Genomic DNA, 57,671 nt, shown 5'->3' on the forward strand with positions numbered 1-57,671 from the left:
ATAAGCCCCAAAACACCGAGTATCACAATAATAATTGATATAACCGTAGATAAAACCGGCCTGTTAATAAAGTTTTTTATCATTTTAGAATTTCGGTTTTATAGATTGTACAAGGCTATCCATATTCACTGGCTTTGGTTTTACAGGAGTTCCTGATTTTAAACCTCCGATTCCAGCAGCAATGATTTTATCACCTTTTTTTACTCCTTTATTTATAAGCGCCATATTGTCGATTCTGTCGATAATATCTACAACTACATTTTTAGCAGTATCTTTTTCTACTTTATAAACATAAACAACACCTTGCTGCTCGTAAGTTGCACTTTCCGGAACAACCAAAACATTATCAAAGTGTTTAGGAAATCTGATGCTTCCGCTGTTTCCGTTACTTAAAAGTTTCTGGGGATTTGAAAATGAAGCTCTAAACTGAATAGTTCCAGTTGTAGGATCTATTGAGCCTGTAATAGCTTCAATTCTACCTTTTTCAGGATAAATGCTTCCGTTTGCCAGTTGCAATTCGACCATCGGGAGGTTTTTTATTTTTTCCGGAACAGATGCTCCGACAGATTTTTCCAGGAAATCAAAATATTCTTTTTCATTCATAGAAAAATAAGCGAAAATCTCGGACGTATCTGAAATTGTAGTCAAAGGAATCTGATCAGACGGGCCCACCAAGCTTCCGACTTTTAACGGCAACTTTCCGATAACTCCTGAAATTGGCGCACGAATGACCGAATAATCAATATTTGCTGCAACACCTTGATAATCTGCTGAAGCCTGTTGCTTTCCGGCAATGGCTTGCTGCAGCTGCGCCTGAGCTCTTGAAAGATTTGCCTGAGCGGTCTGAAGCTGTATATTGCTGATAATATTTTTTTCAACCAAAGGTTTTAGCTTATTTACTTCAACCTGAGCGGCATTTACGCCAGCCTGCGCAGCTACAATATTCGATTGAGCAGCTCCTATTCCGGCTTTTGCAGCGGTGGCACTTTCGTTCAAAATATTGGTTTCCAGACGGAACAAAGGCTGCCCTTTGGTCACATATTGTCCTTCATCTACCAAAACCTGAGTAATGTATCCCTGAATTTTAGCCCGAACATCATTATTTACTCTACCTTCAATACTTGCAGGAAAAATATCGTATCCTACTATATTCTTATTTTCTACCGAAACTACAGGATAAGATTTTGGTCCGTCCTGCTTCGGAGCTTCTTTTTTGCAGGCAGATAAAGATAATGCTGCCACAGAAAATAATAAAAGCTTGTTTGTCATTTTATAGTTTATTAAGAGATTCTTGAATATTTGAAATACTTTTGTTTAAAAGAGATTTATAGACTTCCATTTTTTGATCGTATTCTTTGTCATTTACTTTGCGGAAATTTTCAAGATCGTCTATAAGTTTTAATTCGTCTTTCATTTTCTGAACTATTTTTTCAAATCTGATTTTTTTGTAATCGTCGTTGGCGAAAAAATAACGTTTTCTTTCGTCCATTTTATTTACATCAACAATCAGCTGTGAATTTAGCAATAGAGAAATGCTGGTGGAAACTGAGCTTTTACTTGCAGAAAATACTTCTACAAACTCGTCAAAAGGAATTCCCACCTTTTCAAAATCGAAAATAAGGTAGGAATATATCTTAGAAGCTAATGGAGGCAGATTCAATATTGTGCTGTAAAACTTCACTGCATCCTGAAAAATCTTCTCATCAATTCCTATACTTTTATTCATATATAAAAATTTTAACAAAAGTAGAAATTAGTTCGGAACCAAACGAACAAACTTGATAGAGTTTATAAATACATAGCTTTATAAAGAATCAATCAAAAGCCATTTAACTTTTAGATGTTTTTTAAATCAATAGCTTTTCGAAGGCTTTTCTCATTCCGCCGGCTAAAAAAACTTCTCCGCAATAAGAATAGCCTGCTTTTTCAAGAATTTTGAGCATTGCAATGTTATCATAATTGGTATCTACTTTTACACTTTGTACATAGTTTTCTTTAGTAAACTGCTCAATATGATCAAAAAGCTTTCTCACCAATCCTTGTCCCGCAAAATCCTCATGTACGGCAACTCTGTGTACAACCACAAATTCTCCGTTGCTCAGCCATTCACCTTCAATTGTACTGTAAGCGGGTTCATCATTGAAGATTAACGCAACATAAACTGCTATCTTATCATTTATCGTAAGCACATAACCAAAGTCTTTTTCAATATCACTTTCTATTGTCTGAAGATTGGGATATCCGTTCTGCCATTGGCTACTTCCGTCTTTTCGTCTTCTTTCAATTGCCTGCTGTATAATTTCCCAAATACTATTTTTATCCTCAGCTTGCGCTTTTCTGAATTCAATTTGTTTTTCCTGAGCCATAAACTTTTCAAAGATTAAAATTAAAAATATATAATTAGATTTTCGAAAAAATAATTCATTATCATTAAAAAAACCGAAAATTAATACAATTAATTTTCGGTTCCGAAGTAGTAAAATTTAAAATTATGAAATTGATTTTATTGATTTTGATTCTGTTGAAGATAAGCATCAATTATCTCAAATGCTTTCTTCTCATCTGCTAAATCAACCATTACTTTCAGCGTTGTCGCCGTAGGCGTTGTTGTGAAAGTAAGATAATTGTTTTCGACATCATTTGCAATCTGCGCCTCTTCTAATTTAGACTTTATCAACTGAATTTCTGAAGGATTGTCACTTTCAAAAACTGATACTCGCGTGTTTCTTTCCATATATTATCCGTTTGAGTATCTAAATATAGGATGAATTTTACAAAAATCCAAATTTTAAAGTTTTAAATTTTATTAATATTATTCTCAATTTTATCTAAAGCAATCTGAATTTCCTCTTTAGTTACGTTCAAATGCGGTCTGAAACGCAACGAGCAATCGCCACAAGCCAGAATAATTAAACTGTCATTATAAAGAATTTCTCTTAAATGATTTCTTTGCTCATGTGTCGGCAAATCTATGGCGCACATTAAGCCTTTTCCTCTTGCATTTGAAATTTTGTCGGGATATTTCACGGTAAGATCCAGTAATTTTTCCAATAAAAATTCTCCGACAACTTTAGCATTTTCAACTAAATTTTCTTTTTCAATAACTTCCATCACCAATTGGAAACGAAGCATATCAATAAAGTTTCCTCCAAAAGTGGAATTAATTCTTGAACTTTCTCTGAATACATTATTAGGAACTTCATCAAATTTTTCTCTGTTTGCTATAACTCCGCAAACCTGGGTCTTTTTACCAAAAGAAATAATGTCCGGAACAATGTTCAAATGCTGAAATGCCCACATTTTTCCGGTAATTCCTATTCCGGTCTGCACTTCATCGAAAATCAACAAAACTTCATTTTCATCACAAAGTTTTCTAAGATCTTCAAAAAATTCGTCTCTGAAATGATTGTCACCGCCTTCTGCCTGAATCGGCTCAATAATGATACAGGCTACTTTATTAGGGTTTGATAAAATGGCTTCTTCTATATTTAAAAGCGCCAGTTTTTCATTATTAATGGTTTCTTCTAAATTTTCTTCGGTAATTGGGAAGTGCAATTTAGGATTTAAAATTCTAGGCCATTCAAACATCGGAAAATATTGATATTTTCTTGGGTCTGCGGTATTCGTTAAGCTCAGTGTATAACCGCTTCTTCCATGAAATGCCTGTCTGAAATGTATGCAGATTCCGGCTTCAACGTCGATATCTTTTTCAAAATTCTTTTTAGTTTTCCAGTCGAAGCAAGCTTTCATAGCATTTTCTACACCTAAAGCTCCGCCTTCGATAAAAAAAGCATATTGAAGCTCTTCGGGCATTGCAACTCTTTCAAAAGTTTGCAAAAATTCGGCATATTCTTTAGAATAAACATCTGCCAAAGTTGGTTTGTTAATGGCCATTTTCCCCAGCCATGCAGATTTTTCCACCAAATAAGGATGATTGTAACCGATAGATGCCGAAGCAAACATTGAAAACATGTCAAGATAATTTTTACCGGTGACCTGATCATGTATCCACGATCCGAAAGAGTTTTCGATATCCATTACAAAATCAAAACCGTCTGCCAAAACATGTTTGCCGACTATTTCTTTTACTTTATTAGTTTTTGTTTCTAGTGTTTGTTCCATATTCTTGTGATCCAGATTAAAAGTATTTAAAGATTAAAAAAATGATAAATGATTATAATTTCTTAATCCTTAAATAACTAAATGTTTATATTAAGCTCTTTATAAATCAAATTTAATTCCTTGTGCTAAAGGTAATTCTGCAGTATAATTAATGGTATTGGTTTGTCTTCTCATGTAGTATTTCCAAACATCTGAACCGGATTCTCTGCCGCCGCCGGTTTCTTTTTCTCCACCGAATGCGCCTCCGATTTCGGCACCGGAAGTTCCGATGTTGACGTTTGCAATTCCACAATCTGATCCTAAATGAGAAAGGAAAAGCTCAGCTTCTCTCAAATTCTGCGTCATAATCGCAGAAGACAAACCTTGAGGCACATCATTTTGTATGGCAATCGCCTCTTCTAAAGTTTTGTATTTAATTAAATATAAAATCGGCGCAAAAGTTTCATGCTGTACAATTTCGAAAGAATTTTCTACTTCAGCGATGCATGGTTTTACATAACATCCGGATTCGTATTCTTTTCCTTTTAAAACGCCGCCTTCCACAACAAAATTTCCGCCTTCTTTTTTACATTTTTCAATTGATTTTTCATACTGATTTACAGCATCAACGTCGATAAGCGGTCCGACATGATTATTTTCATCCAACGGGTTTCCGATTTTTAGTTGTCCGTAAGCCTTTACCAATCGATTTTTCACTTCATCATAAACATCTTCATGAATAATCAGCCTTCTTGTAGAAGTACATCTTTGCCCGGCAGTTCCTACCGCACCAAAAACAGCACCGATGATCGACATATCGATATCTGCATCTTTGGAAATAATAATCGCGTTGTTTCCACCTAATTCTAAAATAGATTTTCCGAATCTTTCAGCGACTTTAGAAGAAACCATTCTTCCGACTCTTGTAGATCCTGTAAAAGAAATCATTGCAACACGTTTGTCTTCCACCAATTTTTGCCCGATCTCATGATCTGCGACCAAAACACTGGAAATGCCTTCCGGAAGATTATTTTCTTTAATAACTTCCATCATAATATTCTGACATGCGATGGCGCAAAAAGGCGTTTTTTCTGAAGGTTTCCAAATGGTAACATTACCGCAGATCCATGCAAGAGCCGTATTCCAGGCCCAAACAGCAACCGGGAAATTGAAAGCGGTAATCACGCCAACGATGCCAAGCGGATGATATTGCTCGTACATTCTGTGTCCCGGTCTTTCGGAATGCATTGTATAGCCGTGAAGTTGTCTCGAAAGACCAACTGCAAAATCGCAGATGTCGATCATTTCCTGAACTTCACCCAAGCCTTCCTGCAAAGATTTTCCCATTTCGTAGGAAACCAATTTTCCTAAGTCATCTTTATATTCTCTTAATTTCTGCCCAAGCTGCCTTACGATTTCACCTCTTTTTGGCGCCGGAATCATTCTGAATTCCTGAAATGCTTTTTGTGCAGAATCAATTACTTTATCATAATCGTTTTCGGATGAAGTTTTCACTTTGGCGATCAATCTTCCGTCCGACGGAGAATAACTTTCAATGGTTTTCCCTGATGCGAAAAACTTTCCGCCTGTAGAAGTTCCTTTATTTTCAGCTTTGATCCCAAGATTTTTTAATGATTTTTCAATTCCGAAATCTTTGACTTTTTTAGACATAAATGTTTACTTTTCGTTTTGCCTAAGATAAAAAGAATTATCAGAATGGTCAAATTTTAATCATTTAACATTATTTTTATTTGGAATGATTATAAACATCTTTATCTTTGCATTATAATTCTATGCTTTCAGAAATGGAAAATTCTCAGGAAAATAATTCAAAGTTTAAAAAATGGTTTAAGCGTGTCGGCTGGGCCGGATTTGCCTTTTTTACTATAAAAGGTTTGGTTTGGCTGGTTATATTTTATTTCGGTGCAGACACGCTTCAAAGTTGTATTAAATAAAAAAAAGCAAAGAAGTTTCTCTACTTTTTTGTTAATTATTATAAACTGTTATTCTTTTTTCTTTCTTCCTGCTTCTATTAAGCTTTGATGAAGCAAGTATTCAATCTGTCCGTTTACACTTCTGAATTCATCATTTGCCCATTTTTCGAGAAGCTTATAAGTTGACTCTTCAATCCTTATGACGAAAGATTTTTTACTTTTATTTTCGGGAGGTTTTGGAGTTTTTTCAGATTTCATTTTCTTTTGTTTTCTAATACTTTTTTTAACATAAAGAGTGCAAAGGCTTCTACAAGCTTTATGTTTTTTAAGTTCGCAAAGACGTTTCACTCAGCAAATAAAACTTTCTTTGTCATTCTGAATGAAGAATAGCGGAATGAAGAATCTATTTTAATCACATATCTTGAGATTCTTTCTTCGTCAGAATGGCATACTGATTTCATTTTAATTATACAAAGTTCCTGCATTTAGAATTGGTTGCGCTGCTTTTTCACCGCAAAGAACAACCATTAAATTGCTTACCATTGCCGCTTTTCTTTCATCATCCAATTCTACAATATTTTCTTCTGAAAGCTTTTTTAATGCCAAATCTACCATTCCGACTGCGCCTTCCACGATTTTGGTTCTTGCTGCAACGATTGCTGTAGCCTGTTGTCTTTGAAGCATTGCACCCGCAATTTCCGAAGCATAAGCTAAATGTGAAATTCTTGCTTCCTGAATGATGATTCCCGCTTTTGAAAGTCGATCCGTCAATTCCTCTTCCAAAATAGAGTTGATCTTTTCACCGCCTTCTCTTAAAGTAATCGGGGCATGATCGTCTTCAAGATTATCATAAGGAAAACTCATCGCCAAATGACGAACCGCCGCTTCACTCTGCATTTTCACGAAATCTGAATATCTTTCAACATCAAAAGCCGCTTTGTAGGTATCGCCAACTTTCCAGACCATAACAACAGCAATTTCGATCGGATTCCCCATTTTATCGTTTACTTTCAGAGTTTGTCCTTGAAGGTTTTCTGAACGTAACGACATTTTCTGCGAGGAATACAATGGATTGATAAAAAATAATCCGTTGTCTTTTACAGTTCCTACATATTTTCCAAAGAAATTCAAAACTCTTGAATGATTGGGCTGGATAATCATTAAACCTTTAATAAAAAAGAAAAACAAAATAAAAGCAACTACCGATAAAACGATGTTGGTGACGTTTTCCGCATCAATTCCTGTAATAAATAAATAGGCTGACGCAATAAACAAAATTAAACAGATAACTAAAGCTAAATAGCCAGACATTGGTTTTAAAACTTTTTCCATGATTATAAATTTTTAAAGTGATATTAATTTGATATCATAAAGATATAAATTAGTTTTTAATTATGAATTATAAGTTTTGAATTTTTTAGAGTAATATTTAAAACACTTCGACTTCGCTCAGTGTGACAACGCTAATTAATTGCTAGTTTCAGCGCAGTAGAAGATTTTTACACTACAGAGTTAATTATTTTAATTGGTATTTAAGAACAAAAAATCCTGAAAGATAACTTTTCAGGATTTTAATAATAATTAATTGATAACTTATTTTTTCTTAAGTGCAGTAAATTTAAAATATGATGCTAAAGATAATACCAACATCGTAGATAAGCCGATATATACCCAATCCGGGATCGGAACCGGATCTCCAGCCGCATACGAATGCAAACCGCTCAGATAATAATTAACTCCGAAATACGTCATTACCATCGAACAAAATGCAAACATTGTTGCCACATGGAATGCCCATCTACTTCTCAATCCCGGAACCAATCTCATATGCAAAACAAACGCATACACCATAATTGAAATAAAAGCCCAAGTTTCTTTCGGGTCCCAACTCCAGTATCTTCCCCAGGATTCATTGGCCCAGATTCCTCCTAAAAAGTTTCCAACCGTTAAGGTAAATAATCCAATTGTAAGTGACATTTCAGAAACGATTGCTAATTCTTTTAATGTAGTATCATTATGAAATTTAAATAGTTTTTTATCAGAAATAATATAAAAGACCAGTGATATTACGGCAATAACCATCGATAGGGCGAAGAAGCCATAACTTGACACAATGATCGCAACGTGTACAATCAACCAATACGATTTCAAAACAGGAACCAGTGGAGTAATCTGCGGATCAAGAGCTGAACCTCCATGTGCAAAGCCCATCATGATAACCGCAACCATAAATCCGGCAGCAGGAATCAATGCGTTTGAGTTTCGGTACAATATTAATCCAGCCGTTATTCCAATCCAGGAAATGAAAATAATCGCTTCATAACCGTTACTCCAAGGTGCATGTCCGGAAATATACCATCTTGCGACCAATCCCAGGAAATGGCAAATATATCCAATCGCTCCGATTGCAATGATTATTTTAATTGTTTTCCTTAAAATTTTGTTGTTTTTAAATAAATCAACAAAACCTAGAATTAATAATAAACCTCCAATTAAGGTGTAAAATATTAAAAGCTTGAAATTAAGATTCACTTTATTCATGAATACTTCAAGATCAACTTTAGATTTTGACGGCACTACATTTTTGCCCCATTTTTGCTGATATTCTGAAAGCTTGGCCAATTCAGCATCTGCTTTGCTCCAGTCACCGGTTTTTTGCGCCTGAAGAGCTTCTGCAAAATAAGGTCCCATTACTTTTTGAGATTCCATATCCGGCTCCATTTTTTGGTCAAGCCACGAATGCCAAGTATGATTCGGATCGTTTTTTACAGGAACAATTCTCATGAACTGTCCGCTGAAAAATTCATTAAAAATCTGTACTCTTTCGTTTACTTTAATAACTTGTTTGTCATATTCAGACTGCTCTGCCGGTTTTTTACGGAAAGCAGTATTGTAATCTTCATCCAAAATATACGTCAGGTTTCCATTAGCATCTGCCGGAAAAAGATTCATTAAAGAAGTATATCCGTCTTCGTCGGCTTTTGTTTTTTCTAAAAGGTCTTTTCCTCCTTTCGCATCGATTTTAATCAGAGGAACCATTGTCCAGCTCGGCGTGTCTGTATTTATCGATAAAAACCATTGATTAGCGGTAAGCGACTTTCCGTCTGTTCCTCTGAAAGCATCTTTTTTATAAAGCTTTCTTAAAACATCTAAAGCCTGGGTATTGATAGGAACAATTCTACCTTCAAAATTCTGTACCAAAAGATATCCGAATTTATCTGCATGCTCTGCGCTGATTTTATTTCTTGCAATGATTTCGTCAGGAGAAATCATTTTCATTTTCGTTAAAGGTGCTGCCATTGAATTCTGCTGAGCTTGTGGCTGAGCCTGAATAGCCTGCGAATCTTGTGCGTGATTGTGACCGTCACCTTCCACATGAATGTGTTCTCTGCTTCCGTCTGTCGTCCCGTGAGTTTCAATTTTCTGGGCATTAAGTCCGAAACTTAAAAATAAAAGTAAAACAGCCGCTGCTCTTTTTTTGTTGACGTCTTTCAGCATTTTATTTAATTTCCAGAAATGAGTTCCTTTCCAGAAGAAAATGACAAACATTCCTAAAAATAAAAATCCGTAACCGATGTAAGATATTAAAGTTCCCCAGAAATCATGGTTTACCGATAAAACGGTTCCCATTCTGTCCGGCAAAAAGCTTGCCTGGAAAAAACGATATCCTTTATAATTAAGAACATTATTCATATAAATTTTATAAGGAATCTGTTTACCTTCATCAATGATTTTCACATGACTTTCGTAAGCGCTCGGAGAAGAACTTCCCGGATATGTTTCCATCACAAAATCATCTAATTTTAAAGCAAACGGAGTGTTGTAAATTTTTGGTCCAAAACCAACCATAATATTCAGTCCGTCCATGGTTACCTGTTTGTAGGCGTTTGGATTTCCTCTTTCTACGGATAAGTCTACAATCTGTTTTGTTTTCGGGCCTTCAATTTCAACGGTCATCACATCGGGAACGTTTTGGTCTTTCTTTTTGTCACCTTCAAAAGCCATTAATTTGCCTTTTTTAAGACCTTCAGGAACAACCAATTTTAATTCATTGATTGTATAAAGACTTCTTAAAACCAAAGGCTGAAATTCATTTTTTACCGTATTTCCTGTAGCCTGTGTTGCCATCGTCATATAATTGGCGTCGACTGGAGTTTTAATTAAAATCTGTCCGTTTTCTTTTTTAAATTCAATTGCACCATCGATTGATCTGTTGAAAGTTACCAAAGTTCCGTTGATCGATTTTGTTTCACCGGGTTTTATGAAAATATTTTGTCTTCCCGTTTCTGCTGTAGAAACCAAATGAAGATATTCTGCACCATTCGGATCAGCAATTAAACTGTCTTTTTTTCTCTGAACATAATCCAAAGTCTTCACTTTTACCTGCTTTCCGTGAAAATCGTAAGTTGCATTGAAGTTTTTATGCAAAGGCGACATTAAATAAGGAACATCCTGATAATTCAAAACATCACCTTTATCTTCTATCTGAATTTTAAAAAAATGCTTATCGGTAACGATTTCATTGGAAGTTTCACCTTCTCTGATCACCATTTGTCCTTCAAAGCTTACGTATCTCGTAATCGCACCACCAATAAATATCAAAATAAACGAAAGGTGAAAAACCAAAACCGGCCATTTGTCGCGTCTCCAAAGACGATAACGCCCAATGTTTCCGATAAAATTTAAAATAAGCAAAAACATGATTAGCTCAAACCATTTTGCTTCATAAATTAGTGCTTTCGCTGTGGGCGTTCCATAGTCGTTTTCTAAGAACGTTGCATAAGCCATTGAAACCGCGAACGCCAACAATAGAACAGCCATTGTCCTGGTTGAAATAAGAATATCCTGGATCTTCTTCATGATTTTTTTTACTTGACATGCAAAAATAAGGATGATTAAATGAAAGGCAGACAAAAAAAGCTGTTTTTTGTCATTAGAAGCGTGCTAAACCGTTATTTTGAATCATTCTTAATAGTTGTGAAATTTTTATGAAAAATCAAAAATAAAGTTGCTTACAACAACAGAATAAGACTTCGTTTTCATGAAAAAAAAGAATAACACTATTAAAAAAACACTAAATTTGCCGAGATTGACATTATGGAAAAGAAAGCACAAAAACCACAGACAGACGCGCCTGACAAAGGCAAAATATTATCAAAACCCCGCATTTTTTTCGGGCTTACCTTTATTGTTTTTTCCGGAATTCTTACATTCTCCTTCATTTCTTATTTGATGAATTGGAAAGCAGATCAAAGTCAGGCCGGAACCATGCTCGATAAAACGATAAAATCTTCCAATATTTTTGGAAAGCTTGGCGACTGGCTGGGCAATATTTTTATTTTTGAAAGTATTGGTGTTGCTTCATTTATTGTTGCCTTTCTTTTTGTCGTATTCGGAACGATGATTTTAAAGAAAAAAATCTTCAAACCGTGGATGACTTTCGGGCATTCTTTGTTTTTTATCTGTTGGCTTCCAATTTTTTTCGGTGCTATTACAAAAGGACAGGGAAATGCCGGAGTTTTAAGCGGAGTTTACGGTTACCAAATTATGGATTCGCTAAATGCAATCATCGGAAGTGTCGGCCTTTGGCTGGTTTTGGTGGTAAGTATTGCTTTATACTTCATTCTTGAATTTAACATGAGACCTAGCTCAATTAAAGCTAAGCTTGATGAAATTAATGAAAATACAATAGGAAGAGTAAAATCGATGATGCCAAATTCAAGTGAAAATTTTGAAGCTGATGAAGAGCTCGAAAGCGAAATCAAGGAACCATCTTTAAATGTAAAAGTAACGGATCTTTCGGAAAACGGAAAAGATGAGCCTCTGAAAACTTCCGCTGATGTGGAAAAAATCGTCACACCAAATCAGACTTCTTTTGAAGAGGAGAAAAAAGACTTTTCACAATCTTTAAACTTAAATCTTACAACAAAACCCAATATTCCGGCAACAAAACCTGAAGACGCTTTTGATCTGAAACCTTCAACTTCTCCGACGGACGGAATTAAATTTAATGTAGAAGTTGCGCCGGCTGTTGAGATTTTAGACGATTCTGAAAAACAATCCAACGATTTGATTGAAAAACACGGCTTGTACGATCATAAGCTTGATTTGGCGAAATTTCAGATGCCGACTTTAGATTTATTGAGAGATTACGGAAATGAAGAAATTCATATTAATAAGGAAGAATTAGAAGAAAATAAAAACAAAATTGTTGGTCTTTTAAAGAATTTCAATGTTGGAATTGCTGAAATAAAAGCGACCATCGGACCAACCGTAACTTTATACGAAATCGTACCTGAAGCGGGAATCAGAGTTTCTGCGATCAAAAAATTGCAGGATGATATTGCTTTGAACCTTTCAGCTTTAGGAATCAGGATTATTGCGCCAATGCCCGGAAAAGGAACGATCGGAATTGAAGTTCCAAGAAAAAACCCAACAATGGTTTCTATGCGTTCGGTGATTGCTTCACAAAAATTTCAGACCACAGACATGGATCTTCCGGTTGTATTTGGGAAGACGATTTCTAATGAAGTTTTCATGGCAGATTTATCAAAAATGCCTCACTTATTGATGGCGGGAGCAACAGGACAAGGTAAATCTGTCGGAATTAATGCAATTCTTACTTCCCTGCTTTACAAAAAACATCCGAGCGAACTGAAATTTGTAATGGTTGATCCTAAAAAAGTGGAACTTTCATTATATTCAAAAATCGAAAGACATTATTTGGCAAAACTTCCGGATTCGGAAGATGCAATCATTACGGATACGAATAAAGTAATCAATACGCTGAATTCTCTTTGTGTGGAGATGGATCAAAGATACGATCTGCTTAAAAATGCATTTTGTAAAAACTTAAAGGAATACAACAAAAAATTTAGCGAAAGAAAATTAAATCCTGAAAACGGACACCGTTATTTACCATATATTGTTCTGGTTGTAGACGAATTTGCAGATTTAATCATGACTGCCGGAAAAGAAGTTGAGCTTCCGATCGCAAGATTGGCGCAGCTGGCAAGAGCGGTGGGAATTCACCTGATTGTAGCTACACAAAGACCTTCCGTGAACGTAATTACTGGGATGATTAAAGCAAATTTCCCTGCAAGAGCGGCATTCAGAGTTATTTCGAGTGTCGATTCCAGAACGATTCTGGATTCTCCGGGCGCGGATCAGCTGATTGGAAAAGGTGATATGCTTTATTTTAACGGAAATGAAATTTTGAGGCTTCAATGCGCATTTGTTGATACTCCGGAAGTTGAAAGATTAGCTGAATTCATTGGCGAACAAAAAGGTTATGCTTCGGCATTTATGCTTCCTGAATATGTTTCTGAAGAAACGACAAGTACCGTCGGAGCTTTTGACCCGAACGAAAAAGATGCTTTGTTTGAAGATGCTGCGAGAATTATTGTTTCGACTCAACAAGGTTCGACTTCGATGCTTCAAAGACAATTGAAATTAGGTTACAACAGAGCCGGAAGAATTATGGATCAGCTTGAAGCAAGCGGCATTGTTGGAGGCTTCAACGGAGCCAAAGCAAGAGAAGTTTTAATAAGTGACCTTCATTCTTTGGAACAGTTTTTAGATGATCTGCGAAGTTAAAATAAATCTAAAAGTTAAATAATAAAAAATACAGTAATGAAAAATTTTAAAACAAAAACCTTAAAATTGTGCTTCATATTATCAATATTTGCTTTATCTTCTTGTGCATTGAGATCAATTCCAAGCGATTATGCAGATGTGAAAATTGATAAGGTAGATCTTAATACTTTAGGGAATGGTAAAATACTAATCTACAACGGTGCAAATTTTTTGCATTCAATGGACAATACCGCAAGGTTAAATATTTGGATTGATAATAAACCCGTTGGTCAGATCAGAACGAAAGAATATATGATTATTGATCTTAATAAAGGTAATTACGAATTTACAGCGCTTCATTTGGATATGGTAAATATGAGGAGCAAACACAAAGTTCAGATTGATGACAACACAACAGTTATAAGGATTGAGCCTACTATTACCTCAAACAAGCTGACAATAACTAATTCTTTACCTCAAAATTTTGATAAGTTTGTATACCGATTAGAGAGGAAATAAAATAATTTTCATATCCTTGGAACAGTTTTTGGAAGATCTGCGAAGTTAAAAGACAAATAAGTATTAAATTTTAACTTTTAGCATTACAGAATGTCTAAAGAATAGTAAAATTAGAAACAACAACATGAAAAAAATAATTTCAAAAGTAATATTAGCAGGTTTCGTTGTAGGAAGCATTGGTTGGGCACAAGCTCAGAAAATTGATGCTAAAGCCAAGAAAATATTGGATGATGTTACAGCCAATTATAAGTCTAAAAAGAATACGTATTTTAAATTTGCTTTCGGAAGTGGCGTCAACGGAACTGTCACCAAAACAGAGCCGGGGATTTATTATGCTGCCGGAGATAAATACAAATTGAAAATCATGGAAACCGAGCAGGTTTTTGATGGCAACAAAATCTACAATATCAATACTGAAGATATGGAAGTAACGGTTGCAAAGCCTAATGAAAGCAGCACAATGTTCTCTCCTATCAATTATCTTACTTCATACAGAAACGATTATAATGTAGCTTATGCAGGTAAAAAAACTGTTGACGGAAGAAGTGCAGATTTTATAAAATTAACTCCTGTAAAATCAAACGGATTGAAATACATTTACATCTTTGTAGATTCAGCAAAAAAGCAAATGCTGAAGCTTGAACAACATGGAAACAACAAAGATATTGCAGTGATTGATATTAAAGAATACAAAGAAAATCAGCAGCTGGACCCGAAAATGTTTGTTTTTGATAAAAATAAATTCAAAAATTATCTGGTAACAGAATTATAATACTAAATAAATCTTAAAATTTAAAAGTCACAAAGGAAACTTTGTGGCTTTTTGATTAATTTTGGCGAATGTTTAAAATATTAGACCGATATATTATTAAAACCTTTTTTGGGCCGTTCTTTTTTATATTCAGTGTATTGTTTTTCATTTTTATTGTAAACATTATCTGGATTCAGCTGGGCCAGTTTATGGGAAAAGGTTTGAGCTATCTGCAAATCATGAAACTCCTTTTTTATCTTGGAGTAAGTGTTGTAAGTATGGTTTTACCGCTAACGATACTTTTGGCGAGTATCATGTCTTTCGGTGAATTTGGTGAGCGATACGAGCTTGCCGCCATGAAAGCTGCCGGAATTTCGCTAACAAGAGTAATGATGCCGCTTTTGGGAGTGGTCACTTTGTTGGCAATCCTACTCTATTTCTTTTCAAACAATATTATTCCCGATTTTCAGAAAAAGGCAAAAAATATGCTTTTCAATATTGCCCAGACAAAACCTGCCTTGAATTTTACGCCGGGCCAGTTTATTGATCAGATTCCGGGTTATATGGTGAAGTTTGATAAAATTCAGGGTGAAGAAGGAAGAGATTTGGAAGGAATTTTCATTCACAAAAAGGCAAGCACCTTTGAAAATCAACAATCGATTGTTGCCGAAAAAGGGAAATTTGTAACTCCGGCCAATAAAAATTATCTGCAATTGGTTTTATATAACGGATATGTTTTTGAAGATACCTACGCCGGAAAACCTGAAAATGTAAGGCAAAAACAGCCCGATCAGGCAATAAAATTTGACACATTGGTTTCTCATTTCGACATCAGTGAAATCATCAACAGAGCTATTGAGCAGGAAAGAATCACCGACGATTACCGCTTTCAAACCTTTACCGAGCTGTATACGACGATTGATAAAACAAAGAAAGAAAATGACAGAATGGCGGATAGAATAAGTAATGAAGTTATTTCACAAACCAATCCGGTCATCAGTTATATGGATAAAAACAAAGCTAAAGCTCCCGTTAAATCTCAATACAAGCTTGATACTTTGAAATCTGATAAAAAGCTTGAAATTATTTACAACGCTCACGAAAGATTAAATAACCTTAAAAGCACACTCGATAGCAAAAATAATGAGCTTAATCCCAGCATAAAATATTTCAGTAAAGTAGTTATTTATCAGCAGAGAATCATATCCTATTCATTTACCTGCATCATTTTCTTTATGATTGGTGCGAGCTTAGGTTCAATCATCAGAAAAGGAGGAATGGGAGTTCCGGTGATTGTCGCCATCGTTATTTTTATTATTTTTTATGTAATTAATGTAGGATTTGAGAACGTTGCCTGGTCCGGAAAGATGAGTCCATATTTGGCTGCTTGGCTTCCAAATATTATTTTGTTTCCTTTTGGAGTTTTAATGACTTATAAAGCGCTGACAGATTCGCAACTATTTGATTCGGAAAAATATAAAGCACTTTTGAAGCCAATTACGAGAAGATTTAGCAAAAGTAAAGAGCATAAAAGATATCAATAATTTAAAGTCCGGTTTTTTCCGGACTTTTTTGTGATGTTCAAAGAATTAATTACAGCACATTTTTTGTTTTAAACCGTAATTAATAATTTAATATGAAAAATATACTTTTGATCTCGGGGCTTTTTCTTGTTTTTTCGTGTAAAAATGAAAATGATAAGAAGATTAGTGCAAATACAGCTGTATCGGACAGCTTGAGTTCTGAAGTGAAAGACACTTTATTGGCGGATAAAGATTTAACTTCAGTTAAAACAATTAAAGAAGAATATGATCGTCTGAATGCAAAATTAAAATCAAAACAGCTGGATTCTGTTGGCTTCAATTATGATTGCAACAGCGAAAGATCAGGAAATGTGGTTTTTTATTCCGAAAAAGGAGAATTGAAAATCGTCAAACATTCTTATGCTGAATACAGTCACTTTTCTTCAACGGAAAATTATTTTATCAAAAACGGCTCGCCTTTTTTTATTTTTAAAGATGAAGTCTCCTGGAATTTTGATGGCGGATCTCCAGAAAAGCCCGAAACAAAAGACGATATCAAAGAAAAACGTTTTTACATTGTCAATGATAAAGCAATAAAATGTCTTGAAAAAGAATACACTTTAAAATCAAATTCCGCAAATAATCCTAAGTCTGAAAATGTTCAAAATAGAGAAAGTAAAAACTGCTCGGTTGAAGAATTACAGAAAACTTTTAAGCTGCTTTTAAAAAATAAAGACAAAAGAAACACCATTAAATGTCTGTAAACAAAAAGTTGGCTCTGAAAAATTCAAAGCCAACTTTATTATAATTGTAAAACTGAAAATTAAACTTTCATAATTTCAGCTTCTTTTGTTTTAAGATGCTCGTCGCAAACTTTTACATATTTATCCGTAAGTTCCTGAATATCTGCTTCTACCGCTTTTATGGCATCTTCCGAAACACCTTCAAGCCTTTTCAGTTCTTTCAATCCGTCTTGTCTGGCGTTTCTTACAACGATTTTGGTTTGTTCGGTTTCAGATTTTGCCTGTTTTGCAAGATCTCTTCTTCTTTCTTCGGTTAAAGGCGGAACATTCAGAATGATATTTTCCCCGTTATTAGAAGGTGCAAAGCCCAAATTGGAATTGATAATAGCTTTTTCTATCGCGCCAATTGCAGTTCTGTCCCACGGCTGGATAGAGATGGTCATCGCATCCAAAACAGAAACATTGGCAACCTGATTGATCGGTGTCGTTGCTCCGTAATACTCTACCATTACGTCCTGAACCATTGTCGTAGACGCACGCCCCGCTCGGATTTTTTGAAATGCATGTTCCAAATGTTTGATGGCGGCCTGCATGTCTTGTTGTACAGATTCTACGATAAGATCTAATTCTTCCATTATGTATTTAAAATTTGAAAGGTTACACATTTTTATTATAAATGATGAATAATAATAGTAATAAACAATTTAGAAAGCGTTTATTTTTATCAAAAATTAAGCCCTAAAAATCTAAAATTAGCTATTTAAACTACAAATCCACTAAAGTACCAACATTTTCCCCTTCTACAATTTTCAACAAATTACCGTCTTTATTCATATCAAAAACGATGATCGGAAGCTTGTTTTCGTGGCTTAATGTAAATGCTGTCATATCCATTACTTTAAGATTTTTCTCAAAAACTTCATCAAAAGATAATGAATTATATTTTACTGCATTTTCATTTTTTTCCGGGTCGCTGTCGTAGATACCGTCTACTCGGGTTCCCTTCAAGATGACATCTGCTCCTATTTCTATGGCTCTCAAAGTTGCTGCAGTATCTGTCGTGAAATAAGGATTTCCGGTACCCGCACCGAATATTACGACTCTGCCTTTTTCAAGGTGTCTTACCGCTCTTCTTTTAATAAAAGGCTCGGCTATTTTATCCATTTCTATTGCAGATTGCAGTCTTGTTTTTATTCCAGCATCTTCCAAAGCGCCTTGTAATGCCATTCCGTTGATTACGGTTGCAAGCATTCCCATGTAGTCTCCCTGTACTCTATCCATTCCTTTTGCAGCGCCGGCTACTCCACGAAAAATATTTCCTCCTCCAATCACGATGGCTATTTCGCAGCCTTTATCTACTACTTTCTTTATTTCCGCAGCGTATTCCGTCAGCCTTTCGTTGTCAATACCATATTGTCTGTTTCCCATCAACGCCTCACCGCTCAGTTTTAGAAGGATTCTTTTATATTTCATCTTTAAATTTATAATAGTTTTTGAGAACTTTATTTCTCCGAAAATTAATTTTGCAAATATAATCATTAAAAATATTGAACGAAGAAAAATATTTAATAGTAAATAATGATATAAATATTTTGATAAGTACGAAAAAGGATTATTTTTGCAATAATTAAATACTGATTTGAAGAAAATTGTCATTTTTTCACTATTTCTTTTGGGATTTGTTTCATTTGCACAAAATGGAACAAATGTTTATCCGTTTCTTAATATTCCGGTTTCGGCAAGACAGGCTGCTTTAGGCGGCGACGCAATTACGATAAGAGATTATGATGTTTCTTTTGCAATTGCCAATCCGGCTTTGCTTAATAAAGATTCGGACAAGCAGCTTTCTGTAAATGCAACGGCTTATCTGGCAGATTCAAAATACGGAACAATTGGTTTTGCGAAAGATCTCGACAACGGCCACATGGTAACTGTAAATGCGAGATACATGAGCTACGGAAACATTCCAAGAACTGACGAAAGTGGTTTTGAACTTGGCGAATTTTCTGCTTCAGATGTTGCTGTTGGTGGCGGTTATGCTTATCAGTTTGAAGAAGACTGGACGATCGGTGGTGGAATTAATTTCATCACTTCAAAAATTGATACGTATACTTCATCGGCTTTAGCAGGAAACTTGGGAGTTACTTATCACAACAAAAAGTCTAAGGAAGTTGTTTCTCTTATTTTCAGAAATTTCGGATATCAATTCAAATCTTTCAACGGAGAAAGAGAAAATCTTCCATTCAGAGTAGATTTGGGATACACAAGGATTTTAAAGAATTTCCCTTTGGCCATTACCATTACTGCGCACGATTTGCAGGAGTTTGATATTTCATCAGATTATAATGTAAACGGTCAGGAAGTGAATGTTGGAAGAAAAATTGCTGATCACTTTTCTTTGGGTGCCGAGCTTTTTCCTGAAAAAAGCTTTAATGTAAGATTAGGCTATAATGTAAAGCGGGGAAATGAATTGGCGGTGGCAGACCAGCGAAACTTTTCAGGACTTTCTGGTGGATTTGGCTTAAAAATATCAAAATTCCGTATCGACTATGCGCATGTGAGATATCACAATTCTTCCAACGTCAATCAGATAGGAATTTCAGTAGACTTGAGCAGCCACAGAGGAGAATAATTTCAGATTTTGATTAAAACTTTCTTTGTCTTTCGGAAAAAATCTTGAAATTTGCATTATGAAAAAACCAGTAATAGCTATAGACGGATTCTCATCTACAGGGAAAAGCTCAATTTCAAAAATCATTGCCGAAAAATTGGGAATTGTACATTTGGATACAGGAGCTTTATATCGCGGCATTACCTGGTTTGCATTACAAAATTGTTTGAATGAAGATGGCTCAATAGATCTTCAACAGCTTTTCGGATCTTTTTCATTAATTGATCTTGAATTTAAAAATGATGATGGTGAGCTGGTTCTCTTTTTGAATCGCATCAATGTTTCTAAAGAAATACGGTCTAATGAAGTATCGGAAAACGTAAGTTTTATTGCCAAACAAAAAGAAGTAAGAGATTTTCTTTTGCAGTCACAACGCAATCTGGCCGAAAAAGGCGGCATCATTATGGATGGCAGAGATATAGGAACTGTCGTTTTGCCCAATGCAGACTTTAAGTTTTTTTTGACAGCAAGCATTGATGAAAGAACAAAAAGACGATACAACGAGCTTTTAAGCCTTGGTATAGAAGCAGATGAGCAGCAGGTAAAACAAAATTTAATCGAAAGAGACCGTATCGACAGCGAAAGAGAAATAGCTCCGCTAAAAAAAGCAGACGATGCGATTGTGATTGATAATACGTTGCTTACTAAAAAGGAAACAATAGAAAGCATTCTGACACACATAAAAAAAAGATAATTTTTATCCGATAAATTTGTATTTGGTATATTAATTGTAATCTTTAAGATATAAAACTAGTATTTATTAACTATTAAAAAAAACGAAAATGTCTAGAAAAGGAAATAATACAGCCGGTATTTTGGCAGGACTTCTTGCAGGTGCTGCAGCAGGGGTAATTTTAGGAATGCTTTATGCTCCTGAAGAAGGTAAAGAAACCAGGAAAAAAATTAAAACAAAAGCCAACGATCTTAAAGATCAGGCAAAAGATAAATACGGTGAGGTTTCTCACAAGGTAAAAGATCAATACGACAGTATTTCTTCTACTTTCAAAGAAACGGCAAGCAATGTTGCGCACACTGTGAAAGACGGATACGATAAGTATAGAGATCAGATTGTCTCTAAAACGACAGACATGGTAAAAGATGTTGAAGCAGGATTGAACGATCTAAAAAAATAACATTTTATTTTTCGTAAAATGACAAGGAACTTTGAACCATTAAAGTTCCTTTTTTTGTAACTTAAAAAAAAAACAATGATTGAGACTTTAAAAGAATATGCATCAAAAAGAATCGATTTACTGAAAATTCAGGCTACAGAAAAATCTTCAATTTTTTCAGGCGTTATCGCTTATCTGGTTGTTTTACTTGTTGCTTTTGCTTTTTTTATCATTCTTTTCAATTTCGGAATTGCCTTTCTTCTCGGTAAAGCATTGAACAATACTTCGTATGGCTTTTTAATTGTCGCTTCATTTTATTTGCTTGTGATGATTCTTATTGTTATTTTTAAAAAACGAATCATTCATCTTACGGCCAATAAAGTAATTCAATTTTTAAATCACTAAATTATGAGCATAAACTATCAAAGTTTGGAAGAACTAAAAACAAAGAAAAAGCTTTTAAAAAGTGAGATCGATGATTTGGAAGCACTTTTAACTTTTAAAAATACTAAAGAAAGCCTCAGCGCTTTTACCAATGGCTTAACAGATCAATATCTTCAGGAAAAAGTAGATGAAGACGGCGAAGAAAAAACAGTAATCAGAAAAGATGTGATTGCCAGGCAATTGACTTCAGAAGTGAAAGATATGTTCATCAGTAAAAATGCTGCAATGGGATTGGCCAGCAGCGCACTCAAAGGTGATGCATTGGATAATGTCATAAGACTTGCTGTAACGGCATTCGTTGCCAATTATGCAAAGAAAAGCATGAAAAGCGCCAACTGGAAACAAAAAATTTTAGGAGCCGCTTTAATTTATGTAGCGCCAATGGCTTTAAGGTTTGTCAGAAAAAAACTGGAAAGTTATCAGAAAAAAAGAAGTCTTTCAAGCATGGAGCAACTTATTTAATAGAAGCTAGAAACAAGAAGTTAGAAATTAGTTTTTATGCTAATTCTAACTTCTAAAATCTAACTACTATCCTATTTTGAAAACAATTGTCCAAGAATTATTCCTGCAGCCATTGAAACATTCAGGCTTTCGGTAGCTTTTGATTTTCCAAATCTGGGAATAGTTATTTTTTTCTGAAGGAGTTTTTCGGTTTCGGGACGTATTCCGTTTCCTTCATTTCCTAAAATTAAATTAAATTTTTCAGGCTTTTCAAAAGTGTAAATGCTTTCTCCTTCCATATCGGTTCCAACATTGATATTTTCCGTTGTAGAAAGGTATTCTGAAAGGTTACAATACACCATATTTACCCTTGTGAAAGAACCCATGCTTGCCTGTATCACTTTCGGATTATAAAAATCGGCGGTATCTTCGCTGCAAATGATCTGTTCGATTCCAAACCAGTCTGCCAGACGGATAATTGTTCCCAGATTTCCCGGATCCTGAATCCCATCTAAAACCAATTGAATATTTTGATCTTCAGATTTCGATTCTTCATTTAAAAAACAAACCGCCACAGAATCTTTAGGATTTTGCAGAAAACTTATTTTTTTTAATTCATTTTCAGTGATTTGATGTATAATTGTATCCCTAAAATTTAAATTTTGAGGATTTGTAGAAAATATTTCTTTAATTTTAAAGTTAGAATTGGGAAGTTCGGAAATGATTTTATTCCCTTCAACCAAAAACAAATTGTATTTTTGCCTGAACTTCTTTTTATCTAAAGACTGTAAAACTTTTATTGTATGAGCTGTAAGCATTTTAAGAATTCTCCTCAAAAATATTATAAAATTATATCATTTGCAACAGTAGTTGGTGTACTTTATGCTTGTAGTACCACAAAAAAAGTACCCGAAGGAGAATTTTTGCTGACAAAAAACAACTTTGAGTTTGAAGATAAGAAGCAGCCGTTTGATGATGAGCTAAAGGATTATGTTCAGCAAAAACCAAATAAAAAACAGTTTCTTTTTATGCCTTTGGGGTTATGGTTTTACAATGCCGCCAACCCAAAATATGACACGGTTCTCAATGAATATATGACGTATCCCAGCGAAATGAGAGATCAGAAGTTGAGAGACTCACTTTTCATAAAATATGATATGAAAAGCAGCGTAGGCAAAAGTCTGTTTATCGACAGGCTGATGCACAATTGGGGAACTGCGCCGGTAATTTTAGATCAAACAAGAACCGAAAAGGGAGCTGAATCAATCGAAAAAAGATTAACCTACCGCGGATATTGGGATTCTGAAGTGAAGTTTAAACATGATCTCGATTCTACCGCAAAAAAGGCTGCCGTTACTTATTTTATCACCCACAATTCTCCGACATTTATAAAAGATTATTATTACAATATTCCGGATCAGGGAATTAAAAGTCTTTATCAGCAAACCATTAATGAAAGCTTGATAAGGTCTAAAACAATTCTGGATCAGACTGTTCTTGAAAAAGAGCTGTCAAGAATCAATGATCTAATGCGGGAAAACGGTTATTATAAATTCAACAACGCTAATGATGAAATATATTTTATTGCCGATTCTTTAAAAGACAGAAAAGATGTGCCGTTGATTTTGGAAATTCATAAAGATTCTCTAGACACGCCTTACAAAAAATCAACAATTGGAAATATTGATGTTGCCATCGTCGAAAACGCTTCCGATTTCCCGAAAAATACAGTGAAAGACAGCCTCAGAAGAATAAGGTTTCATAAGATGAATGAAAATTACAAAACTTCTTCTTTATGGCGCGCAATCATTGTAGACAACAAATCTGTTTACAATCAGAAAAAACTGGATCTTACAAAAAGAAATCTTTTGGCTATGAATAATTTCAGTATTCTGAAAGCTAAAGATTCTTTACGACAAGGTGGTTCTGTGAAGCCAAACGACAGCATTATTGATGTTTTGTATCTTCTTAAGCCTCTTCCAAAATATGAAGTAAAAGTAGGAACGGATATTAATTATTCGCAATTATTAAATTTAGGAATTTCCCCATCTGTAGATTTAACAACTCGAAATGTTTTCAGAGGCGCAGAAAACCTTTCTACAAGTCTTTCCGGAACTTTCGGGTCGATCAGAAATCCGAAAAATTTAGATAAAAGAATTCTGGCGTATGAAATATCTGCGCAGGCTGCATTGAGTTTTCCGCGTCTTTTATTGCCCTTTAATTATTATAAACTAATTCCGAAAAGGTACACTCCTACTTCATCCATTGTTTTGGGAACATCAATACAGAATAATATCGGCTTGGGAAGAGTGAATTTTAATACAGGTTTAAATTATTTTGCCAACGTAGATGATAAAGTTTCGCATCGGCTTACTTTGTTTAATACATTATTCAGTTTAACAAAAAATAAAGACAATTATTACGATTATTTCGTCAACGATAATAATATCAGAAAAGAAGTTTTTGCAGATTATTTTAATTACAATCCACAAACCGAACAACAGTTTGAATCTGGCGAATTAACGCTCGATCAGGTTTCTGAGCAAATCGTAAATGATGGTAATTATATTGCATCTCTTGACCAGGATAGAGCCGATAGAATTGTTTCCTTCCGGGGAACGCTTGTGAATAAAGACAGACAAACGCAGGATGTGATCATTTCGTCAATGATTTATAATTTTATTTATAATGAAATCGGAAAAAAAGATTATCCTAACGCTTTTTATTTCAACGGAAAAATAGAATTGGCGGGTAATATTCCGAGTATTTTCAACCAAAAAAGAGATGATGGCGGCGGAATCCTTAGAAGTCCTGAAAGAACAATTTTCGGAATTCCTTACGCACAATTTGTAAAATTAGATTTTGACGTCAGAAAATATTTTAAATTTAATAACCAGACTTTAGCTTTACGCCAGTTTATCGGTTTGGGAATTCCGTACGGAAATTCATCTTCAATGCCATTTGTGAGGTCTTATTTTAATGGTGGTTCTAATGATATTCGTGCTTGGGTGGCATTCGGTGGTTTAGGTCCCGGAGGCTCGCAAATTGACGAAAGAGTGCGTACTTATCTCATGGGAAATATAAAGCTTACGACCAATATTGAATATAGAATTCCGTTTAATGATATGTATGAAGGGGCGATTTTTACCGATATCGGAAACATCTGGAATACTGAAGATAATGGTTTTAATGATCAATTCAAATTCAATAAGTTTATCAGGGAAATGGGGATCGGAAGCGGATTTGGTTTAAGAGTAAATGTGGCGTACATCACATTGAGATTAGATCTTGCTTATAAAATTTATGATCCAAATAAACCGGATGGCGATCGATGGAGATTTCATGATATTAAACCGTTAAAACCCACCCTAAACATTGCATTTGGATATCCTTTCTAATCCGGAGAAATACCCAAAATAAAATAAACTACAGCAATCACTCTTGCGAGAATCTCACGGGATTGATTTCTGTAGAAACTTTCTGCTTTTGTCACATCCTGCGCATCAAAACCTAAAGCGTTCATATTATTATTTCTTGCAAAAAACAGGGCCCGAAGGTTGTGAAAACCTTGTGATACGATGATTACATTTTCTTTTTTGTATACATTTTTGCAGCGCAGAATACTTTTGTAGGTATTAAAGCCTTTCGGATCTTCAATAATAATATCTTCAGGTACGCCTTCCTGATAGATAAGATAATTTTTCATAGCGGCCGGCTCATTATAGCCTTTGCTTTTTTCACCGCTTACAATGATTTTTTTGATTTTTCCGTGATGATAAAGCAGTGCTGCGGCATCCATTCTTTTGGTGAAATAAGGATTTGAAGTTCCCGATCTCATTCTCGGCGATGTGCCCAGAACCAAAGCAACTTCACGTGGCGGAATTTTTGAAATCTTGTTATACGTTCTTCCGTTTGTAAGCCCGAAAACCCAAATATTGGAAAGGCAGATCAAAAGAAAAACAAGTTCTATTGATGAAAAAATAAGCTTGAATATGTTTCTGATAATTCTCAATTAAAATCAAAGTTAAGCTTTATTTTCTTAGTTTTAGCGATCGACATGCAGGCCAGGATTTTACCTTCAGATTCTTCTTTTTCGGTAAGATATTCATTTTCCAGAAGTTCCACTTCGCCTTCTTCCAGAATACATTCGCAAACACCACAGATTCCAGATTTGCACGAATAAGGTGCAGGAAATTTTTGTTCTAATAATTGTTGCAGGATTTTCTCTTTATTATTCGGAAGCTCGGCTTGATACTTTTTTCCTAAAGTTTTAAATTCCACTTCAACATTTTCTATTAAAGGAAATTCTTTTTCAATAGGATAAATATCATCATTAAACTCCTCAAAAAGCTCAAAATGAATATTTTTTTTCGGAATGCCGTGATGATAACAAGCGTTAGCCAATGCTTTTATCATTTCTCCTTTTCCACAGATCAAAACTTCGTCAACGGCATCCCAGATTGTAGATTCTTCGTCTGTATCATCCAAATGAAGGATTTGATTGATAATTAAATTTAATTTTTTCTCGTTAAGCCTTCCATAAAAAAAACTATTTGCGGTCTTTTCTTGAGAATAAAAATAGAAAATCTGAAGCCTTTCTGAACTACTTCTGGCAAGATTATCAAGCAATTCTCTGTAAATAAGATCTTCCGAACTTTTATTACCAACAAATAAAAACAATCTTGTTCGCGGTTCGGTGTGAAGAATATTTTTAAAATGACTTAAAATAGGCGTGATACCAATTCCGGCTGCAAAACCCACAATTGTACGAAATTCACTTGGCTTTGAAACTAAAGTAAATCTTCCGCTGGGTTCGCTCACCAACAATTCGTCACCAATGTTATAATTTTTAAATAGTTGTGAAGTAGCTCCATCATGCGAACTTACTTTTATTCCCAAACTTATTTTTTCCTCGTACGGAGCCGAAGTCATTGAATAATCATTGATAACTTCTTCGCCATGAGCTTCAAATTTCACACTTACAAATTGGCCTGCTTCAAATTTAAATTTCTCTTTCAGGTTTTCAGGTATTTCCAGCTCCAACGAAAAAGTATTTTTGGTCAGGTCTTCCTTTTTAGCTATTTTTAGCCAATGAAACTGTGTCAGTTTCCCTTTATAGATTTGTTGTTCCATACTTCAGATTCAAAAATAAAAAAATAAATATGAAAAAGATAATTTTATCGACGTTTTTAATTACCGTACTTTTCAGTTGCAAGAAAGAAGCCGAAAAAACAGATGATAACACTGTTTCTTCCGACTCAATTTCTAATGTAATGGCTCCTGAACCGGTTTCTTCCGTTGCAAAACTTCAGTCACTTTCACCATCGCAGACTTCAGATTATTTACAAACCAAAAATGATACTTTATATGTAACCAATTTCTTCGCAACTTGGTGTGGACCTTGCGTAAGAGAAATTCCTCATTTTAAAGAGAAAATTGAAGAGCTGAAAGGACAACCTGTAAAAATCACTTTTATAAGTCTTGATAATAAAGAAGTCTGGAATTCTGAAGTTCCACAATTTGTAGATCAACACGGAATCAGAAACAATACCATTTTGTTGGACGGAAGCCAGCTGGACGGTAACTTTTTTCAAAATAATTTTGATAAATGGGACGGCGGAGCAATTCCGTTTACTTATATGAGAAAAGGCGAAAAAACGGATGAATATTTAGGAATGATGACTTCTGAATTACTAAATTCCAAAATAGATTCTTTCTTAAAATAAATTTCACAGATTTTTCTGAATGTCAGCTCAATTTAAAATCCTTTGTTTAGCATTAATGATTGCAATTGCTTTTGCATCATTTATTAATCTGAACACAGGATTTTTAAGTTTAAATCTACAGGATTTTTTTCATAATACTGAAAACGGACAAATTGCTGAAATAAGGATTAACCGTGTATTGGTAATGCTTTTGGCCGGAGTTTCAATTCCTTCTTCCGGTTTTCTGATGCAGGAATATTTCCAGAATCCTTTAGCCGGTCCGGATATTTTAGGAATCACTTCTGTAGCGAGCTTATCGGTTGCTTTTTACATCTTCTTTTCGCACGACATTCTTCTTCCCGAATTTTTGCAAAACAGCTTTCTGAGCTTATCGGCAATCATTGGAAGTTTACTTCTGATGTTGGTTTTACTTTCAATGTCAAATAAATTTCAGGATAAATCTTATTTGATAATTTTCGGGTTTTTAGTTTCTGCATTTGCCGGAGCTATTGTTTCTTTGCTTCAGTTTTATGCAGAAAATCAAAGCTTAAAAAACTATATTTTATGGTCTTTTGGGGCTAATAATATGGTTTCGAGAAATCAGATTATTGTGTTGTCGATTTTAGTTTTGATAGGATTATTTATTTGTTTTAAAACAATAAAACCTTTAATTGGAAATTCACTCGGAACATCTTATGCACAAAGTCTGGGCGTAAATTTGAATCAATTAAAATTACTGATCATTGTTGCTTCTTCCCTACTTTCTGCTTCTATTACGGCGTTTTTAGGGCCTATTTTATTTATAGGAATTATTGTTCCGCATTTTTGCAGATTGATTTATAATCCTGCAAAACTTTGGCAGCAATGGATTTTGAATATGTTTTTAGGAATGCTGATGATGTTGTTATTTTCAATTGTTGCAGAAAAAACACAGATTCCTTTGAATGTGATAAGTTCTATTTTTGGAATTCCTGTGATTTTGATGATGCTTTTGAGACAGAATAAAGTTTAGAATGTTGGTTATCGCAAAGACGCAAAGTTTATTTGATTAGTTTGTTTTAAGGCGCAAGGATTTTATCTTTGATAAAATTTAGGATCGCTAAATTATTAAAGAGTTAATGCAATTCAACACTTGCTGAAAATCTTTGATTCCTTAGCTTTAGCATGAAGATAAAACCTTTACGATAAACCAACAAAAGTTATATAACACAACACAAATGACAGAAAACGAATTATCAAAGATTGTCTTTGAGACAGGATTGAAAATTCATAAAAAATTGGGATCCGGATTGTTTGAACATGTATATGAAGAATGTCTGTTCTATGAATTGACGAAAGCCGGATTATCTGTTGAAAAACAACGGTTACTTCCAATTGTTTATGAAGAATTAAGAATCGAAAATGCTTTCAGATTGGATATGATTGTTGAAAATAAATTAATTTTAGAAATAAAAACAGTTGAATATATTAATTCGATTCATAAAGCCCAACTTTTGACCTATTTAAAAATGACGAATTGTAAATTAGGATTATTATTAAACTTTCAATCGGATGTTTTCAAAAACGGAGTAACAAGAATTGTGAATTTTTTGTAATTAAACGTATAAAAATTTGACAAAGTCAAATTCCTTGCGCCTTAAAACATTATTTTTGTAAACAAACTTGCGCTTTTGCGATGAACCAACAAGAGAAATGTATCTACAAATAAAACAAGCAAATATCGGCTACAACAAAACCTTAATTTCAAATGCAAATGCAAACTTGAATCTAGGCGATGTATGCTTGTTAATTGGCAACAATGGCGTAGGAAAAACCACATTAATTAAATCAATTCTTCATCAGGTTTCCCTATTAAACGGCGAAATAATCATTAAAAATAAAAATATAAAAAACCTTTCAGTTAAAGAAATTGCAGAAAATATTGCGGTTGTTTTTTCAAAATCTGTCATTCCACAAAATTATACGGTTGAAGATCTTATTTCTTTAGGAAAATATATTTATTATCCTTTTTATTTTGAGCTTAAAAAAGAAGACAGACAAGAAGTTTCACATATTATTGAAGAATTAAATTTAAGTCAATACAAAAATATTTTACTTCAAAATCTTTCAGACGGAAATCTTCAAAAAGCTTTTATTGGAAGAGCTTTGACACAGAATTCTTCAATTATTATTCTTGATGAACCGACGACACATCTTGACGAAAAAAATAAAATAATCATTCTTAAAACCCTCCGAAAACTGGCAAAAGAGCAAAATAAACTGATTCTTTTTTCTTCTCACGACTGGCGTTTGGCAAAAGAATTTGCGGATAAAATTTGGTATGTAAAGGATGAGAAGTTGTACTCCGGACTTGTGGAAGATGTTTTGCTGCAACATGAAGAGTTGACGAATGCGTCTTTATTTCAGGTGAACGAAAACTTTATTGCTCCTAAAATCACAGCTCCAACATTTCATAAAGAAATGTTGTATTCTTTGCTTCAAAAAAACTTCCAAAAAGATCTTTCTTTTCTCGATTTTAAATATCACGAAAGCTTTTGGGCGGTTTCCTATAATTCTGAAAATCATCAATGCGAATCTTTCGAAGAAATTATAAAATTTATTCAAAACATTCATTAATTATTTATTTTCTTTAAGTATTCTACATACTATGCATGCATAGTATTATGCTTCTCATATAATTTAATTATCTTAATATCAATGCGTTAACAAAATTTAACTAAAAATAATACTATGCATGCATAATATTTGCTACATTTGATAAAACCGATTAGCAAAAAAATATGATGGATAATAAAGAGAAAACTGAAAATGTCGATCTCATTTTAAAACAGACTTGGTTGGCTGTTTCAAAGATGTATACCGAATTGGCTCAGGAACACGATTCTACAGCTGTTCAGGCCTTAACATTACTAAAAATAGATCCGAAAGAAGGAACAAGAAGTACCAATCTAGGCCCGAAAATGGCAATTGAACCAACGTCTTTGACAAGAATTATTAAACTTTTGGAAGACAACGGCTACATTTATAAGGAAAAAACTACTTCAGACAAAAGAGAGGTAATTATTAAACTTACTGATAAAGGCTTGAATTCCAGAAATCTATCTAAAGAAGTTGTAGTAAATTTCAATAAAAAAGTGATGGAAAAAATCGCTCCCGAAAAGCTTGAAACTTTTAAAGAAGTGATGACAGAAATCATGAAAATTGCGACAGATATCAACAACAAAAAATAAACAAAATGAAGCCGTAAAGGTAACATTTGACCAATAATAAAATAAATATAATCTAATGAAAAGAAGAATCAAACACGTTACGGTTCTTGGTTCAGGAATTATGGGAAGCGGTATTGCGGCGCACTTTGCCAATATTGGCGTAGAAGTTTCGCTTTTGGATATCGTACCTTTTGAACTGACTGAGGCAGAACAGAAAAAAGGTTTGACCAAAGATGATAAAGCGGTAAGAAACAGGATCGCTTCCGAAAACTTTGAAAAACTCAAAAAAGCAAGCCCCGCTCTACTCTATTCTCCGAAATTTGCAGATAGAATAAAGGTTGGGAATTTTGATGATGATTTACAGAAAATTAAAGACACCGACTGGATTATTGAGGTTGTAATTGAAAAACTGGATATAAAGAAATCAGTTTACGAAAAGATTGAACAATTCAGGAAACCTGGAACTCTTGTATCTTCCAACACTTCCGGAATTCCGATAAATATGTTGGTAGAAGGCAGAAGCGAAGATTTTAAAAAATATTTTGCAGGAACGCACTTCTTCAATCCCGTGAGATATCTTCCGCTTTTAGAAATTATTCCGACCAACGATACGCTTCCGGAGATTATCGATTTTTATATGGCTTACGGAGCAAAATTCTTGGGTAAAACAACTGTTTTAGCAAAAGATACTCCCGCATTTATTGCCAACAGAATTGGGGTTTTCTCAATGATGGATTTGCTGCATAATGTTCAAAAATTAGGCTTAAATGTTTCCGATGTAGATAAATTGACCGGTCCGATAATTGGGCGACCGAAATCTGCAACGTTTAGAACTGCTGATGTTGTCGGATTGGATACTTTGGTAATGGTGGCGAACGGAGTTCGGGAAAGTGGCGTAGAGAAAAATGATTTCTATAACGTTTTCTCCTTACCCGACTATATTCAGAAAATGGTAGGAAATAAATGGTTGGGCTCTAAAACTGAACAGGGTTTCTACAAAAAAATCAAAAATGCTGAAGGAAAATCTGAAATTCATGGATTAAATCTTGATACTTTAGAATATGAACTTCAAGGAAAATCTTCTTTTCCTACTTTAGAATTAACTAAAAACATTGATAAACCGATTGACAGATTTAAAGTTTTAATTGGTGGAAAGGATAAAGCGGGCGAATTATACAGAAAATCTTTAGGTTCATTGTTCGCTTATGTTTCGCATAAAGTTCCTGAAATTTCCGACGAAGTTTACAAAATCGATGATGCGATGAGAGCTGGTTTCGGTTGGGAAAACGGTCCGTTTGAGATTTGGGATGCCGTTGGCGTTGAAAAAGGTGTTGAATTGGCTAAAGAAGCTGGCTATGAAGTTTCAGACTGGGTAAAAAATGTAGAAACTTTCTATAAAGTTAATGATGAAGGACAAAGCATTTACGTTGATAAAAACTCAGGTGAATACAACAAAATTCCCGGACAGGATGCTTTTATTATCTTAGATAATATCAGAAAAAACAAAACGCTTTGGAGTAATTCGGGAGCTTCAATTGAAGATTTGGGTGACGGAATTATCAACTTCGAAATCCGTTCTAAAATGAATTCTCTTGGAGGTGAAGTTTTAGATGGATTAAACAGAGCGATTGATTTAGCCGAAAAAGAATATGACGGTTTAGTAATCGGAAATCAAGGCACGAATTTCTCTGTCGGAGCCAATTTAGCAATGATTCTAATGATGGCTATCGAGCAAGATTGGGATGATTTGAATATGGCGATTGCTTATTTCCAAAAATCGATGATGAGAGTTCGTTATTCCTCAATTCCTGTCGTTGTTGCTCCTCACGGAATGACGCTTGGCGGCGGTTGCGAAATGACAATGCATGCCGACAGAGTGGTTGCAGCAGCAGAAACTTACATCGGATTGGTTGAAACCGGAGTTGGTGTAATTCCTGGCGGTGGCGGAACTAAAGAACTGACCTTGAGAACTTCAAGAGAATTCCACAATGATGATGTTAAAAATAACAGACTTCGTGAAGCTTTCATGAATATAGCAATGGGTAAAGTAGCAACTTCCGCTTATGAAGCCTACGATATGGGAATTCTTGAAAAAGGAAAAGATATTGTAGCGGTTGATAAAAGAACGCAGATAATGACCGCAAAAATGCTTGCTAAAAGTTTAGCAGAACACGGTTACACACAACCTATCGAGCAGAAAGTAAAAGTTTTGGGTAAAGATGCATTGGGAATGTTCTATGTTGGAACTGATCAAATGTTGACCGGAAATTATATTTCTGAACACGATAAAAAAATTGCAGATAAATTAGCCAATGTCATGGTCGGCGGAAATCTTTCCGAACCAACCGTCGTGACCGAACAATATTTATTGAATCTTGAAAGAGAAACGTTCCTTCAGCTTTGTGGCGAAAGAAAAACGTTGGAAAGAATTCAATATATGTTGCAGAAAGGAAAACCATTAAGAAATTAGATTTCTTGTAAAATGTAAAAGGTATTAATGTATTTACGATGCACAACTTTAGAGATTTAGAAGTTTGGACAAAATCTATGAAACTTTGTAAAATATTTTACTTGGCTTCTACCAATTTTCCAAAAGATGAAATGTTCGGATTGACTTCACAGTCAAGAAGAAGTTTATATTCAATTCCATCTAATATTGCTGAAGGTGCGGGCGAGATACAAATGCTCAATTTTCACATTTTCTGAAATATTGCATTAGGTTCTTCATATGAATTTGAAACACAAATCTTAATTGCTAATGACTTAGGTTTTCTTAAAAATGATGATTTTAATATTATTTATTCAGAAATCAAGCACATACAAATATGTTGGCAAAATTGAAGCAGAAATTTAATACTCAAGCATTTTAATCATAAATACATTTTACATAAATACTTTAATACAACAAAATGAAACAAGCATATATAGTAAAGGGTTTCAGAACTGCCGTTGGAAAAGCTCCAAAAGGAAGTTTAAGATTCACAAGACCCGATGTAATGGCGGCAACCGTAATTGAAAAATTAATGGCTGAGCTTCCGCAATTAGACAAAAACAGAATCGATGATCTTATCGTAGGAAACGCAATGCCGGAAGCCGAACAAGGCTTAAATGTGGCTCGTTTGATCTCTTTAATGGGATTAAACACCGACAAAGTTCCCGGGGTTACTGTAAATAGATATTGCGCATCAGGAAGTGAGGCGATCGCAATTGCTTCTGCAAAAATTCAGGCAGGAATGGCTGATTGCATCATCGCAGGTGGTACAGAATCAATGTCTTACATTCCGATGGGTGGATACAAACCTGTTCCTGAAACGGAAATTGCAAAAACAAACCCTGACTATTATTGGGGAATGGGTTACACAGCCGAAGAAGTTGCAAAACAATACAATATCACAAGAGAAGAGCAGGATCAGTTTGCTTTTGAATCTCATATGAAGGCCTTAAAAGCCAATCAGGAAGGTAGATTTGCCAACCAGATTGTTCCGATTCCTGTCGAGTATAATTTCCTAGATGAAAATCAGAAAATGCAGACTAAAAAGTTTGATTTTTCAGTTGATGAAGGTCCAAGAAAAGATACTTCTTTGGAAGGTTTGGCAAAATTAAGACCTGTTTTCGCCAACGGAGGAAGTGTTACTGCCGGAAACTCGTCTCAAATGAGTGACGGAGCGGCTTTTGTTATGGTAATGAGTGAGGAAATGGTGAAAGAATTAGGATTGCAACCGGAAGCTAGATTAGTTGCTTATGCAGCGGCAGGACTTGAACCAAGAATTATGGGAATGGGGCCAATTTATGCGATTCCAAAAGCATTGAAACAAGCAGGATTAGAATTAAAAGATATTGAATTAATCGAATTAAACGAAGCATTCGCATCACAATCTGTTGCTATAAAAAAAGAATTGGGCTTAAATCCGGATATTTTAAATGTAAACGGAGGCGCAATCGCTTTGGGTCACCCTCTTGGATGTACAGGAACAAAACTAACCGTTCAACTTCTTGACGAAATGAGAAAGCGCGGAAACAAATACGGAATGGTTACAATGTGTGTAGGAACGGGACAAGGAGCAGCGAGTATTTTTGAACTTCTTTAATTTAATTATAGATTTTAAATTATAAATTTTAGATGAATGAGTTTCAAAGAAGACAATTTAATTCAAATAAAGACGTTTGATTTTTCATTAAAAATTATTAAATTTTATACTCAATGTAAAGCTCAAAATGAATTTATTTTATCTAAACAAATTCTTCGTTGCGGAACTTCAATTGGCGCAAATGTAGAAGAAGCAATTGCAGCTCAATCAAAAAAGATTTTATTTCAAAACTTTCAATTGCAAATAAAGAAGCAAGAGAAACAAAATATTGGTTAAAACTTTATCAATCCTCAAATTTAGTTCAAATTGAAATTGATTCTTATTTAAAAGAAATTGAAAGCATCATTAATATTTTGACTAAAATCATTAAAACTTCATCTGAAAATGTATAACTGAGATCTAATTTAAAATTTATAATCTAAAATTTAAAATAAATATAATGAGTAATATAGTAAAAGGTGGAGAATTCCTTATCAAAGAAATTCCTGCTAACGAAATTTTTAGTCTTGAGGAACTGAGCGAAGAGCAAAAAATGCTTCGTGATTCTGCGAAAGAATTTATAGACAGAGAAGTGGTTCCGCAACACGACCGTTTCGAGAAAAAAGATTATGCATTGACAGAAGAAACAATGCGTAAATTAGGTGAAATGGGACTTTTAGGAATTACCGTTCCTGAAGAATATGGCGGACTTGGAATGGGGTTCGTAAGCACAATGTTGGCTTGCGATTACGTTTCGGGAGGAAATGGCTCATTAGCAACAGCTTACGGAGCACACACCGGAATCGGAACATTACCTACTCTTCTTTACGGAAGTGAAGAATTAAAAAAGAAATATCTTCCGGATTTAGCGACAGGAACAAAATTCGGGGCGTATTGTTTGACAGAACCAGATGCAGGTTCTGATGCCAATTCAGGAAAAACAAGAGCAAAATTATCTGAAGACGGAAAACATTATATCATTAATGGACAAAAAATGTGGATTTCCAATGCAGGTTTTGCAGATACTTTCACTTTGTTTGCGAAAATAGATGATGATAAAAATATAACAGGTTTTGTGATCAACCGTTCAGAATTGGAAGATCCAAACAGCTTAACTTTAGGCGAAGAAGAACATAAATTAGGAATCCGCTCCTCTTCCACTCGTCAGGTTTTCTTCAACGATATGAAAATTCCTGTTGAAAATATGTTGGGTGAGAGAAACAATGGTTTTAAAATCGCTTTGAATGCATTAAATGTTGGTAGAATTAAATTAGCTGCGGCAAATCTTGACGGACAAAGAAGAATCTTAAATCATTCTATTCAATATTCGAATGAAAGAAAGCAGTTTGGCGTTTCTATTTCAACTTTTGGTGCGATCAGAAAGAAAATCGCCGAAATGGCAACCGGAGTTTTTGTAAGTGAAGCAGGTTCTTACCGTTTGGCTAAAAATGTGGAAGATAAAATTGAAGAATTAGTTACTGGAGGAATGAATCATCAACAAGCTGAATTAAAAGGTGTTGAAGAGTTTGCGGTTGAAGCTTCTATTCTTAAAGTTTTTGTATCTGATCTTACGCAAGATACTGCTGATGAAGGAATTCAGATTTATGGCGGAATGGGATTCTCGGAAGATACGCCGATGGAATCTGCATGGAGAGATGCAAGAATCGGAAGAATTTATGAGGGAACCAACGAAATCAACCGACTTTTAGCCGTTGGAATGTTGATTAAAAAAGCAATGAAAGGCGAGTTGGATCTTCTTTCTCCTGCAATGGCGATCAGCAAAGAATTGATGGGAATTCCTTCGTTTGAAGTTCCTGATTATTCTGAATTTATGAGTGAAGAAAAAGCAATCATTGCTAATCTAAAGAAAGTTTTCTTAATGGTTTCAGGTGCTGCTCTTCAAAAATATATGATGGATATTGAAAAACAGCAACATTTATTATTAAACGCTTCTGAAATTCTTAATCAAATTTACATGGCAGAATCTGCAATTTTAAGAGCTGAAAAACATTTCTCAGCAGATTCTGTGGAAGCTGCAATGGCTCAGCTAAATCTTTACAAAGCTGTTGAAAAAATCATTGTTGCGGCAAAAGAAGGAATTATTTCTTTCGCCGAAGGTGATGAGCAGAGAATGATGCTTTCAGGATTGAGAAGATTTACAAAATATACCAACAATCCGAATGTTGTGGCATTGACAGAAAAAGTGGCGGCACATTATATCGAAAAAGGACATTATTAATAAGTTTATATAATTCTACAAACGTCTCATTTTATGAGGCGTTTTTTTTGTTTCTCATATTTTTTCTTTACTTTTATTGAAAATTCACTTATGAAAACATTTTTTTTATTCTTAATCGTTAATTCCACTTTATTGTTTGCGCAAAAAACGGATAAAAGAAAGTTATTCGTTATTCCTCCAAATAGAATAGTAAAACACGATAATTTATCGAACCTAAAAGATAATTCTAAACTTTCAGATAAAAATGGAATTTATAAAATGTTGGTTGCGAAGCCAAAAAATCCTGATCTTTATGCTGCTTTAAAGGTTAATGAAATAGATCCTTCAAATTACAAAATATTGAATGCTTTAGATTTCGAAAAACTAAAAACAAGAAAAAAAATAATTGACACAAATAAAAACTTAAAAAAATAATTAAAAACAAATGGCAAAATTTATCATTTCGAAAAGAACAAACGGAGATTATCAATTCAATCTAAAAGCAGGAAACGGAGAAATTATCTTGACCAGCCAGGGATATGCATCCAAATCAGGCTGTGAAAACGGAATCGAATCTGTAAAAATAAATTCTCAGGACGATTCAAAGTTTGAAAGAAAAACATCGGCAAACGACAAGTCATATTTTAACTTAAAGGCAGCAAACGGACAATTTATAGGAAGTAGCCAGATGTATTCTTCCAAAAGCAGTATGGAAAAAGGAATTGATTCTGTAAAAAACAATGCGAAAACAGCGTTTGTGGAAGAGGAATAACATTAAGAAGAACAATAAATAAATTTAAAAAAATGTCTTATACTTTTAAGGCATTTTTTTATTTTTGTATTTCTATTTTTTAAAATGACAAAGGAAGAACTTTTACACAAAGCCATAAAAATTGCAGACAAAGCGCACAAAGGTCAAAAAGACAAATATCACGCTCCATACATTGCTCACGTCATGCGTGTAATGGAATATGGCAAAACAATGGACGAAAAAATTGTAGGAGTTTTACATGATGTTGTAGAAGATCATCCACAGGAATTCAGTCTTGAGTTTCTGAGAAATGAAGGTTTCCCCGAATATATTTTGTATGCAGTAAGCTGTCTTACAAAGTATGATCCGGACGAAAATTATGATGATTTTGTAAGAAGAACAGAAAGATCTCCGTTGGCTGTAGCCGTAAAGTTAAACGATCTTCGGGATAATATGGATCTCCGAAGAGTCAACCGCGAGCTTACGCCAAAGGACATTACAAGATTCAACAAATACCTGAAAGCTTACCGTTATTTATCTGAAAAATATTAATCAGCTCCCGGAAAGTGATACGTTTTGGATGGCTGATCGGTATCGTCAATATTAATATTTAATGCTAAATAAACGAAATGTAAGTTTCTGTTTCCTTTTGCATCAAATTCTCTTTGCCAAAGATAACCGCTTAATATTCCAAAATTTTCATCAATCTGATACCCAAAACCGCCATACACTCTATTTCGCGCAAATGTAGGTTTGATGGGGCTTACAAAGAAAACTTCATCGTAGACGTTGGCAAATAAAGTGCCGGGCTCAATTTTTTTGGCATTCAACGGAACAGAAATATTTAAACGATAACGGTAACGCATCCTTTCAGAATTTTTACCGGTTTGAGGCTCATGAAACCAAGATTTTTCAGCCCTGAATCTGTTTTCAAATTTCACAACTCCTTTTTTGAAATCTATAACATCCTGCAGCCAAACCCTGAATTCTTCTTTGTTGATTGCATGATCTTTATAGGTTGCGTATCTTCCCAATCCGATAAAAGGTTTATGGTTTTTTGTGAGATTATACCCTAATCCACCTTTTATTTCGTAATAATCAGGATAAGCATATTCTTCAATACCTCTCATTTGACCTTCGGCATAAAGGAAAAATTTTGGATGAAACTTATAGGTAAGAGTGAGCGCATTGAAGCTGGAAATATGTTCTTGAGCTTTAAAAAAACTCAGGCTAAAAAGTAAGCTTAGGCTTAAAATAAGTTTCATACAAAATTTTTGCAAAAATAAAATATTTAATTATTCCGTAATATTAAGTTTACTTAATGTTAATATTGTAAGTAAAACCAATGTGAAACCATCTTTGTGGCATTGGAACTCCAAAAGTTTCCGTATAATCGGTATTCGTTACGTTATTAATCAACGCATAAACAGAAAAATCATTTTTACTGAAGCTCAGTTTTTCATCTAAAAGATTGTAGCTTCCAAGATTTAATCTGTCGTTATATCTGTAAACCAGCTCATTGGTAAAGTATTTTAAAAACTTAGTTTGCAGCTTTGCAACAAATTGATGCTTAAGGTTATCTAAAACATATCTTGAAACCAAACCGTCGGTTTCTCTAAAACTATTATCAAGATAAGTATAGCCGGCTGTATATTTTAGCCAGGAAAATAATTGATGGTTTATTTCAGCTTCAATACCCTTTATTTCTGTATCGCCTACGTTTTGTGCATACCAGATTGGATCTTCCAGTGAATTTTTCACCCAATCAATAGAATTACTTGAGCTTCTTAAAAATCCGCTTGCTTTAGCTAAAAACCCATTGCGATGAAACTGATAACCAATTTCTGAATAAATGGCGCTTTCTGGAGCCAAAAACTGGTTTCCCTGTTCTGTTTTGCTTGTGTAATAAAGATCTGTAAAAGTTGGAACCCGATGTACTTTTGAGATATTTCCATAGATTTTATGATTCGAATTAAAGTTAAATCCAACATCTAAACCCGGATAAAAAAAGTTTCCTTCGTTTGAATAATTTGCCCAGGAAATTCCCGGAGTTATTAAGAGCTTATTGTTGATTAAAGAAAAATTATGCTCAAAAAACACTTGCGAAACAAATCTTTCTCTGTCACCTAAATTATTACTTGACAAAAATTCTTTTCTCAACTCTACACCTAATCCTGTAGTTCCCAAATTTGAAGTGTAGCTTGAGTTTACTTCGCCGCCAACATTATTTCCAATATGCATATTTCTGTAAATTTCAGGCTTTTCTCTGTTAAATAAATACATATCCTGACCTCTTCTCCAATACACATTAGAATTAAGCTTAAATTTACCAAAGCTTTGCTGATGCGCCAAACTTACAATTGAGGCTTGCAATTCTTCGTATTGTTCGGTGGCTTTTGGTGATGAATAAAAACCGTTGGCTCCAAATTTTTTCTCGGAAATACCGGCCTGTAATCTTATGTTTCCGTCTTTTATTTTCAATTGATTCTGATAAAAAACATTCCTTATTTCAAAATCTGTATTGTGACGATAACCTTGTGACGAATTTGAATTTACCTGCAATAAATTGGAGAACTTTTCATTTCCAAAATTGGCGTTCAGTCCTAAACCATAACTTTCATAATCGCCTATTTCAGCGCTTATTTTCACTTTTTTTCCCGGATAAGCTTTTGTAATGATGTTTATAGCTCCGGCGTAAGCGTTTTGCCCAAATCTTCTTGCAGCCGGACCTTTGATGATTTCAATTCTTTCAACATCTTCCAGATCGACAGGAACGTTCAAAGAATTGTGGCCCGTTTGTGAATCATTCATTCTGATACCGTTGATCAGCAAAAGTACTTGTTCAAAAGAGCTTCCACGAAAACCTATATCGCTTTGTACACCATTTGCGCCTCTTCTTCTGATATCCATTCCGGGTATTTGCTGAAGAATTTCGTCAATACTTTTTGCAGGTGAGTTCAAAATATCTGCTTTTGTGATGATAGAAATATTCTGATTGGCATTTTTATACGGTATAGCAATAAATTTCCCCTGAATTTCCACAGAATCTATATCAGCAGTTTTTTCCTGAGCTTGAATGCTAAAAAGCGCACCTAGAAAAAACACAGTTCCCAGTTTTTTTATCATGTTACTTGTTTATAATTTGAAACTGTTCAAAATTACAGGAGTTAATTATAAATAAAAAATGATACATATCATGAAAAATAAACGCATAAATCTGTGAATTTTCAGGAAATAAAGTGTAAACTTTTATCTTTTTAATCTTATAACTGTAATAAAATACTCATAATGAGAAATTAGATTTATTTCAAAATATAAATATTATTCTTCTTAATCTGTATTTGGAAAAAGTTCTTTTAAGTCATTAATTTGGTAAGAAATTCGTATTTTTGTAGGTCTTAATTTTACTATGAATCCAATTACAGAAATAGATATAAAAAAACAGGTTTACGTTAAAAATGCGCACCTTAACAACCTGAAAAACATTGATGTATTAATCCCGAAAAATAAATTGATCGTCATTACAGGAGTTTCCGGAAGCGGAAAATCTTCTTTGGCTTTTGACACAATTTATGCAGAAGGTCAAAGAAGATATGTTGAAAGTTTAAGTTCGTATGCGCGTCAGTTTTTAGGCAAACTCGAAAAGCCAAAAGTTGATGATATCAAAGGTTTGGCGCCTTCTATTGCGATTCAGCAAAAAGTAATTTCATCAAATCCACGTTCTACGGTAGGGACTTCAACAGAAATTTATGATTACATGAAGCTGTTGTTCGCAAGAATCGGAAGGACATATTCTCCGGTTTCGGGCGATGAAGTTAAGAAGGATTCTGTTTCTGATGTGATCGATTATATTAAAGATGCAAAAAAAGATACATCATTTTTCTTGACCGCTCCTTTGGAATATGATATTGATAATTTTGGAGAAAATTTGAATATTCTGAAACTTGCCGGTTTTACAAGACTGGAAATCAACGGAAATGTTGCAGGAATTGAAGATCTTGAAAGTTTTGGATTTACTCCCGAAAAAGGAATGGCCATCAATTTGGTGATCGACCGTTTTTCTTACGAAGAAGATGAAAGTTTCCTTCAAAGATTGGCAGATTCTATTCAGATGGCTTTCTATGAAGGCCACGGATATTGCGCTTTAAAAGACACGGAAAACGGAAAAATAAAAGAATTTTCAAATAAATTTGAGCTCGACGGAATAGAATTTTTGGAGCCGAATGTTCATTTTTTCAGCTTTAACAATCCTTACGGAGCTTGCCCAACTTGCGAAGGCTACGGAAAAGTGATCGGTATCGACGAAGATTTGGTAATCCCAAACAAGGCTTTATCGATATTTGAAGACGCCGTTGCTTCCTGGAAAGGTGAAAGCATGAGCGAATGGAAAAAAGATTTTATCAAAAAAGCGAAAGAATTCCCTATTCATAAGCCTTATCATCAACTCACCAAAGAGCAGAAAAATTATCTTTGGAAAGGCGACGGCAAAAGCAGCTTCCCTTCTTTGAATAATTTCTTCAAAATGCTTGAAGAAAATTTATATAAAATTCAGTATCGCGTAATGCTTTCGCGTTATCGTGGCAAAACGCTTTGCCCGACTTGTGAAGGTCTTCGTCTGCGTGATGAAACAACCTGGATAAAAATTGACGGGCACAATATTCAGTCGATGATCGAGCTTCCTTTGGATGAGCTTTTGCCTTTAATTAACAGTTTAAAGCTTTCAGAACATGACAAAGAAATTGCAAAAAGACTTTTATATGAAATCACAACACGTATTGAATTTTTACTAAAAGTAGGTTTAGGATATTTAACTTTAAACAGAACTTCAAACACGCTTTCGGGTGGTGAAAGCCAGAGAATCAATTTGGCAACGAGTTTGGGAAGTTCTTTGATTGGTTCGATTTATATTTTGGATGAGCCTTCCATCGGATTACATTCAAGAGATACGGAAAATTTAATTGAAGTTTTAAAAAATCTCCGGGATTTAGGAAATACGGTTATCGTTGTAGAACATGATGAAGATGTGATGAAAGCCGCAGATTACATTATCGATATTGGTCCGGAAGCGGGTTATCTTGGTGGTGAATTGGTTTTTGCAGGAGATTATAAAGAACTGAAAAATGCCGACACGCTTACTTCAAAGTATCTGACGGGAAGATTAGAAATTAAAGTTCCCGAAAAACGCAGAAAAGCCAAAGAATGGATCCTGATAAAAGGCGCAAGACAGAATAACCTGAAAAATATTGACGTTGATGTTCCTTTGGAAAGTTTGGTTGTGATTTCAGGAGTTTCCGGAAGTGGAAAATCTACTTTAATGAAGGAAATTTTGACCAACGATATTCAGATTCAGTTGGGAATGGGCGGAAAAAAAGGAGATTATGATTCTGTGGAATTTCCTAAAAAGCTGATTAAAAATATCGAATTAATTGACCAAAACCCAATCGGAAAATCATCAAGATCCAATCCTGTAACATATCTGAAAGCTTATGACGACATCAGAGATTTGTTTTCTAAGCAGAAAATATCCAAAATGATGGGCTACAAACCTAAACATTTTTCTTTCAACGTAGACGGCGGAAGATGCGACGAATGCAAAGGTGAAGGCGTAATCAATGTTTCGATGCAGTTTATGGCAGATATTGAGCTTGAATGTGAAATCTGTAAAGGAACCCGTTTTAAAAACGAAATTCTGGAAGTAAAGTTTGACGAAAAAAACATTTCCGATATTCTTCACATGACGGTTGACGAAGCTTTAGATTTTTTCAAAGAAAATAAAGAAGATAAAATCGTTACAAAACTGACTCCGCTTCAGGAAGTCGGCTTAGGATATCTACAGCTTGGGCAAAGCTCTTCTACCCTTTCCGGTGGCGAGGCGCAACGTGTGAAGCTTGCTTCATTTCTTGTAAAAGGTGTGACGACGGATAAAACATTGTTTATTTTTGATGAGCCTTCAACCGGATTGCATTTTCATGATATTCAAAAATTGTTGAAATCTCTTCAGGCTTTGATTGAGCTTGGACATTCCGTTATCGTCATAGAACATCAACCGGATATTATAAAAAGTGCAGATTATATTATTGATATCGGTCCGGAAGCCGGAAAATATGGTGGTGAAGTTGTTTTTAAAGGAACTCCGGAAGATCTTGCTAAAAATAAAAAGTCGCATACGGCGAAATATATTGCTGAAAAGTTGAATTAATAACTAAAAATTGAATTGTTAAGATATTAAAAGCAGTATTTCATACTTATCAACAAAAAAATGTGGAAAACTTGTGAATTTTAACATTTAATTTATATTCCGTATTAAAAAAATAACTACATTTACTATGTAATAAATCTGAAATGAAATCATTTTTTGCTTTTTTCAGCTTTGAAATTGCAATTAAATTTGAAATAAAAATTTAAGCACAGCATCGTCGGCTGTGCTTTTTTGTTGTTGTCTAATTAAAAAAATGAGATGTATTTATCTACTGGATCCGCTTCTAAAGAGCGGATTCTTTTTATTTTAAGCTTTAGTCACAAAAAACTCTCCAAAATGCCAGAGAATTCCCGACGGGTCGTGTACAAAACATTCTTTTCCCCAATCCATTGTGCGGATCGGCGTGAGTTTGGCCGTCTCATACTTTTCCTGAAAATTCAATGACAGAAGCTCCTCCCAATATGAGTCTACATCTTCAACTTCTATAAAAATCATTGTATTTTCGATCCATTCTTTTGAATAATAATCCTGAAGGTAAAAAGCGATTTCCTGTTTTTTGAAAACTGAAAGGTTGCGTTCCAAAATCGTTTCTTCAAAACCTAAATCCCGATAAAAAGCTCTGCTTAAACCAAAATTTTTTGCACCGATAAACGGACGGATTGATTTTATATTTTGCTTCATAATCTATATTTTAATTAATAAAAAACCTACAAGAAAATCTTATAGGTTTTTAAAATGTTAAAAATGTTTACTTTTTGTCAACAACAATTCTTGCTTCCCTGTTTGCAATCTCCCAAGCGGTTGCAAAAACCAACTGAGTTCTTTGCTGCAACAAAGGGAAATCTATCTTTTCAACATCATCTGTAGGCTTATGATAATCTTCATGAATTCCGTCAAAATAAAAAGCTACAGGAATATTGTTTTTAGCAAAATTGTAGTGATCTGATCTGTAATATAATCTTTGCGGATCTTTTGGATCGTCATATTTATAATTTAATTCTAAATTAACGGTCTTTTTATTGGCAGCTTCGTTGATAACTTTTAATTCTGAACTCAACATTTCTGAGCCGATCACATATACATATTTTTTTCCTCTGTTTTCAGGATCATCCCTTCCTATCATGTCAATATTAAGATCTACAACCGTGTTTGCCAAAGGGAAAACCGGATTATCAGAATAATATTCAGAACCGAAAAGTCCGTGCTCTTCTCCCGTCACATGCAAAAACAATATTGATCTTTTGGGTCCGTTTCCTGCTTTTTTTGCTGCCTGAAAAGCTTTTGCAATTTCCATTACCGCAACAGTTCCGCTTCCATCGTCATCTGCTCCGTTAAAAACTACTCCATTATTTGTTCCCACATGATCGTAATGTGCAGACACAACCACGATTTCTTCCGGTTTTTCGCTTCCTTCAATGAAAGCTAAAATATTTTCAGAATCAGGAAGGCTTGCACCTCTTTGTTTCATGTATTCAGAAGGAACTTTTTGGTAATAAGAGCCTAAAGCTTTTGGATAAGATATGCCTAAATTTTTATAATAATTGATCATATATTCACCTGCCTTTTTCTGGCCGGGACTTCCTGTATCTCGTCCTTCCATCTCGTCAGACGCTATTACATATAAGTTTTTCTTTAAATCTTCAAGCTTAATATTTTGATAAGCAGCCTGAAAAGCCTTATCACTTTTTGAAGAATTTGAACTTACAGTATTATTTGAATTTTGACTATTCGTCGTAACTTTTGAAGTGCCGCAGCTTACCAAAACAACTGCCGAGAATATGGGTAAGAGAATTTTTTTCATTAATAATTTATTTGCTTAAAAATAACAAAAATAATTTAAGTAAAGATCACAATCATTTTTTTTATATATTTGATAAACACTATGAAAAAAAATTACGGATTTAATGATTTCACTTTCTTTACCGAAATGTCTGAACTGGCTTTCAAGCATAATAGTTTTGATCTGTCTTTGGGCCTTCCGGATTTCGTGATTGATCCTCAATTGAGGTTTTATCTGAAAGAAGCTTCGGACATGATCAATCACGGTTACGAATCGCTTGCAGGAAACTCTTTTCTGATCGATAATATTGTGAAATTCAACAAGAACCGACCGAATAGTTTATCATTAAAAAAGGAAGAAATAAGTATTGTTCCGTGTTCTACTTTTGCACTTTATACATCACTAAAATCTATATTGAATCTTGGAGACGAGGTGATCGTCGTTCAGCCATCTTATTATACTTATGCACCTTCAATTGTGATGAACGGAGGCGTTCCCGTCTATTATGATCTTGACAATGATTTTGCTATAAACTGGGAAAAGCTCCAAAAATGTATTTCAGCAAAAACAAAAGCGATTATCATCAATTCTCCACAAAATCCGACAGGAAAAACATGGAGCGTTGCAGAATGGAATAAGCTATACGATTTAATTAAAGATCAGGAGATTTATCTTATTTCAGAAGAGGTTTATGATATTTATTGTTATGATGATATTGAGCATTTTAGTGCTTTTTTACATCCTGAACTTAAAAAAAGAACGTTTTCCATTTTTTCGTTTGGCAAAATGTTTCATGTAACCGGTTGGAAAGTCAGTTATCTTATCGCCTCTGAAAAATTGCTCGAAAACTTTAGATATCACCAGCAATATATTTCCTACAGTTCAAATTCGCCCTGTCAATACGCGATTGCTAAATATCTTGAAGTGTTTGATCCGAAAGAGAATCAAAAGATAATGCAGCATAAAAGAGACATTTTCAATACATTAATTAAAGATACACCTCTTGAGGTTGAACAAAAATCTGAAGGAAGCTTTTTTCAAGTTGTAAATTTCAGAAATGTTACTAAAACCATGACTGATGTTGAGTTTTCCAAATGGCTTACCGTTGAAAAAAAGGTATCGTGTCTTCCACTTTCGGCTTTTTATAATTCCAAGCAAAATTCAGATTATATACGATTCAGTTTTGTTAAAAAAGATGATGTGATTGTGCAGGCTTTGGAACATTTGAAAAAGAATTTGTAATTGTTGATGTATACCTTAATGTTTTTACAATTTTAAAAATAAAAAAGCGCTGCAAAATATTACAGCGCTAATTTTTTTTCAAAATTAACAATTTAAAGAGCCGTAACTCTTACATCAATTCTTCTGTTTTTAGCCATACATTCGTCAGTATCATTTGCGGCACAAACCGGATATTGAGAACCGTAACCTTCTGCTTCTACTCTGTCGGCAGCGATTCCCATTTCCAATAATTTAAGTTTCGCTGTTTGCGCTCTTAAGTTGGATAATTTTTGATTTGTTTCTTCATTGCCTGAATTATCTGTATATCCGCCCAATTTTATTTTTAAGCTTGGATAAGCATTTAAAATTTCTGCCAGATTCATCAGCTGAGTTTCAGAACCTGCCTTTAAATCGCTGGAACCGGTTTCGAAATAAAGATTTTCAATCGTATACCATGAGTTAGGATCTAAAACAGCCTGATTTTTATTTTTAATATAATCATGCATTACAAAAAGCTGGCTTTGATCTCCTAAAGAAATCGTCTTCCCGCCTTTTAATTTTACTTCCTGAATATTTCCTGTATTGTAAACAAAATCACCATTTTCATTGAGCTGGCCTACTATCTCAACCGGAGAAATAAGTACATTATTTCCCGGTGCGACTTGATTGATTGTATGAGCAGCCGTCATTCCTGTAAGGCTTTCGATTTTTGCCTGTCTGTTTGCATCAATTTTATCTTTATGCATAACAGCCAAAGTCGGAGCAATAACCAATGAAACGATTGACATTAGTTTAATCAAAATATTCATCGAAGGCCCCGAAGTGTCTTTAAACGGATCGCCAACGGTATCTCCTGTTACTGAAGCTTTATGCGGTTCTGAACCTTTATAATAAGTCTGGCCATTGATATCAACACCTTTTTCGAAAGATTTTTTAGCATTATCCCAAGCTCCACCGGCGTTATTCTGGAACATTCCCATCAAAACCCCGCAAACCGTCGCTCCTGCTAAAAATCCTCCTAAAACTTCCGGGCCGAAAATAAATCCTACCAAAAGCGGAGAAATAATCGCAATAGCGCCAGGTAACATCATTTTTTTGATGGAAGCATCTGTAGATATGGCAACGCATTTTTCGTATTCAGGTTCGGCTTTTCCTTCCAGAATTCCGGGGATTTCCCTAAACTGTCTTCTTACTTCTTCTACCATTGCCATTGCAGCCTGACCAACTGCAGTGATAGCCAAAGACGAAAAGATAAAAGGAATCATTCCGCCAACAAATAATCCGGCTAAAACATCTGCTCTGTAAATATCAATGCCGTCGATACCTGCAATTCCTACGAAAGCTGCAAACAATGCTAAAGCCGTTAATGCAGCTGAAGCAATCGCAAAACCTTTTCCTGTAGCCGCAGTTGTATTTCCTACAGCATCTAAAATATCTGTTCTTTCGCGAACTTCTTTTGGCAATTCGCTCATTTCTGCAATTCCTCCCGCATTATCTGCAATAGGCCCGAAAGCATCAATAGCAAGCTGCATTGCCGTTGTAGCCATCATTCCGGCTGCTGCAATTGCAACACCGTAAAGTCCGGCACAAAGGTATGATCCGTAAATACCTCCTGCTAAAACAAGAATTGGTAAAAAGGTTGATTCCATTCCTACAGAAAGTCCGCCGATGATATTGGTTGCATGACCGGTTGAAGATTGCTTTACGATGCTGGAAACCGGCCTTTTGCCCATCGCCGTATAATATTCTGTAATGATACTCATCAAAGTTCCTACAACCAATCCCACCATTATCGCCCCAAAGACGCCCATTTTGGTAAATTCATGACCTCGTAAAACCATCGTTTCAGGAAGAAGATAAGTAACCAAAAAGTAGGAAGCAATTGCAGTAATTACAATACTTCCCCAGTTTCCAAGATTCAAAGCATTCTGAACACTTGATGTGGATGAATCTTCGTTATCATTAATTTTAACAAATAAAGTACCAATCATTGAGAAAATAATCCCCGTTCCGGCAATAAGCATCGGTAAAAGAATAGGCGCAAAACCTCCAAAAGCATCATCAGACATCGTTTCACGTCCTAAAACCATTGTTGCTAAAACAGTCGCAACATACGAACCGAATAAATCAGCTCCCATTCCTGCAACATCGCCAACATTATCACCAACATTATCAGCAATCGTAGCAGGGTTTCTAGGATCATCTTCCGGGATTCCTGCTTCAACTTTACCCACCAAATCGGCTCCAACATCAGCTGCTTTGGTATAAATTCCGCCTCCCACTCTTGCAAATAATGCAATAGATTCTGCACCCAGAGAAAATCCGGTAAGAATCTCTATCGTTCTTTCCATTTCATGAGAATCTACAGGAGCATCAGGAGCGAAAATCTGTTTTATAATTAAATATAATGCTCCTAAGCCTAAAACCGCTAATCCTGCAACACCCATTCCCATCACGGAACCTCCTGTAAAAGATACTTTAAGGGCTTTTGAAAGTGATGTTCTTGCAGCTTCGGCTGTTCTTACATTGGCTTTTGTGGCGATTTTCATCCCGATAAAACCCGCTAAAGCCGAAAAGAAGGCTCCAATTACAAAGGAAACACCAATGCTCCAGTGAGAATTTGAATTTGTCATTCCCATAATTGCTAAAAGAATGGCAACAATGACGACAAAATAGACAAGAACCTTGTATTCGGCCTTTAGAAAAGCCATCGCTCCATCAGCAATATGCCCGCTGATAACTTTCATTTTTTCATTTCCGGCATTTTGTCTCGTGACCCAATTGCTCTGAATAAATGTGTATAATAACGCAATAACACCAAAAATTGGCACTAACATAAATAAGTCCATAGTTTATTATTTTTTTGGTAATAGATTATTAAATATAGCAAATATTTTTATTGCTAAAATAAAAAACATTAGTAACTCACTAAAATTAACAAAAAAAAGAGCAAATGAAAATTCATCTGCTCTTTAAACTATTATTAAGAAAGATAATTTATCCTCCGAATTTTTCTGCGTAATCTTTTTGTGAAGCTTTAATCACTTTTCTGGCATGTTCTACTCCGTAAACTTCCTGAATTCTGCATTTTGCAGGCTCATCCGGAAGATTTTTGTAGGTCAAAAAGTAATGCATCAGCCTTTTTACTTCAGCTTCAGGTAATTCTGCGATATCTCTGAAATGTCCAAAAGCATGATCCCCAACCATTACAGCAACAATTTTATCATCAGCCTCGCCTCCGTCAATCATTTTAAAACCACCGATCGGAATGGCTTTCATCAACATGCCTCCCGAATGAATATTATGAGAACTAAGCACACAAATATCCAAAGGATCATGATCTCCCATGGTAACGTCATCTGCACCGCTTTCTACGGCTAGTTTCATTACTTCATCATGACAATACGTTCTTGGAATAAAACCATATAATGCAGGAATAATATTAGAAAATTTCTGAGGCCTGTCTACCATTAAATATCCTGTAACTTTATCAACTTCATATTTAATCGTATCTGAAGGAACAATTTCCACGAAAACGTTGACAACGTTTGGCGCATCTTCTCCTGCAGAAATCCCATGCCACGGATGTGCTTTAAAATTTGGAATCATTTATTTATATATTTTTATGCTATTATTAAAATCTCTCTTCTCAAATCTTCAATGGTTGTCCCGATATAATCTTCACCATCGATATAATTCATAATGAAAATAGTTTTATATTCATTAAGATCAGGATTGTTATTGAGGCTTTCATAAGTTTTGTGAAGCAAATCTATGACGGCATTTTTAGAATCAACTATATTCTGCCATGAATTTTTTGTAATATAAAGCTGCTGCGAAGAATTATATTCAAATTCTTCATTGATTGTTTTCTCTGTTAAGAAAACAAATTCGTGTACAGCTAAGCCTTTATCAAATTTCAGAATAAGATTTGAAGGCTTTATTCTTTCAAGGAAAAGGGTCATTCTTTCGTAAGAATGTATTTTGTTTTCAGAATTTGATTTTACGGAAAGTAATTTCATTTCCTGATTTTTTAATTTGATGTAGGTATAAACAAACTGTCTTAGCAAAACCAAAAAAGGAATTGCTATAATCAATGCAAACGCATACGGCAAATACTCTGAAAAATCTGTCATAATTTGAAGTGGCAAAATTAGCAATATTTTCTGAATTACAGCTCAAATAACGCCGGCCTTTGCGTTACTTCATGATAACAAACACTATTTTCATCAAAATAATGATACACAAGACTTTTTCTTGTTCGGAATTTGTCTAAATGAGGCTCGCCGCCATGCAAAATATTGGCATGCCAAATCAGAAGATCACCTTTTTTTGCTCTAAAAATTTCTTTTTTTAAGCCTAATTCTTTCACTTTCTCAGCAAGAAAATCTTCATAAGCAACATAGCTTTTCTTTCCAATTTTAAATGCTGTTCCTTCGTTATCATAATCTGAATTTAAGAAATAAGGTAACTTATGACTTCCGGGAATGTAATGTAAAGCACCATTATTTTCATCAACATCTTCCAGAGCAATCCAAACTCCCAAAAGGCCGCCTAAAGGATATGTTGTCATGTGAATGCTGTCTGAATGGGTTTTTTGCTGGCTTCCGTTGATAAAATTGATACTTTGGAAAAGCTTTGCCTGGCCGTCCATTAAAACGGATAAAAATTCTAATAATTTGGGATCATTTCCAATATTTTTAACAATTTCAGAATGATGAATCACAAACATCAGCTTGCCGCCATAACGAAATTTTATGGTTCCCGAATTTATCAGCTTGTCAATTTCATTGTTGATCTGATCAGCTGTTTCAAAAGTTAGAAAATTCCTTAAAACTAAAAAACCTTTATCATCAAATTCAAGTACGCTTTTTTGATTTTCCTCTGTAAGAAGTTTGTAAAAGTCTGTATTTATAAGCTTTTGTTCGTCAACTTTTCTTTCGGCATACGGAAGATGTGAAAAATCTTTGCTGGAAATACTGGAAAAATAGCTCTTTTTAATTCCGTACTTTCTGTAAAGGGGAATGTTGTGTTTCAGTTTTTTCTTATTGAAAAAATTGTAAATAATATAAGGTAACTTGTAGTTTCGAATTTTTTTTAACATCACTAAATTGCATTAATAAAACTTTATAAATTTAAGCAATAATATTTAGAACAAATCTAAAGAAACTACTGTTTGCTAAATAAATATTTTATACTTAAAAACCTTTTCACCAAGTCTTTTTTTGAACTTTCTATAATATAAAAAGGTTTTAATTCCGGACGAAAACCTCTGAAGAATTCTTCAACATTGGGCAATTCACTTCCTTCAAAATCAAAAATCTTTTTTTCTATATTTTGTTTAATAATATTGTCAATTAAAATGGATGCGCCGGAAATTTTTACATAATTTTTATCATTAAATGTGCCCAATAATGCATTGACTTTTTTATCTGAATAAACCGCAATGATATTTACAATCTTTTCTTTATATAAATAAGCAGAAAAAATAACGTAGCCGGAATTATAAAACTTTTTAAAAATGTCTATAAAACGACTTACATCCTGTTCTTTATTTGCACCCAAAAAGTTAGATTTTATAAAATTTTCAGCATCATTAAAACTGATTTCTTTTATCTCAGAATTTTTTAGAATTTCAGCCTCCGAACGTAATTTTCTTTTTCTTTTTGGCGAATATTTAGCGTACACTTTTTCGTAAGAGTCGGAATATATAATATAATTTTTTTTCTTTTTTAAGCTGGAATAAAATAGGTTAAAATCATTAAAAGGATAAATTCTGATAAAATATTTTTTTTCTAAAAATGACAGAAAATCCTCATTAAGAGCAGCAGAATCCTGTTTGGAAAAAACGCCCAATTGCTGGCAAAGCATCGGATTGTGAACGATTTTTATTCCAAACTTGTAAACATACGGCACCGGCATTACCGCCTCATAATCTTTGTAAACCAACAATTCCCATTGCTTGTTTGAGGTGATATCCAAGAAATCTTTTGTTGCAGAATATTTCCTTTGCTCGGAGTTTTCCAAACATTCTGTGTATTTTTCAAAGTCGATTTCGTTGTATTTCAATCTTCTAATCATAATATTCCTTCGTCTGCGAAACTTAAATATGAATTTTGTGTAATGATTAAATGATCCAAAAGCTGAATATTCATCAAATCTCCTGCTTTTTTAATTTTTTGTGTAATATCAATATCTTCGTTACTTGCTTTTAAATTTCCGGACGGATGATTGTGAGAAATAATAATTCCTGTCGAAAAATGCTCCAATGCTGTTTTAAAAAGCACTCTGATATCGACAATTGACTGATTGATTCCGCCATGTGTAAGCTGTGAAATATGTATTACTTTATTACTTTGATTCAAAAAAACGGCCCAGAATTCTTCAGTTCTTAAATCTTCAAGATGTATTTTAAGTATTTGATAAGCATCATTGCTGCTTGAAATCTGTGGTTTTTCCGGGATTTTCTGCGACGCTCTCCTTTTGCCGATTTCCAATGCGGTGGCTATTGAAATTGCCTTTACTTCGCCAATTCCTTTAAATTTCATTAAATCTTTTATCGATAATAAGCTCAGCTGATGCCAACTATTATTTACCGAAGTCAAAATTTTTCTTGCCAATTCTACCGCCGTTTCGTCTCTGCTTCCGCTTCCCATAATGATTGCCAGCAATTCGGAATCTGAAACTGAATTTTTACCTTTCAGTAAAAACTTTTCTCTCGGTCTGTCGTCTTCGGCTAGAAATTTTATGGACATGATTTTTAAGTGGCGGAAATTAGTTTAATAAAATGCATACAAAATAACAGGTTTTTTAGACTCATCAATATATTTTGCAGTTTGATTAAAAGCAATTTTTGAAAGCATCGGACATCCCAAACTTAAGCACGCCGGGTTTTCAGACTCTTTATCAGGAACACAATCGTAAGAATGCAGAACAATTGCTCTTTGCATTGCATTGCTGTTTGTGCTCTCAAGTCCTTTTAATCTGTATGCTTTTCCAAATTTCCCGATATAGCTTTCGCGGATTTCATATTTACCCAAAGACGATTGATAAGAGCCTTCAACATTAGAAAACTTCAATTTATCTGATCTTGAAATTACAGATCCCGAACCGTGAGAAACCACCGCTTTTTGCAAAACTTTGTTGTTTTTCAGATCATAAACGAAATATCTGAACCTTCCGGAATGTGTTTTAAAATTAATAAAAACAGCGATATTTTGATTGTAATTTTTTCCTTTGACAAAATCTTTGATTTCCGCAATCTTTGAAGCTGGCAAAACAAAATTCCCTTCCTGCGATCTTACATGAAAAAACAAGATGATCGTGAAGAACAGGAAAATATTTTTTTTCATCATCAAAGTGTTATTCTATAATCATTCCGTCTTTCATGACCAGTTTTCGGTCTGTTATTTCTGCTAAATTCGGATTATGCGTTACAATTACAAATGTCTGATTGTATTTATCTCTCAAATCGAAAAAAAGTTTGTGCAAATCATCTGCATTTTTAGAATCCAGATTTCCCGTCGGCTCATCCGCATAAATGATTTTTGGAGAATTGATTAAAGCTCTTGCCACCGCAACTCTTTGCGCTTCACCACCCGAAAGTTGATTGGGCTTGTGATGCATTCGCTGCCCTATTTTAAGGTCTTCAAAAAGGTCGTAAGCTTTTTCGATAGCTTCTTTTTCACTGGCTCCGGCAATTTTTGTTGGAAGCAAAACGTTTTCTAAAGCAGTAAACTCGGGAAGCAATTGGTGAAACTGAAATACAAAACCTATATTTTGATTTCTGAATTTTGAAATCTGTTTGTCATTCATATTAATAAACGATTCGCCATTCAGTGTAATTTCTGTGTTGTTGTTTTTAGGATTTGTCGGGCTGTCTAAAGTTCCTAAAATCTGCAAAAGTGTAGATTTTCCCGCTCCGGATTCTCCAACAATCGACACCACTTCGCCGGCTTTGATGTGAAGATCAACTCCTTTTAAAACTTCCAGGCTTCCATAAGATTTATGAATATTACTTGCTCTAATCATGCTTCAAAAATAATGATTTTGATTTTAAATTAATGTTTTCTTTCAAGGTTTTGTTCTGTCTATTTTTTAGCAGCTTATTATCCTTTTTTTATAATAATCCTAAATGTCGTTCCTTTTCCTACTTCGGTTTGCGAAATTTTGATATCTCCGTTATGATATTCTTTCACCACTCTTTTTGCCAAAGACAAACCAAGGCCCCAACCTCTTTTTTTGGTAGAATATCCAGGTTTAAAAGCGTTTGTTGACTGATATTTTGTCATTCCGCTTCCGGTGTCTTTTACTTCAATTAAAATGTTTTTATTTCTTTCAAAGACCGACATTTGCAAAACGCCTTCGCCTTTCATCGCATCGACCGCATTTTTTACCAGATTTTCAATCACCCAACTCATCAGAATTCTGTTGTGCGGAACCAAAATCGGATACATTGGCTGATGTAAAGTAAAATTAATTTTCCCGGAAATCCTTGTTTTCAAATAATCATAATTTTCCTGAATTGTTTCATTAAAATTCATATCATTCAGTTCCGGTACCGAGCCGATTTTAGAGAATCTTTCAGAAATGGTTTTTAGTCTTTCGATATCTTTTTCAATTTCATAAACACCTTCAGATTTTGAGTTTTCCAACTTCATAATTTCCATCCAGCCGATCATTGAAGACAATGGAGTTCCGATCTGATGCGCAGTTTCTTTTGCCAATCCTGCCCAAAGATAACCTTCGTCTGTTTTTTTAATTGTCCGCAAAAACCAAAAAGAAAATAAGAAATAGCAAAGAACAAAAAAACCAAGCAGGAAAGGAGAATATTGTAAATTATTGAGAATTTTGGAATTGTCATAATATACAAACTGATTATTCCCGTTTGAAAACTCAAGCTCAATCGGCGGATATTTTTGTCCCATTCTTTTTGCTAATGCAACTATTTCATTATCATTTTTAAATTCTTCAGATATATTTTTATGTTCAATAATTTGATCATTTTTATCTAAAATAATGACAGGAATATTTGTATTTGAACTGTAAATGGTGAGAAGAAGTTCTTGAACCTCCAAACTTGGTGAAATTTCCTGTTGCTGGAATTTTATTGCATTAGCTAAAATATCAACTCTTTTTATTTCTTCTTTCATTAAATAGTTGATTACCAATGTAGATGAAATAACAATAATTACAACAACCAAAGTCATTAGCGAAAAAATAAACCAGTTGTTGAATCTGGCAAAAATGGATCTCTTTTTCAATTTTTTATTTTAAAATAGTAAGGATTTTTTGCAGCTCTGTGCTGCCACTTCCCTGATAATTGTTGATGATAATTGAATATACGTATTTTTTTCCGGCTTTCGAAGTGTGATATCCTGCATAAGATTTTGTGTCGCGCATTGTCCCGCTTTTCATTTTCATGCCGTTTTCCTGAGTTGGAAAACCATCATAATACGTTTCAAACCAGCTTTGTTTTTTCGCATATAATAAAGCCTGAACTTCCGCTTTTGCAGAAACATAATTTTGTGGTGAAAGCCCGCTTCCATCAGCAAAGTTGATCATATTCCCATTGATTCCTTTAGATTTCCAGAATTCTTTAAGATAAGCAATTCCGCTTTTGAAACTTGGATTTCCTTTTTTTTCTTTTCCTAAAGTTTTAATTAAATTTTCGCCATACAGATTGACGCTTTTCCTTAGAAACCAATAAATTATTTTATCTAAAGTCGGAGATTCATAAGTCAAAATAGTATTATTTTTTGGAAAATCTAAAGGCTTTTTACCTTCAATTTCCAATTGAGAATTGGTTATCACTTTTCCGGAAAGCTCTATTCCTGATTCTTTTAACCATTTCTGAACTTCAATTCCCAGCTGTAAAGGTGGATTTGGTGTAGAACCTGAAACCGTCATTGTTTTTCCAGAAGGTAAAGTTCCGTTGATCAAAGCAACATCGGAATGCGGTGCCGTAAAAATCAGACTTTGATCCGAACTTCCTGCTGCTTTCAAATCATTCAGCCATTTTACACCTTCCAAAGGATAAGAAAAGCTTTTGAAATCGGTTCCGTTGATGTTGATATCAAATTGGTTTTCTCTCCAATTGACACCCCAAACTCCGGCTCCGTAATAATTTCCCAAATCATCCCAAGGCCAGCCTCCGGGAATTGTCTGATGATCAAAATAAGAATCGTCAATAATCAGATCTCCTGAAATTTTGGTAATTCCTGAATTTTTAACAGCTTCTATCAGTTTTTTTTTGAAGTTTTCCGGTTTGTAACCGTCGTATCTCCAGCTTCCTAAAGTTGGATCGCCGGTGGAAGAAATGAAAAGATTTCCGTTCAGATTTCCTCCTGAAATATTTCCCGAATAACCTGAAGTCGTTTTATAAGTAAAATCTTTTCCTAAAGTTTCCAAAGCCGCCGCTGCCGTAAATATTTTTTGAGTTGACGCAGTTGAAAGTCCTTTATTACCTTGAAATTCATAAACCAGATTTCCATTTTCATCCGAAACATAAAATGACAAATTTGATGAAACCGCAGCAGAAGAATTCATTAAATCCTTTGTTGCATTTTCTAATTTTTGAGTAATATTCTGAGCGAAAAATATTTGCGTTGAAAGTGTAAGAACAGCAAGCGTTTTCTTCATTGTATTTTTTTGTTTTGAAGCTATTAAACCTTATTCAAATATAATTAAAATTTACAATTCGCTTCC

At 34.4% G+C, this 57,671-nt stretch carries 57 protein-coding genes and 1 pseudogene (2 of these 58 only partly in view); 28 read left to right on the top strand and 30 right to left on the bottom strand.

The annotated features are described in order from the left end of the window. The 7 genes from AC6CHK_RS07080 to amaB form a co-directional block, all read right to left on the bottom strand. Nucleotides 1-83, bottom strand: the beginning of a protein-coding gene (locus tag AC6CHK_RS07080; protein WP_498094890.1) for an efflux RND transporter permease subunit. Its footprint begins 3,064 nt before the window's first position; only the first 83 of its 3,147 coding nucleotides appear in the window; its start codon is at nucleotides 81-83; its stop codon lies beyond the left edge, outside the window. A gap of 1 nt (nucleotide 84) precedes the next feature. Continuing rightward, a complete protein-coding gene (locus AC6CHK_RS07085; protein WP_498094892.1) occupies nucleotides 85-1,269 on the bottom strand; it encodes an efflux RND transporter periplasmic adaptor subunit in 1,185 nt (394 codons plus the stop codon). A gap of 1 nt (nucleotide 1,270) precedes the next feature. After that, nucleotides 1,271-1,726 (bottom strand): transcriptional regulator, encoded by a 456-nt coding sequence (locus AC6CHK_RS07090; RefSeq protein WP_498094894.1) that lies wholly within the window; start codon nucleotides 1,724-1,726, stop codon nucleotides 1,271-1,273. Nucleotides 1,727-1,847: 121 nt separating this feature from the next. Continuing rightward, entirely contained in the window at nucleotides 1,848-2,366 is a 519-nt protein-coding gene (locus AC6CHK_RS07095) for a GNAT family N-acetyltransferase (RefSeq protein WP_498094896.1), read from the bottom strand. A 137-nt stretch (nucleotides 2,367-2,503) separates the two neighbouring features. Next, nucleotides 2,504-2,734, bottom strand: coding sequence for a DUF2007 domain-containing protein (locus tag AC6CHK_RS07100; protein WP_498094898.1), 231 nt, complete (start codon nucleotides 2,732-2,734; stop codon nucleotides 2,504-2,506). A gap of 62 nt (nucleotides 2,735-2,796) precedes the next feature. After that, on the bottom strand, nucleotides 2,797-4,122 hold the full coding sequence (lat, locus tag AC6CHK_RS07105; RefSeq protein WP_498094900.1) for an L-lysine 6-transaminase: 1,326 nt from the start codon (nucleotides 4,120-4,122) through the stop codon (nucleotides 2,797-2,799). A 99-nt stretch (nucleotides 4,123-4,221) separates the two neighbouring features. Beyond that, nucleotides 4,222-5,772, bottom strand: coding sequence for an L-piperidine-6-carboxylate dehydrogenase (gene amaB / locus AC6CHK_RS07110; protein ID WP_498094902.1), 1,551 nt, complete (start codon nucleotides 5,770-5,772; stop codon nucleotides 4,222-4,224). Nucleotides 5,773-5,879: 107 nt separating this feature from the next. On the opposite strand from amaB, the gene AC6CHK_RS07115 reads away from it, so the two are divergent. Continuing rightward, on the top strand, nucleotides 5,880-6,056 hold the full coding sequence (locus AC6CHK_RS07115; protein ID WP_498094904.1) for a histidine kinase: 177 nt from the start codon (nucleotides 5,880-5,882) through the stop codon (nucleotides 6,054-6,056). Between the two features lie 48 nt (nucleotides 6,057-6,104). Here AC6CHK_RS07115 and AC6CHK_RS07120 read toward each other — a convergent pair whose 3' ends face one another. The 3 genes from AC6CHK_RS07120 to ccsB form a co-directional block, all read right to left on the bottom strand. After that, nucleotides 6,105-6,293, bottom strand: a complete 189-nt coding sequence (locus AC6CHK_RS07120; protein ID WP_498094906.1) for a type II toxin-antitoxin system antitoxin — start codon at nucleotides 6,291-6,293, stop codon at nucleotides 6,105-6,107. Nucleotides 6,294-6,497: 204 nt separating this feature from the next. Beyond that, complete coding sequence (locus AC6CHK_RS07125) at nucleotides 6,498-7,367, bottom strand: SPFH domain-containing protein (RefSeq protein WP_498094908.1); 870 nt, start codon at nucleotides 7,365-7,367, stop codon at nucleotides 6,498-6,500. A 261-nt stretch (nucleotides 7,368-7,628) separates the two neighbouring features. Beyond that, nucleotides 7,629-10,895 carry a c-type cytochrome biogenesis protein CcsB gene (ccsB, locus tag AC6CHK_RS07130; RefSeq protein WP_498094910.1) on the bottom strand — a complete coding sequence of 1,089 codons (3,267 nt, stop codon included), beginning with the start codon at nucleotides 10,893-10,895 and terminating at the stop codon, nucleotides 7,629-7,631. Nucleotides 10,896-11,132: 237 nt separating this feature from the next. Here ccsB and AC6CHK_RS07135 point away from each other — a divergent pair, with 237 nt between their 5' ends. From AC6CHK_RS07135 to AC6CHK_RS07155, 5 genes are all read left to right on the top strand, one after another. Continuing rightward, nucleotides 11,133-13,631, top strand: a complete 2,499-nt coding sequence (locus AC6CHK_RS07135) for an FtsK/SpoIIIE family DNA translocase (protein ID WP_498094912.1) — start codon at nucleotides 11,133-11,135, stop codon at nucleotides 13,629-13,631. Nucleotides 13,632-13,667: 36 nt separating this feature from the next. Further along, nucleotides 13,668-14,129 carry a hypothetical protein gene (locus AC6CHK_RS07140; RefSeq protein WP_498094914.1) on the top strand — a complete coding sequence of 154 codons (462 nt, stop codon included), beginning with the start codon at nucleotides 13,668-13,670 and terminating at the stop codon, nucleotides 14,127-14,129. 124 nt (nucleotides 14,130-14,253) lie between these two features. Further along, nucleotides 14,254-14,901, top strand: coding sequence for an outer membrane lipoprotein periplasmic chaperone LolA1 (gene lolA1 / locus AC6CHK_RS07145; protein WP_498094916.1), 648 nt, complete (start codon nucleotides 14,254-14,256; stop codon nucleotides 14,899-14,901). A gap of 68 nt (nucleotides 14,902-14,969) precedes the next feature. Beyond that, on the top strand, nucleotides 14,970-16,424 hold the full coding sequence (locus AC6CHK_RS07150; RefSeq protein WP_498094918.1) for an LptF/LptG family permease: 1,455 nt from the start codon (nucleotides 14,970-14,972) through the stop codon (nucleotides 16,422-16,424). 92 nt (nucleotides 16,425-16,516) lie between these two features. Beyond that, nucleotides 16,517-17,167, top strand: a complete 651-nt coding sequence (locus tag AC6CHK_RS07155; protein ID WP_498094920.1) for a hypothetical protein — start codon at nucleotides 16,517-16,519, stop codon at nucleotides 17,165-17,167. 59 nt (nucleotides 17,168-17,226) lie between these two features. Here AC6CHK_RS07155 and frr read toward each other — a convergent pair whose 3' ends face one another. Further along, nucleotides 17,227-17,781, bottom strand: coding sequence for a ribosome recycling factor (gene frr, locus AC6CHK_RS07160; protein WP_498094922.1), 555 nt, complete (start codon nucleotides 17,779-17,781; stop codon nucleotides 17,227-17,229). A 130-nt stretch (nucleotides 17,782-17,911) separates the two neighbouring features. Beyond that, complete coding sequence (gene pyrH, locus AC6CHK_RS07165) at nucleotides 17,912-18,619, bottom strand: UMP kinase (protein ID WP_498094924.1); 708 nt, start codon at nucleotides 18,617-18,619, stop codon at nucleotides 17,912-17,914. A gap of 166 nt (nucleotides 18,620-18,785) precedes the next feature. Here pyrH and porQ point away from each other — a divergent pair, with 166 nt between their 5' ends. The 5 genes from porQ (at nucleotide 18,786) to AC6CHK_RS07190 (ending at nucleotide 21,835) form a co-directional block, all read left to right on the top strand. Beyond that, nucleotides 18,786-19,778, top strand: a complete 993-nt coding sequence (gene porQ, locus AC6CHK_RS07170) for a type IX secretion system protein PorQ (RefSeq protein ID WP_498094926.1) — start codon at nucleotides 18,786-18,788, stop codon at nucleotides 19,776-19,778. 58 nt (nucleotides 19,779-19,836) lie between these two features. Beyond that, complete coding sequence (cmk, locus tag AC6CHK_RS07175) at nucleotides 19,837-20,511, top strand: (d)CMP kinase (RefSeq protein ID WP_498094928.1); 675 nt, start codon at nucleotides 19,837-19,839, stop codon at nucleotides 20,509-20,511. Nucleotides 20,512-20,599: 88 nt separating this feature from the next. Then, nucleotides 20,600-20,950 (top strand): YtxH domain-containing protein, encoded by a 351-nt coding sequence (locus tag AC6CHK_RS07180; protein WP_498094930.1) that lies wholly within the window; start codon nucleotides 20,600-20,602, stop codon nucleotides 20,948-20,950. Nucleotides 20,951-21,025: 75 nt separating this feature from the next. Beyond that, on the top strand, nucleotides 21,026-21,334 hold the full coding sequence (locus AC6CHK_RS07185; RefSeq protein WP_498094932.1) for a phage holin family protein: 309 nt from the start codon (nucleotides 21,026-21,028) through the stop codon (nucleotides 21,332-21,334). A gap of 3 nt (nucleotides 21,335-21,337) precedes the next feature. Further along, complete coding sequence (locus tag AC6CHK_RS07190) at nucleotides 21,338-21,835, top strand: phosphoribosyl-ATP pyrophosphatase (protein WP_498094934.1); 498 nt, start codon at nucleotides 21,338-21,340, stop codon at nucleotides 21,833-21,835. A gap of 71 nt (nucleotides 21,836-21,906) precedes the next feature. Here AC6CHK_RS07190 and AC6CHK_RS07195 read toward each other — a convergent pair whose 3' ends face one another. Then, on the bottom strand, nucleotides 21,907-22,632 hold the full coding sequence (locus AC6CHK_RS07195; protein WP_498094936.1) for an RNA methyltransferase: 726 nt from the start codon (nucleotides 22,630-22,632) through the stop codon (nucleotides 21,907-21,909). On the opposite strand from AC6CHK_RS07195, the gene tamL reads away from it, so the two are divergent. Further along, a complete protein-coding gene (gene tamL / locus AC6CHK_RS07200; protein WP_498094938.1) occupies nucleotides 22,618-25,212 on the top strand; it encodes a translocation and assembly module lipoprotein TamL in 2,595 nt (864 codons plus the stop codon). The two genes, AC6CHK_RS07195 and tamL, sit on opposite strands and share 15 nt — an antisense overlap. Here the strand turns inward: tamL and AC6CHK_RS07205 are convergent. Further along, entirely contained in the window at nucleotides 25,209-25,826 is a 618-nt protein-coding gene (locus AC6CHK_RS07205) for a SanA/YdcF family protein (protein ID WP_498094940.1), read from the bottom strand. The genes tamL and AC6CHK_RS07205 overlap by 4 nt on opposite strands. After that, on the bottom strand, nucleotides 25,823-26,947 hold the full coding sequence (locus tag AC6CHK_RS07210; protein ID WP_498094942.1) for an iron-sulfur cluster-binding domain-containing protein: 1,125 nt from the start codon (nucleotides 26,945-26,947) through the stop codon (nucleotides 25,823-25,825). Before AC6CHK_RS07210 ends, AC6CHK_RS07205 begins: the two co-directional genes overlap by 4 nt. 29 nt (nucleotides 26,948-26,976) lie before the next feature. Here AC6CHK_RS07210 and AC6CHK_RS07215 point away from each other — a divergent pair, with 29 nt between their 5' ends. The 14 genes and pseudogenes from AC6CHK_RS07215 (at nucleotide 26,977) to AC6CHK_RS07280 (ending at nucleotide 38,316) form a co-directional block, all read left to right on the top strand. Continuing rightward, nucleotides 26,977-27,540, top strand: a complete 564-nt coding sequence (locus AC6CHK_RS07215) for a TlpA disulfide reductase family protein (protein WP_498094944.1) — start codon at nucleotides 26,977-26,979, stop codon at nucleotides 27,538-27,540. Nucleotides 27,541-27,559: 19 nt separating this feature from the next. Continuing rightward, a complete protein-coding gene (locus AC6CHK_RS07220; RefSeq protein WP_498094946.1) occupies nucleotides 27,560-28,531 on the top strand; it encodes an iron chelate uptake ABC transporter family permease subunit in 972 nt (323 codons plus the stop codon). A gap of 205 nt (nucleotides 28,532-28,736) precedes the next feature. Beyond that, a complete protein-coding gene (locus tag AC6CHK_RS07225; RefSeq protein WP_498094948.1) occupies nucleotides 28,737-29,114 on the top strand; it encodes a GxxExxY protein in 378 nt (125 codons plus the stop codon). 97 nt (nucleotides 29,115-29,211) lie between these two features. Then, nucleotides 29,212-30,135: an ABC transporter ATP-binding protein gene (locus AC6CHK_RS07230; protein WP_498094950.1), complete on the top strand. Its 924-nt coding sequence runs from the start codon at nucleotides 29,212-29,214 to the stop codon at nucleotides 30,133-30,135. Nucleotides 30,136-30,299: 164 nt separating this feature from the next. Next, nucleotides 30,300-30,749: a MarR family winged helix-turn-helix transcriptional regulator gene (locus AC6CHK_RS07235; RefSeq protein ID WP_498094952.1), complete on the top strand. Its 450-nt coding sequence runs from the start codon at nucleotides 30,300-30,302 to the stop codon at nucleotides 30,747-30,749. 55 nt (nucleotides 30,750-30,804) lie between these two features. Continuing rightward, nucleotides 30,805-33,198 (top strand): 3-hydroxyacyl-CoA dehydrogenase/enoyl-CoA hydratase family protein, encoded by a 2,394-nt coding sequence (locus AC6CHK_RS07240; protein ID WP_498094954.1) that lies wholly within the window; start codon nucleotides 30,805-30,807, stop codon nucleotides 33,196-33,198. Nucleotides 33,199-33,236: 38 nt separating this feature from the next. After that, complete coding sequence (locus AC6CHK_RS07245; protein ID WP_498094956.1) at nucleotides 33,237-33,434, top strand: four helix bundle protein; 198 nt, start codon at nucleotides 33,237-33,239, stop codon at nucleotides 33,432-33,434. Nucleotides 33,435-33,479: 45 nt separating this feature from the next. Further along, entirely contained in the window at nucleotides 33,480-33,569 is a 90-nt protein-coding gene (locus AC6CHK_RS07250; RefSeq protein ID WP_498095122.1) for a hypothetical protein, read from the top strand. A 68-nt stretch (nucleotides 33,570-33,637) separates the two neighbouring features. Next, nucleotides 33,638-34,816 (top strand): thiolase family protein, encoded by a 1,179-nt coding sequence (locus AC6CHK_RS07255; RefSeq protein WP_498094958.1) that lies wholly within the window; start codon nucleotides 33,638-33,640, stop codon nucleotides 34,814-34,816. Between the two features lie 36 nt (nucleotides 34,817-34,852). Next, nucleotides 34,853-35,208, top strand: a pseudogene (locus AC6CHK_RS07260) (four helix bundle protein). A gap of 47 nt (nucleotides 35,209-35,255) precedes the next feature. Then, a complete protein-coding gene (locus AC6CHK_RS07265; RefSeq protein ID WP_498094959.1) occupies nucleotides 35,256-37,034 on the top strand; it encodes an acyl-CoA dehydrogenase FadE in 1,779 nt (592 codons plus the stop codon). A gap of 90 nt (nucleotides 37,035-37,124) precedes the next feature. Continuing rightward, nucleotides 37,125-37,448 carry a hypothetical protein gene (locus tag AC6CHK_RS07270; RefSeq protein WP_498094961.1) on the top strand — a complete coding sequence of 108 codons (324 nt, stop codon included), beginning with the start codon at nucleotides 37,125-37,127 and terminating at the stop codon, nucleotides 37,446-37,448. Between the two features lie 10 nt (nucleotides 37,449-37,458). Continuing rightward, nucleotides 37,459-37,785 (top strand): YegP family protein, encoded by a 327-nt coding sequence (locus AC6CHK_RS07275; RefSeq protein ID WP_498094963.1) that lies wholly within the window; start codon nucleotides 37,459-37,461, stop codon nucleotides 37,783-37,785. An 84-nt stretch (nucleotides 37,786-37,869) separates the two neighbouring features. After that, nucleotides 37,870-38,316: a phosphohydrolase gene (locus AC6CHK_RS07280; protein ID WP_498094965.1), complete on the top strand. Its 447-nt coding sequence runs from the start codon at nucleotides 37,870-37,872 to the stop codon at nucleotides 38,314-38,316. Here AC6CHK_RS07280 and AC6CHK_RS07285 read toward each other — a convergent pair. Together AC6CHK_RS07285 and AC6CHK_RS07290 are read right to left on the bottom strand one after the other, a co-directional pair. Continuing rightward, nucleotides 38,313-39,029 (bottom strand): DUF2490 domain-containing protein, encoded by a 717-nt coding sequence (locus AC6CHK_RS07285; protein ID WP_498094967.1) that lies wholly within the window; start codon nucleotides 39,027-39,029, stop codon nucleotides 38,313-38,315. The two genes, AC6CHK_RS07280 and AC6CHK_RS07285, sit on opposite strands and share 4 nt — an antisense overlap. 49 nt (nucleotides 39,030-39,078) lie before the next feature. Continuing rightward, on the bottom strand, nucleotides 39,079-40,890 hold the full coding sequence (locus tag AC6CHK_RS07290; protein WP_498094969.1) for a TonB-dependent receptor plug domain-containing protein: 1,812 nt from the start codon (nucleotides 40,888-40,890) through the stop codon (nucleotides 39,079-39,081). Between the two features lie 283 nt (nucleotides 40,891-41,173). Here AC6CHK_RS07290 and uvrA point away from each other — a divergent pair, with 283 nt between their 5' ends. Continuing rightward, nucleotides 41,174-43,963 (top strand): excinuclease ABC subunit UvrA, encoded by a 2,790-nt coding sequence (gene uvrA, locus AC6CHK_RS07295; RefSeq protein ID WP_498094971.1) that lies wholly within the window; start codon nucleotides 41,174-41,176, stop codon nucleotides 43,961-43,963. A gap of 306 nt (nucleotides 43,964-44,269) precedes the next feature. On the opposite strand, the gene AC6CHK_RS07300 is transcribed toward uvrA, so the two are convergent. Beyond that, nucleotides 44,270-44,644: a VOC family protein gene (locus AC6CHK_RS07300; protein WP_498094973.1), complete on the bottom strand. Its 375-nt coding sequence runs from the start codon at nucleotides 44,642-44,644 to the stop codon at nucleotides 44,270-44,272. 67 nt (nucleotides 44,645-44,711) lie between these two features. After that, on the bottom strand, nucleotides 44,712-45,764 hold the full coding sequence (locus AC6CHK_RS07305) for a M28 family metallopeptidase (RefSeq protein WP_498094975.1): 1,053 nt from the start codon (nucleotides 45,762-45,764) through the stop codon (nucleotides 44,712-44,714). 81 nt (nucleotides 45,765-45,845) lie between these two features. Here AC6CHK_RS07305 and AC6CHK_RS07310 point away from each other — a divergent pair, with 81 nt between their 5' ends. Then, nucleotides 45,846-46,985, top strand: a complete 1,140-nt coding sequence (locus tag AC6CHK_RS07310) for an aminotransferase class I/II-fold pyridoxal phosphate-dependent enzyme (protein WP_498094977.1) — start codon at nucleotides 45,846-45,848, stop codon at nucleotides 46,983-46,985. Nucleotides 46,986-47,077: 92 nt separating this feature from the next. On the opposite strand, the gene AC6CHK_RS07315 is transcribed toward AC6CHK_RS07310, so the two are convergent. The 11 genes from AC6CHK_RS07315 to pepE form a co-directional block, all read right to left on the bottom strand. Then, a complete protein-coding gene (locus AC6CHK_RS07315; protein WP_498094978.1) occupies nucleotides 47,078-49,813 on the bottom strand; it encodes a sodium-translocating pyrophosphatase in 2,736 nt (911 codons plus the stop codon). Between the two features lie 148 nt (nucleotides 49,814-49,961). Beyond that, on the bottom strand, nucleotides 49,962-50,573 hold the full coding sequence (locus AC6CHK_RS07320) for an inorganic pyrophosphatase (protein ID WP_498094979.1): 612 nt from the start codon (nucleotides 50,571-50,573) through the stop codon (nucleotides 49,962-49,964). A gap of 14 nt (nucleotides 50,574-50,587) precedes the next feature. Further along, nucleotides 50,588-51,100 carry a DUF7935 family protein gene (locus AC6CHK_RS07325; protein ID WP_498094980.1) on the bottom strand — a complete coding sequence of 171 codons (513 nt, stop codon included), beginning with the start codon at nucleotides 51,098-51,100 and terminating at the stop codon, nucleotides 50,588-50,590. A 35-nt stretch (nucleotides 51,101-51,135) separates the two neighbouring features. Next, on the bottom strand, nucleotides 51,136-52,068 hold the full coding sequence (locus tag AC6CHK_RS07330) for a phytanoyl-CoA dioxygenase family protein (RefSeq protein WP_498094981.1): 933 nt from the start codon (nucleotides 52,066-52,068) through the stop codon (nucleotides 51,136-51,138). A gap of 65 nt (nucleotides 52,069-52,133) precedes the next feature. Next, nucleotides 52,134-53,045 carry a hypothetical protein gene (locus AC6CHK_RS07335; RefSeq protein ID WP_498094982.1) on the bottom strand — a complete coding sequence of 304 codons (912 nt, stop codon included), beginning with the start codon at nucleotides 53,043-53,045 and terminating at the stop codon, nucleotides 52,134-52,136. Continuing rightward, complete coding sequence (gene radC, locus AC6CHK_RS07340) at nucleotides 53,042-53,719, bottom strand: RadC family protein (protein WP_498094983.1); 678 nt, start codon at nucleotides 53,717-53,719, stop codon at nucleotides 53,042-53,044. Before radC ends, AC6CHK_RS07335 begins: the two co-directional genes overlap by 4 nt. Nucleotides 53,720-53,743: 24 nt before the next feature. Continuing rightward, on the bottom strand, nucleotides 53,744-54,319 hold the full coding sequence (locus tag AC6CHK_RS07345; RefSeq protein ID WP_498094984.1) for a murein L,D-transpeptidase catalytic domain-containing protein: 576 nt from the start codon (nucleotides 54,317-54,319) through the stop codon (nucleotides 53,744-53,746). Nucleotides 54,320-54,326: 7 nt separating this feature from the next. Further along, complete coding sequence (locus AC6CHK_RS07350) at nucleotides 54,327-54,995, bottom strand: ABC transporter ATP-binding protein (protein WP_498094985.1); 669 nt, start codon at nucleotides 54,993-54,995, stop codon at nucleotides 54,327-54,329. Nucleotides 54,996-55,072: 77 nt separating this feature from the next. After that, a complete protein-coding gene (locus tag AC6CHK_RS07355) occupies nucleotides 55,073-56,227 on the bottom strand; it encodes a sensor histidine kinase (RefSeq protein WP_498094986.1) in 1,155 nt (384 codons plus the stop codon). Nucleotides 56,228-56,231: 4 nt separating this feature from the next. After that, entirely contained in the window at nucleotides 56,232-57,605 is a 1,374-nt protein-coding gene (dacB, locus tag AC6CHK_RS07360; RefSeq protein WP_498094987.1) for a D-alanyl-D-alanine carboxypeptidase/D-alanyl-D-alanine endopeptidase, read from the bottom strand. Between the two features lie 51 nt (nucleotides 57,606-57,656). Then, on the bottom strand, nucleotides 57,657-57,671 hold the 3' portion of the coding sequence (pepE, locus tag AC6CHK_RS07365; protein ID WP_498094988.1) for a dipeptidase PepE. 678 nt of this gene lie beyond the right edge of the window; 15 of the gene's 693 nt are visible here — the last part of the coding sequence; its start codon lies off the right edge, out of view; it ends in the stop codon at nucleotides 57,657-57,659.

It is taken from the genome of Chryseobacterium sp. GQ58, from assembly GCF_059758895.1.

Bases quoted from the DNA above. Each gene is read 5' to 3' on its own strand.
- AC6CHK_RS07085 (WP_498094892.1), bottom strand. From the start codon at position 1,269: ATGACAAACAAGCTTTTATTATTTTCTGTGGCAGCATTATCTTTATCT.
- AC6CHK_RS07090 (WP_498094894.1), bottom strand. From the start codon at position 1,726: ATGAATAAAAGTATAGGAATTGATGAGAAGATTTTTCAGGATGCAGTG.
- AC6CHK_RS07095 (WP_498094896.1), bottom strand. From the start codon at position 2,366: ATGGCTCAGGAAAAACAAATTGAATTCAGAAAAGCGCAAGCTGAGGAT.
- AC6CHK_RS07100 (WP_498094898.1), bottom strand. From the start codon at position 2,734: ATGGAAAGAAACACGCGAGTATCAGTTTTTGAAAGTGACAATCCTTCA.
- lat (WP_498094900.1), bottom strand. From the start codon at position 4,122: ATGGAACAAACACTAGAAACAAAAACTAATAAAGTAAAAGAAATAGTC.
- amaB (WP_498094902.1), bottom strand. From the start codon at position 5,772: ATGTCTAAAAAAGTCAAAGATTTCGGAATTGAAAAATCATTAAAAAAT.
- AC6CHK_RS07120 (WP_498094906.1), bottom strand. From the start codon at position 6,293: ATGAAATCTGAAAAAACTCCAAAACCTCCCGAAAATAAAAGTAAAAAA.
- AC6CHK_RS07125 (WP_498094908.1), bottom strand. From the start codon at position 7,367: ATGGAAAAAGTTTTAAAACCAATGTCTGGCTATTTAGCTTTAGTTATC.
- ccsB (WP_498094910.1), bottom strand. From the start codon at position 10,895: ATGAAGAAGATCCAGGATATTCTTATTTCAACCAGGACAATGGCTGTT.
- AC6CHK_RS07135 (WP_498094912.1), top strand. From the start codon at position 11,133: ATGGAAAAGAAAGCACAAAAACCACAGACAGACGCGCCTGACAAAGGC.
- AC6CHK_RS07140 (WP_498094914.1), top strand. From the start codon at position 13,668: ATGAAAAATTTTAAAACAAAAACCTTAAAATTGTGCTTCATATTATCA.
- lolA1 (WP_498094916.1), top strand. From the start codon at position 14,254: ATGAAAAAAATAATTTCAAAAGTAATATTAGCAGGTTTCGTTGTAGGA.
- AC6CHK_RS07150 (WP_498094918.1), top strand. From the start codon at position 14,970: ATGTTTAAAATATTAGACCGATATATTATTAAAACCTTTTTTGGGCCG.
- AC6CHK_RS07155 (WP_498094920.1), top strand. From the start codon at position 16,517: ATGAAAAATATACTTTTGATCTCGGGGCTTTTTCTTGTTTTTTCGTGT.
- frr (WP_498094922.1), bottom strand. From the start codon at position 17,781: ATGGAAGAATTAGATCTTATCGTAGAATCTGTACAACAAGACATGCAG.
- pyrH (WP_498094924.1), bottom strand. From the start codon at position 18,619: ATGAAATATAAAAGAATCCTTCTAAAACTGAGCGGTGAGGCGTTGATG.
- cmk (WP_498094928.1), top strand. From the start codon at position 19,837: ATGAAAAAACCAGTAATAGCTATAGACGGATTCTCATCTACAGGGAAA.
- AC6CHK_RS07180 (WP_498094930.1), top strand. From the start codon at position 20,600: ATGTCTAGAAAAGGAAATAATACAGCCGGTATTTTGGCAGGACTTCTT.
- AC6CHK_RS07185 (WP_498094932.1), top strand. From the start codon at position 21,026: ATGATTGAGACTTTAAAAGAATATGCATCAAAAAGAATCGATTTACTG.
- AC6CHK_RS07190 (WP_498094934.1), top strand. From the start codon at position 21,338: ATGAGCATAAACTATCAAAGTTTGGAAGAACTAAAAACAAAGAAAAAG.
- tamL (WP_498094938.1), top strand. From the start codon at position 22,618: ATGAGCTGTAAGCATTTTAAGAATTCTCCTCAAAAATATTATAAAATT.
- AC6CHK_RS07195 (WP_498094936.1), bottom strand. From the start codon at position 22,632: ATGCTTACAGCTCATACAATAAAAGTTTTACAGTCTTTAGATAAAAAG.
- AC6CHK_RS07210 (WP_498094942.1), bottom strand. From the start codon at position 26,947: ATGGAACAACAAATCTATAAAGGGAAACTGACACAGTTTCATTGGCTA.
- AC6CHK_RS07215 (WP_498094944.1), top strand. From the start codon at position 26,977: ATGAAAAAGATAATTTTATCGACGTTTTTAATTACCGTACTTTTCAGT.
- AC6CHK_RS07220 (WP_498094946.1), top strand. From the start codon at position 27,560: ATGTCAGCTCAATTTAAAATCCTTTGTTTAGCATTAATGATTGCAATT.
- AC6CHK_RS07225 (WP_498094948.1), top strand. From the start codon at position 28,737: ATGACAGAAAACGAATTATCAAAGATTGTCTTTGAGACAGGATTGAAA.
- AC6CHK_RS07230 (WP_498094950.1), top strand. From the start codon at position 29,212: ATGTATCTACAAATAAAACAAGCAAATATCGGCTACAACAAAACCTTA.
- AC6CHK_RS07235 (WP_498094952.1), top strand. From the start codon at position 30,300: ATGATGGATAATAAAGAGAAAACTGAAAATGTCGATCTCATTTTAAAA.
- AC6CHK_RS07240 (WP_498094954.1), top strand. From the start codon at position 30,805: ATGAAAAGAAGAATCAAACACGTTACGGTTCTTGGTTCAGGAATTATG.
- AC6CHK_RS07245 (WP_498094956.1), top strand. From the start codon at position 33,237: ATGCACAACTTTAGAGATTTAGAAGTTTGGACAAAATCTATGAAACTT.
- AC6CHK_RS07255 (WP_498094958.1), top strand. From the start codon at position 33,638: ATGAAACAAGCATATATAGTAAAGGGTTTCAGAACTGCCGTTGGAAAA.
- AC6CHK_RS07265 (WP_498094959.1), top strand. From the start codon at position 35,256: ATGAGTAATATAGTAAAAGGTGGAGAATTCCTTATCAAAGAAATTCCT.
- AC6CHK_RS07270 (WP_498094961.1), top strand. From the start codon at position 37,125: ATGAAAACATTTTTTTTATTCTTAATCGTTAATTCCACTTTATTGTTT.
- AC6CHK_RS07275 (WP_498094963.1), top strand. From the start codon at position 37,459: ATGGCAAAATTTATCATTTCGAAAAGAACAAACGGAGATTATCAATTC.
- AC6CHK_RS07280 (WP_498094965.1), top strand. From the start codon at position 37,870: ATGACAAAGGAAGAACTTTTACACAAAGCCATAAAAATTGCAGACAAA.
- AC6CHK_RS07285 (WP_498094967.1), bottom strand. From the start codon at position 39,029: ATGAAACTTATTTTAAGCCTAAGCTTACTTTTTAGCCTGAGTTTTTTT.
- AC6CHK_RS07290 (WP_498094969.1), bottom strand. From the start codon at position 40,890: ATGATAAAAAAACTGGGAACTGTGTTTTTTCTAGGTGCGCTTTTTAGC.
- uvrA (WP_498094971.1), top strand. From the start codon at position 41,174: ATGAATCCAATTACAGAAATAGATATAAAAAAACAGGTTTACGTTAAA.
- AC6CHK_RS07300 (WP_498094973.1), bottom strand. From the start codon at position 44,644: ATGAAGCAAAATATAAAATCAATCCGTCCGTTTATCGGTGCAAAAAAT.
- AC6CHK_RS07305 (WP_498094975.1), bottom strand. From the start codon at position 45,764: ATGAAAAAAATTCTCTTACCCATATTCTCGGCAGTTGTTTTGGTAAGC.
- AC6CHK_RS07310 (WP_498094977.1), top strand. From the start codon at position 45,846: ATGAAAAAAAATTACGGATTTAATGATTTCACTTTCTTTACCGAAATG.
- AC6CHK_RS07315 (WP_498094978.1), bottom strand. From the start codon at position 49,813: ATGGACTTATTTATGTTAGTGCCAATTTTTGGTGTTATTGCGTTATTA.
- AC6CHK_RS07320 (WP_498094979.1), bottom strand. From the start codon at position 50,573: ATGATTCCAAATTTTAAAGCACATCCGTGGCATGGGATTTCTGCAGGA.
- AC6CHK_RS07325 (WP_498094980.1), bottom strand. From the start codon at position 51,100: ATGACAGATTTTTCAGAGTATTTGCCGTATGCGTTTGCATTGATTATA.
- AC6CHK_RS07330 (WP_498094981.1), bottom strand. From the start codon at position 52,068: ATGTTAAAAAAAATTCGAAACTACAAGTTACCTTATATTATTTACAAT.
- AC6CHK_RS07335 (WP_498094982.1), bottom strand. From the start codon at position 53,045: ATGATTAGAAGATTGAAATACAACGAAATCGACTTTGAAAAATACACA.
- radC (WP_498094983.1), bottom strand. From the start codon at position 53,719: ATGTCCATAAAATTTCTAGCCGAAGACGACAGACCGAGAGAAAAGTTT.
- AC6CHK_RS07345 (WP_498094984.1), bottom strand. From the start codon at position 54,319: ATGATGAAAAAAAATATTTTCCTGTTCTTCACGATCATCTTGTTTTTT.
- AC6CHK_RS07350 (WP_498094985.1), bottom strand. From the start codon at position 54,995: ATGATTAGAGCAAGTAATATTCATAAATCTTATGGAAGCCTGGAAGTT.
- dacB (WP_498094987.1), bottom strand. From the start codon at position 57,605: ATGAAGAAAACGCTTGCTGTTCTTACACTTTCAACGCAAATATTTTTC.